Below are 57,671 nucleotides of genomic sequence, written 5' to 3' on the forward strand. Positions count from 1 at the left end.
GCTGCCTACCTGCTGTCTGGGCAACTGCGATAAAGGCCCAACCATGATGGTGGATGAAGATACCCATGTCCATCTGACGCCGGAAGGCATTCCTTCTTTGCTGGAGCAGTATCAATGACAATAAAACAGATCATTCGTACTGCTGAAACCCATCCGCTGACCTGGCGGATGCGTGACGATAAGCAACCGGTCTGGCTTGAGGAGTACCGCAGTAAAAACGGCTATGCCGGTGCGGAAAAGGCGCTCAACAGCATGTCACCGGATGAGATCGTGGCGGCGGTTAAAGACTCAGGTCTGAAAGGACGCGGCGGCGCGGGCTTCTCCACTGGACTGAAGTGGAGCCTGATGCCGAAAGATGAGTCGATGAACATCCGTTACCTGCTGTGTAACGCCGATGAGATGGAGCCAGGCACCTATAAAGATCGCCTGCTGATGGAGCAGATGCCCCACCAGCTGGTGGAAGGGATGCTGATCAGCGCCTTTGCGCTGAAGGCTTACCGTGGCTACATCTTCTTACGCGGCGAATATATTGAAGCGGCGGTTCATCTGCGCCGTGCGATTGCCGAAGCCACCGAAGCGGGCTATCTCGGTAAAAATATTCTCGGTACCGGTTTTGACTTTGAGTTGATTGTGCACACCGGCGCGGGCCGCTATATCTGCGGCGAAGAGACGGCGCTGATTAACTCGCTGGAAGGCCGCCGCGCTAACCCGCGCTCTAAACCGCCATTCCCGGCGAGTGCGGGCGTGTGGGGCAAACCGACCTGCGTCAATAACGTCGAAACCCTTTCCAATGTCCCGGCGATTCTGGCTAATGGCGTGGAGTGGTACAAAGGCATCTCTAAAAGCGACGACGCCGGCACCAAAATGATGGGCTTCTCCGGCCGGGTGAAAAACCCTGGCGTCTGGGAACTGCCGTTCGGCATTACCGCGCGTGAAATCCTTGAGGATTATGCGGGCGGGATGCGTGACGGACTGAAGTTCAAAGCCTGGCAGCCCGGCGGGGCAGGGACCGACTTCCTGACCGATGAACACCTCGATCTGCCGATGGAATTTGCCAGCATTGGCAAAGCGGGCAGTCGTCTCGGTACGGCGCTGGCGATGGCGGTCGATCATGAGATCAACATGGTTTCGCTGGTGCGCAATCTGGAAGAGTTCTTTGCCCGTGAGTCGTGCGGCTGGTGTACGCCATGCCGTGACGGCCTGCCGTGGAGTGTGAAAATTCTGCGTGCGCTGGAGCAGAAGCAGGGTCAGCCGGGGGATATTGAAACCCTGCTGCAACTCTGCCGTCAGCTTGGCCCGGGTAAAACCTTCTGCGCCCACGCCCCCGGCGCGGTTGAGCCGTTGCAGAGCGCCATTAAATATTTCCGTGAAGAGTTTGAAGCTGGCATTGCGCCGCAGGTGTTTGGTAATACCCGCTCGATTGGCGGGATTCAGCCAAACCTGCTGAAAGCGCGCTGGTAATTCGCCGCCGCACACGGAACAGGCCTGGTGCCGCCGTCCCGACCCGGTGTCGGGGCAAGAATATGATTAACGCTCGTCTCTGACGAGCCTTACGGAAGCATGTCACTATGGCTACAATCCATGTAGACGGTAAAGAGTATGATGTGAACGGAGCGGACAACCTGCTACAGGCGTGTCTCTCTCTGGGCCTTGATATTCCTTATTTTTGCTGGCATCCGGCGCTGGGAAGCGTTGGGGCCTGCCGCCAGTGCGCGGTAAAGCAATTCCAGAATGCCGAAGATACCCGCGGCCGACTCGTCATGTCCTGCATGACGCCGGCCTCTGACGGCACATTCATCTCCATCGATGATGGCGAAGCGAAAGAGTTCCGCGAAAGCGTGGTGGAGTGGCTGATGACCAACCACCCGCACGACTGCCCGGTGTGTGAAGAGGGCGGTAACTGTCACCTACAGGATATGACAGTGATGACGGGCCACAGCTTCCGCCGCTATCGCTTCACCAAACGCACCCACCGCAATCAGGATCTCGGTCCGTTCATCTCTCATGAAATGAACCGCTGTATCGCCTGTTACCGCTGCGTGCGTTACTACAAAGATTATGCCGATGGCAAAGATCTGGGTGTCTACGGCGCGCACGACAACGTCTATTTCGGTCGCCCGGAAGATGGCACGCTGGAGAGCGAATTCTCCGGCAACCTGGTCGAAATCTGCCCGACCGGCGTCTTCACCGATAAAACCCACTCTGAACGCTATAACCGTAAATGGGATATGCAGTTCGCGCCGAGCATCTGCCAGCAGTGCAGCGTCGGCTGTAACACCAGCCCCGGTGAGCGCTACGGTGAGCTGCGTCGTATTGAGAACCGCTACAACGGTACGGTAAACCACTACTTCCTGTGTGACCGTGGTCGCTTTGGTTACGGTTACGTGAACCGCACAGATCGTCCACGCCAGCCGATGCTGCTGCGCGGCAACGACTGGGTGACGCTGAACGCCGAACAGGCGGTCAATGCGGGTGCCGATCTGCTGCGTCAGGCGAAAAAAGTGATCGGTATCGGCTCGCCACGCGCCAGCGTTGAAAGCAACTTCGCGCTGCGTGAACTGGTGGGCGCGGAAAACTTCTCAACCGGTATGCCAGCCGATGAGCAGGCGCGGCTGGAACTGATGCTGAAAGTGTTGCGCGAAGGCGGGATCTACACGCCATCGCTGCGCGAGATCGAAAGCTACGACGCGGTGCTGGTTCTGGGTGAAGACCTGACTCAGGTGGGTGCGCGCGTGGCGCTCTCGGTGCGTCAGGCGGTGAAAGGTAAAGCGCGTGAAATGGCCGCTGCCCAGAAAGTGGCAGACTGGCAGATCGCCGCGATCCTTAACATCGGTCAGAATGCGAAACACCCGCTGTTTGTCACCCACGTTGATGAAACCCGTCTGGATGACATCGCCGCCTGGAGCTATCGCGCGCCGGTGGAAGATCAGGCGCGTCTCGGCTTCGCCATCGCCAATGCGCTGGATGAAACCGCGCCGGCAGTGGCTGATTTCGACAGCAGCCTCAACGGCAAAATGGATGTTATCGTCCAGGCATTAGCGGGTGCGAAAAAGCCGCTGATCATCTCCGGTACTCATTCCGGCAGCAGCGCCATGATTGAAGCTGCGGCTAACGTGGCGAAAGCGCTGAAAGCGCGCGGTGCCGATGTCGGCATTACGCTGCTGGCAGGCGCGGCAAACAGCATCGGACTCGGCCTGATGGGCGGCAATCCGCTGGAGCACGCGCTGGAGCAGCTGAGCAAAGGTGAAGCTGACGCGCTGGTGGTACTGGAAAACGACCTCTATCGCCATGCGCCGAAAGCGCTGGTCGATGCGGCTCTGGCCCAGACCACTAACGTGATTGTGGTGGATCATCAGCGTACCGCCACGCTGGAGAAAGCGGGTCTGGTGTTATCCACCGCCAGCTTCGCCGAAAGCGACGGTACTTCAATCAACCATGAAGGTCGCGCCCAGCGTTTCTTCCAGGTTTACGATCCCGCTTACTACGACAACAGCGTAGTGATGCTGGAGAGCTGGCGCTGGCTGCACTCGCTGCACAGCACGCTGGAGAGCCGTCGGGTGGACTGGACCCAACTCGATCATGTGATCGACGCCGTGGTTGCCCGCCTGCCGCAGCTGGCCGGCATCAAGGATGCGGCACCGGATGCCAGCTTCCGTATTCGTGGTCAGAAACTGTCACGTTCTCCTATCCGTGCCAGTGGTCGTACCGCGGCTCGCGCCAATATCAGCGTGCACGAACCGCGTCAGCCACAGGATCAGGACACCATGTTCGCCTTCTCAATGGAAGGGAACAACCAGCCCTCGGCACCGCGTTCGCAGATTCCGTTTGCCTGGGCGCCGGGCTGGAACTCACCGCAGGCGTGGAACAAATTCCAGGCTGAAGTGGGCGGTCACCTGCGTCATGGCGATCCTGGCGTACGTCTGTTTGAAGCCAGCACTGCACAGCTGCCGTGGTTCAGCAGCGTGCCTGCGGCGTTTGTCAGTGACGCACAGTGGCGCGTGGCTCCGCTTCATCGCTTGTTTGGCAGTGAAGAGATGTCGCAGCGTTCCCCGGTGTTCCAGCAGCGTATGGCCGAGCCTGCGCTGGTGATTAACCCGGAGGATGCGGCGAAACTGGGCGTCAACAACGGCGCTGCGGTGGAGTTCAGCTGTGCCGGTGAAACGCTGCGTCTGCCGGTCCGCTTCTCGGCATCGCTTCAGGCGGGACAGATTGGTCTGCCGCTCGGCATGCCGGGTATTCCGCCATTCCTGGCGAACGGAAAAATCGACACACTGCGGGAGGCGGTACAATGAGCTGGTTAACCCCGGGCGTTATTGACATTCTGCTGGCGATTGTTAAAGCCATCGTCATTCTGCTGGTGGTTGTGGCCTGCGGCGCGTTTATGAGCTTCGCCGAGCGTCGTCTGCTCGGCCTGTTCCAGAACCGTTATGGACCGAACCGCGTCGGCTGGGGCGGCTCGCTCCAGCTGGTGGCGGATATGATCAAGATGTTCTTTAAAGAGGACTGGGTTCCTCCCTTTACCGACCGCTTTATCTTTACCCTGGCACCGGTTATCGCCTTCGTATCGCTGCTGCTGGCGTTTGCCATCGTGCCGGTTTCGCCCACCTGGATGGTGACAGACCTGAACATCGGTCTGCTGTTCTTCCTGATGATGGCGGGTCTGGCGGTCTACGCGGTGCTGTTTGCCGGCTGGTCGAGTAACAACAAATACTCGCTGCTGGGTGCCATGCGCGCCTCGGCGCAGACCCTGAGCTACGAAGTGTTCCTGGGACTGTCGCTGATGGGTGTGGTGGCGCAGGCGGGCTCGTTCAATATGAACGATATTGTCAACAGCCAGACCCACCTGTGGAACATCATTCCGCAGTTCTTCGGCTTCGTGACCTTCTGTATTGCTGGCGTGGCGGTGTGTCACCGTCATCCTTTCGACCAGCCAGAAGCGGAGCAGGAACTGGCGGACGGGTATCACATTGAATATGCCGGGATGAAGTTCGGCCTGTTCTTTGTTGGCGAATATGTGGCGATTACCACCGTGTCAGCGCTGATCGTGACGCTGTTCTTTGGTGGCTGGCATGGCCCATTCCTGCCGCCGTTCATCTGGTTCGCCCTGAAAACGGCGTTCTTTATGATGATGTTCATCCTGATCCGTGCGGCGCTTCCGCGTCCACGTTATGACCAGGTGCTGTCGTTCGGCTGGAAGGTGTGTCTGCCGTTGACGCTGTTGAACCTGCTGGCAACCGCCGCAGTGATTCTCTACACAGCGCCGTAAGGGGTTAGCAAATGACTTTAAAAGATATTGTCGTTGGTTTCGGCACGACAGTTCGCAGTATCTGGCTGATAGGCCTGCACGCCTTCGCCAAACGTGAAACCCAGATGTACCCGGAAGAGCCGGTCTATCTGCCACCGCGCTATCGCGGCCGTATCGTGTTAACCCGCGACCCGGATGGTCAGGAGCGTTGCGTCGCCTGTAACCTGTGCGCCGTCGCCTGTCCGGTGGGCTGTATTTCGCTGCAAAAAGCGGAAACCAAAGATGGCCGCTGGTACCCGGAGTTCTTCCGCATCAACTTCTCGCGCTGCATCTTCTGCGGCATGTGCGAGGAAGCCTGTCCGACCACGGCGATTCAGCTCACTCCCGACTTCGAACTGGGTGAGTTTAAGCGTCAGGATCTGGTCTATGAGAAGGACGATCTGCTGATTTCGGGTCCGGGTAAATACCCGGAGTACAACTTCTACCGCATGGCAGGTATGGCGATTGACGGTAAAGATAAGGGCGAAGCGGAAAACGAAGCGAAGCCTATCGACGTCAAAGGCTTATTACCTTAAGGAGCAAGGCATGGAATTTGCGTTTTATCTTTGCGGACTGGTGGCGGTACTGACGACGTTGCGCGTCATTACCCACACTAATCCGGTACATGCGTTGCTGTACCTGATCGTTTCGCTGTTGTCGATTGCCGGCGTCTTCTTCTCTATGGGTGCCTATTTCGCCGGTGCGCTGGAGATCATCGTTTACGCCGGGGCCATCATGGTGCTGTTCGTCTTCGTGGTGATGATGCTGAACCTGGGCAAACAGACCGAGAAGCAGGAGCGCGAGTGGCTCAGCCCGTCTCTCTGGATCGGACCGGGCATCGTCTCTTTACTGCTGCTGGTGGTGCTGGTCTACGCCATCCTCACCGCTAACGATCAGGGTATCGATGGCACCATTATCGACGCCAAAGCGGTCGGTATCAGCCTGTTCGGTCCTTACGTGCTGGCGGTTGAGCTGGCGTCGATGCTGCTGCTGGCGGGTCTGGTGGTGGCATTCCACATCGGTCGTGAAGAGCGGCAGGGCGAAGTGCTGAGTAACCGCCCGACTGACACCGCACAAGCGAAAAAGGAGAGCGCATGATCCCGTTACAACATGGATTGATTCTTGCCGCCGTGCTGTTTGTCCTTGGACTGACCTCGCTGGTGATACGCCGCAATCTGCTGTTTATGCTGATCGGCCTTGAAATCATGATCAATGCCGCCGCCTTAGCGCTGGTGGTCGCGGGGAGTTACTGGGGTCAGGCCGATGGACAGGTGATGTATATCCTGGCGATCAGCCTGGCTGCGGCGGAAGCCAGTATTGGTCTGGCGCTGCTGCTTCAGCTCTATCGTCGTCGTCAGACGCTGAACATTGATACTGTGAGCGAGATGCGCGGATGAATCTTCTCTATTTAACTGTCTTGTTTCCGCTGATCGGCTTTCTGCTGTTAGCGTTTTCCCGTGGCCGCTGGTCAGAAAATCTGTCGGCCACTATTGGGATGGGATCGGTAGGTCTGGCCGCCCTGACCACCGCGATGATCGGTTTTGACTTCTTCGCCAACGGTCAGCAAGCCTATACTCAGGCGCTCTGGACCTGGATGCATGTCGGCAACTTTGACATGAAGGTCAACCTGACGCTGGATGGCCTGTCGCTGACCATGCTGTCGGTGGTGACCGGGGTCGGCTTCTTTATCCATATGTTCGCTTCCTGGTACATGCGCGGTGAAGAGGGTTACTCCCGCTTCTTCGCCTATACCAACCTGTTTATCGCCAGCATGGTGGTTCTGGTACTGGCGGATAACCTGATGCTGATGTATCTGGGCTGGGAAGGGGTAGGGCTCTGCTCCTATCTGCTGATCGGTTTCTACTACAGCAACCCGGAAAACGGCAAAGCGGCGATGAAGGCGTTTATCATCACCCGCGTCGGCGACGTCTTTCTGGCGTTTGGTCTGTTCATTCTCTACAACGAGCTGGGCACGCTGAACTTCCGTGAGATGATGGCGCTGGCGCCTGCGCACTTCGCGGCCGATAACCATATGTTGCAGTGGGCAACCCTGATGCTGCTGGGCGGCGCGGTCGGTAAATCGGCGCAGCTGCCGTTACAGACCTGGCTGGCCGATGCGATGGCCGGTCCGACGCCAGTTTCAGCGCTGATCCACGCCGCGACCATGGTAACGGCGGGTGTCTACCTGATCGCCCGCAGCCACGGTCTGTTCCTGCTGACGCCGGAAGTGCTGCATCTGGTTGGAATTGTCGGGGCGATTACCCTGGTGCTGGCGGGCTTTGCCGCGCTGGTGCAGACCGACATCAAGCGCGTGCTCGCTTACTCCACCATGAGCCAGATTGGTTATATGTTCCTGGCGCTGGGTGTTCAGGCGTGGGATGCGGCGATTTTCCACCTGATGACCCACGCCTTCTTTAAAGCGTTGCTGTTCCTCTCCTCCGGTTCAGTGATTCTGGCCTGCCACCATGAGCAGAACATCTTTAAGATGGGCGGCCTGCGGAAGAGCATTCCGCTGGTTTACACCTGCTTCCTGGTGGGCGGCGCGGCGCTGGCGGCACTGCCGCTGATCACCGCGGGCTTCTACAGTAAAGATGAGATCCTGTTTGGCGCACTGGCCAACGGTCACATCAACCTGATGGTTGCCGGTCTGGTGGGCGCTTTCCTGACCTCAATCTATACCTTCCGCATGATCTTCATCGTGTTCCACGGCGAAGAGAAGATTCACGCGCATGCCGGTAAGGGCATTACCCATCATCTGCCACTGATTGTGCTGCTGCTGCTCTCCACCTTTATTGGTGCGCTGATTACCCCACCGCTGGCGGGCGTGCTGCCAGCCAGTGAGCCGGGAGAAGCGGGCAAAGTGGCACTGGAAATCACCTCTGGTGTCGTAGCGATTGTCGGCATTCTGATCGCTGCCTCGCTGTGGCTGGGCAAACGTGAGCTGGTCACCCGGATCGCCAACAGCGCACCAGGCCGTTTCTTCGGCACCTGGTGGTTTGCGGCCTGGGGCTTCGACTGGCTCTACGACAAAGTGTTCGTTAAGCCCTATCTGGGTATCGCGTGGCTGCTGAAACGCGATCCACTGAATGGCCTGATGAACCTGCCTGCGCTGCTGTCACGCATTGCCAACAAAGGTCTGGTAGTGAGTGAGAACGGCTACCTGCGCTGGTACGTTGCGTCGATGAGTGTCGGTGCCGTGGTGGTACTGGCCCTGATGCTGGTGATTTAAAGATTGATGAGCGGGGCAGGTTAGTTAATCTGCCCATTGAGAATGTCAAAAATTGTCCTGAGCAAGGGCGTTATCGTCGCAGCCAGTTTGGTTACCGCCAGCGCGCAGCAACCGGAGCATACCGAGGTATGCGAGGATTGCGAGCACTGCCGGGAATCAAAATGGCAAGTAAGATAGCCCGAACTAAGACAAAGAAAAGGGAAGTGTGCCGTGTTATTACCTTGGCTAATTATCATACCCTTCGTCGGTGGTCTGATTTGCTGGCTGACTGAGCGCCTTGGCGCAAAAGTGCCACGCTGGATCGCACTGATCACCATGGGGCTGACGTTGGCGCTTTCGCTGCAACTCTGGTTGCAGGGAGGCTATTCACTGACGCAGGCAGCGGGCATTCCGCAGTGGCAGTCAAGTTTCTCCGTGCCGTGGATCCCACGTTTCGGCATCAGCTTCCATTTAGCCATTGATGGCCTGTCGCTGCTGATGGTGGTGCTGACCGGCCTGCTCGGTCTGATGGCCGTACTCTGCTCCTGGAATGAGATTTCAAAGTATCAGGGCTTCTTCCATCTGAACCTGATGTGGATCCTGGGCGGCGTTATCGGTGTGTTCCTCTCCATCGATATGTTCCTGTTCTTCTTCTTCTGGGAAATGATGCTGGTGCCGATGTACTTCCTCATCGCGCTCTGGGGTCATAAAGCCTCTGACGGTAAAACCCGTATCACCGCCGCCACCAAGTTCTTCATCTATACCCAGGCGTCGGGTCTGGTGATGCTGATTGCGATTCTGGGTCTGGTGTTTGTTCACTACAACGCCACCGGCGTCTGGACCTTTAACTACGAACAGCTGTTGCAGACGCCGATGTCCAGAAACGTCGAATATCTGCTGATGCTGGGCTTCTTTATCGCCTTCGCGGTAAAAATGCCGGTGGTACCTTTGCATGGCTGGCTGCCGGACGCGCACAGTCAGGCACCGACCGCAGGTTCCGTTGACCTGGCCGGTATTCTGCTGAAAACCGCGGCCTATGGCTTACTGCGTTTCAGCCTGCCGCTGTTCCCGAACGCCTCTGCCGAGTTTGCGCCGATTGCCATGTGGTTAGGCATCATCGGTATCTTCTACGGTGCCTGGATGGCGTTCTCGCAGACCGATATTAAACGTCTGATCGCCTACACCTCGATTTCGCACATGGGCTTTGTGCTGATTGCCATCTACACCGGCAGCCAGCTGGCGTTGCAGGGCGCGGTGATCCAGATGATTGCGCACGGTCTGTCAGCCGCAGCACTCTTCATCCTCTGTGGTCAGCTCTACGAGCGTCTGCATACCCGTGACATGCGTCAGATGGGTGGCCTCTGGTCGCGCATCAAATGGATTCCGGGTCTGTCGCTGTTCTTTGCCGTCGCCAACCTCGGTATGCCGGGCACCGGTAACTTCGTCGGTGAGTTTATGATCCTGACCGGCAGCTTCCAGGTGGTACCGATGATTATCATCATCGCCACCTTTGGTCTGGTGTTCGCCTCGGTCTACTCGCTGGTGATGATGCAGCGCGCTTACTACGGCGAAGCGAAATCGAAAGATCCGCTGCCGGGCATGTCGCCGCGTGAGTTCCTGACCATCGGTGTGCTGGTGGTACTGCTGGTGCTGCTGGGCGTCTATCCACAGCCGATTCTGGATACTTCGCACGCTGCCATGAGCAATATTCAGCAGTGGTTTACCGCTTCAATTTCAACTACAAGGCCGTAATTCGCCATGACAATAACTCCTCAACAATTGATCGCGTTGCTGCCGCTGTTAATCGTCGGATTGACGGTGGTGGTTGTGATGCTGTCCATTGCCTGGCGACGCAACCACTTCGTTAACGCCACGCTAACGGTGGTTGGCCTGAACCTGGCGCTGCTCTCTCTCTATTTTGTCGGCCAGGTCGGGGCGATGGATGTCACGCCGCTGCTGCGTGTCGATGGCTACTCAATGCTCTATACCGGTCTGGTGATGCTGGCGAGTCTGGCAACCTGTACCTTTGCTTATCCGTGGCTGGCGGGCTTCCCCGACAACAAAGATGAGTTCTATCTGCTGGTGCTGATTGCGGCGCTGGGCGGTATCGTGCTGGCCAGCGCTAACCATCTGGCGGCGCTGTTTATCGGAATTGAGCTGCTGTCACTGCCGCTGTTTGGTCTGATTGGCTACGCCTTCCGCCAGAAACGTTCGCTGGAAGCGGCGCTGAAATATACCATTCTGTCGGCGGCGGCTTCGTCGTTCCTGCTGTTTGGTATCGCGCTGATCTACGCTGACTCCGGCAACCTGAGCTTCGTAACGCTCGGCAAGAGCCTGACCGACAGCATGATCCAGGAGCCGCTGTTGCTGGTGGGTCTGGGCATGATGATTATCGGTCTTGGCTTTAAACTTTCGCTGGTGCCGTTCCATCTCTGGACGCCGGACGTCTATCAGGGTGCGCCTGCACCGGTCTCAACCTTCCTGGCCACCGCCAGCAAGATTGCGATTTTCGGTGTCATCATGCGTCTGTTTATGTACGCGCCGGTGACCGACAGCGAAGCGGTTCGCACCGTGCTGGGCATTATCGCTTTCGTGTCGATTCTGTTCGGTAACCTGATGGCGATTTCGCAGAGCAACATCAAGCGTCTGCTGGGTTACTCGTCTATCGCTCACCTCGGTTATCTGCTGGTGGCGCTGATTGCGGTGAAAGATCATCAGCTTTCGCTGGAGACCTCAGGCGTTTACCTGGCTGGGTATCTGTTCAGCAGCCTGGGTGCCTTTGGCGTGGTCAGTCTGATGTCCAGCCCGTATCGTGGCCCGGATGCGGATTCACTCTACTCCTATCGCGGTCTGTTCTGGCATCGTCCGGTGCTGTCAGCGGTGATGACGGTGATGATGCTGTCGCTGGCGGGTATTCCGATGACACTGGGCTTTATCGGTAAATTCTACGTGATCGCCTCCGGCGTCAGCGCACACCTCTGGTGGCTGACCGGTGCTGTCGTCGCGGGTAGTGCGATTGGCCTCTACTACTATCTGCGTGTGACGGTGAGTCTCTACCTCAGCCCGCCGGAACTGCACACCCGTGATACGCCAGCCAACTGGGCCTTCACCGCCGGTGGGGTGGTGGTGCTGATTTCCGCCATTCTGGTGCTGCTGTTAGGGGTCTACCCGCAGCCGCTGATCCGCCTGGTGCAGATGGCTCAGCCACTGATGTAAGCAGGTAACTGCGAATGATGAATCAGGCCTTCGGGCCTGATTTTTTTTGCCTGTCAGATACGGTGACCAGCAGGTGCTGGCGACCCGGCACTGTTGTAGAGTGTTTTATTTAGCAAGGAGAGATCATGAACATTAACTGGCAGGATAAACATCACAGCGAACTTACCGCACCGGAACTCTATGCGCTGCTGGCGCTGCGCAGTGCGGTGTTTGTGGTGGAGCAGCAGTGCGCTTACCTGGATGTGGATGGCAAAGATTTGCAGGCTGACAACCGTCATCTGCTGGGGATGATTGATGGCCAGCTGGTGGCTTATGCGAGACTTCTCTCCCCGGAGGATGAGGCCAGCCCGGTGAAAATCGGACGTGTCATTGTTTCAGATCGGGTTCGTGGCGCGCGGCTGGGCAATCGGCTGATGAGCCAGGCGATCGCCAGCTGTCAGCAGCACTGGCCGGGGCGCGATCTGTTTCTCTCGGCGCAGGCGCATCTGGAAAATTTCTATGGACAGCATGGCTTTGTGGCGGTGGGGGAGAACTACCTGGAAGATGGCATACCTCACGTCGATATGCTGAAGAACGCACCATAAAAAAGGCGAATAACTCCCATCCTGGAATGGGGACATAGCCAGGTTAAGGTAAGACTGGAAGCAATCGATAAGTTTAACGTACAGGGAACACAGTCAGAAGAGGAAAGCGTCCCGCGCCAAGGACGGCGCGGGCCGAGCAGTCATGGATGACAGCTTTTGCGTCTTTCCGATCTGACTGTGTTCCCTGTGCAGGCTCGATCTTACAGCTAATCGAGGCAGACTTTATCAGTAACAACAGGCGAGGCCGCCGCCTCGCCTTTGATCGTCAACCGACCGTCATCTGCCGGTCATCGACATACTTACGCTGATCTGGCGCTGGCGGGAAATATTGATAGAGCCAGGTTTCGCTCAGCGTCTCCTCTTTGCTGCGCAGGAACAGGCGCATCTCCACCGGCTGGGTCGAATCGCTGTTCGGATACCAGTCGAACAGAATGCGATAGCCTTTCAGCGGATCAACGTAGAGGATCTCAACCTGCTTCACGCTACCGGATGAAACGGTAATCACCGGCTCAATGCCTTTCGGCGCGGCCGCCTGCAAATCTCCGCCAATGAAATCGATAGCGAACCGGCGACACCAGGTTTCCGGGAAGTGTTCGCCCGGTGCCCAGCCTTCCGGGAAGCCACCGATACCGGTACGGGTAGCGTCAACACGCGCCAGACCGCTACGCACCGGCGGCAGGCCGCTCCAGTAGAGCTTGTAGGAGAAGCTGAGTTCGCTGCCCGCTTTGACCGGCTCAGCCGGTTGCCAGAAGCAGACGATGTTATCCAGCGTTTCACCAGTGGTTGGGATCTCCATCAGGTTAATCGCGCCTTTACCCCACTTGCCGACCGGCTCGACCCACAGGCTCGGACGTTTGTCATACCAGCCAATCACATCCTGATAATCTTTGAAGTCATGATTGAGCTGGAGCAGGCCAAAGCCGCGCGGATTCTCATCTTCATAGGCGTTGAACTGCAAACGCTGAGGATTATTCAGCGGACGGGCAATCCATTCACCTTTACCGGTCCACATCGCCAGCCGGTCTGAGTCATGGATCTGCGGATGATAGGTGTTGCACATGCGGCGCTCGTTGGTGCCGCAACTGAACATACTGGTCATCGGCGAGATGCCAATCTGACGGATCTCTTTGCGGGCGAACAGGTGATTTTCCACCTCCATCACCACACGTTTCTCTTCGCAATGGATGATGAACTTATAGGCACCAGTGAGGCTGGCACCATCCAGCAGGGCGTAACAGGTGAAGGTGGTATCTTCCGCTTTTGGCGTTTCAAACCAGAAGGCGGTGAAATCGGGGAACTCTTCCTGACCATTGCTGAAGGTGTTAATCGCGACGCCGCGCGCCGACAGGCCATACTGGAAGGTGTCGTCAACCGCACGGAAGTAGCTGGCACCGAGGAAGGAGACGATGTCGCGGCGGGCCAGTTCCGGCTTTTTAAACGCGCGGAAACCGGCGAAGCCGAGGTCAGTTTTACCCTCCAGTTGCTTCGTATCGACTTTGGCGTTGTTGTAGTTGAACAGTTCGGGACGGAAGTGGATTTCCCGCGCCTCACGGCTCTCACCGTCCACGGAAAACATGCGAATGCGCCGCTTGAAGCCCATCCCCACATGGAAGAACTGCACGTCGAGCTGACGGTCAGGCAGGTTGTTCCACAGCGAGTGATTGGCGTCATACTGAATTTCGTTGTACGCCTGCGGCGTCAGGGTCGCCAGCGTCTGCGGCAGCGCGCCCGGCGCACCTCCCCAGGGTTTTTTCGCCAGTGCAGCCGCGTTTTTCTTCAATACGTCGAAATCGAAGCGTACTGCGGTTCCGTCAGCAATGCCATCTTCTGCCCAGGCGGATTGCGCAAACAGCGTGGAGAGGCCGGTCATGCCGCTGACAGCGGAGAAGGCCATTGACGCTTTCATAAACATTCTTCGATTCATGCCAGAGATCATTCCTTAGCTGTTCGAGTTTGTCGTGACTGTCGTGCAGGATGCACTTTGATGGCCCGCGGTTCACAGGCAACAGAGGGGTACGACAGTAGGGTTACTGGAAAATTCAGTCAGGATAAAATTTATCAGATTAATCAAAGAAGCGAAGCGAAAATCGGTGCTGGCCGCTGGGTCTTACACTTCTTTGCGCAGCGAAACGGCGCACCGCCTGACCTCAGCCATTCTGCCCGCGGAAAAATCAGGTGATTCCTGGTGCAGGAAATCAGCAAGGCGCCAGATTATGGCTATAGTTAATGAACTGCTTTGCAATTCACACGGAGGAAACGATGGTAAATCAGACAGAACAATTCGAAACGGGCCTGGATGACGATATTGCGTTACTGACTGAGACGCTGGAAGAAGTGCTGAAGTCATCTGGCGATCCGGCCGACCAGAAGTACATTGAGCTTAAAAGCAAAGCTGAACAGGCGCTGAACGATGTGAAATCCCGTGTCAGCCACGCCTCAGATAGCTACTACTATCGGGCCAAAAAAGCGGCGTATCGTGCTGATGACTATGTGCATGAAAAACCGTGGCAGGGTGTAGGTATCGGCGCAACCGCCGGTCTGGTGCTCGGCCTGCTGCTGGCGCGTCGTTAATCACGATCCGCTGACAGTGTTGTAGTGATAAAACGGCGGGCTATTCCCGCCGTTTTCGTTGCTGTTGTACGTACAATCTTCCTCCCTCCATCCCTTCAATCTCTCTTCAGGCTGCTCAGACACCCTGTGCTGTCACCGATGCCACGCTCATCATCGCCGGTAATGCGGATTGTGTTTCGCCAGTGGAGTTTCTACAGTAAAGCAAACGTGAAAAGGAGAAGCCAACGTGATCAGAGTAGAGATGCTGTCAACCGGAGATGAGGTGCTGCATGGCCAAATCGTCGATACCAACGCCGCCTGGCTGGCGGATATTTTGTTCCAGCAGGGACTTCCGATGACCAGCCGGACCACGGTCGGTGATTCACTCGATTCGCTGATCGCCACCCTTCAGGCGCGCAGCCATGAGGCGGATGTACTGATTGTTAACGGCGGGCTGGGGCCGACCAGTGACGATCTTAGCGCGCTGGCCGCCGCCCGCGCCTGTGGTGTCGAGCTGGAGATGCAGCAGGCCTGGCTGGAGCAGATGGAAGCCTGGTTTGCCAGCCGCAGGCGCGTGATGGCCGCCAGCAATCGCAAGCAGGCCGAGATCCCGGCTAACGCCGAGCTGATTGATAATCCGGTGGGCACCGCCTGTGGTTTTGCCCTGCAACTCAATCGCTGCTGGATATTCTTTACCCCTGGCGTGCCGTCTGAATTTAAGGTGATGGTTGAGCAGCAGATCATCCCCCGCCTGAAAGCGAAGTTCTCCCCACCCGAGCCGCCGCTCTGTCTGCGTCTGACTACCTTTGGCCGGGGTGAGAGTGACATTGCCGCTGAGCTGGAGCCGCTGGCGTTGCCGGAGGGCGTGGTGATGGGGTATCGCTCATCGATGCCGATTATTGAGATCAAACTCACCGGTCCCGCCAGTCAGCGGGTGGCGATGGAGCAGGTATGGCAGCAGGTCCGTCTGCAACTGGCGGAGTGCACCATCTTTGAAGGCACGGAAGGTTTACCGGCGCTGCTGGCGCGCGAGCTGGAGCAGCGTCACTATCAGCTGACGGTCAGTGAGCAGTACACCGCCGGGCTGCTTTACTGGCAGCTGGCCGCTGCCGGGGTGCCGCTATGCGGCGCGGACATTCTGCCGCCCCAACAGGAGACGCTGGAGCAGCAGGTGAGCCGTACCCGCAAGCAGGCTGAGCAGCGGCAGGCTGCGCTGGCGCTGTCGGTCGGCAGCCTTGAACAGGAAGAGATTTCGGTGGCGCTGCACACCCCTGAAGGGCGTTTTGGTCAGCGCGTGAAGTTCAGCACCGGCCGCTATAACCTGGAGACGCGGCAGAAGGTGGTGGCGATGATGGCGATGAATATGCTGCGCCGCTGGCTGCACGGTAGCGAGGTGAGTACCGGTCACGGCTGGATCGAGGTGGTGGAAACGGTCAGAGAGTAACAGCGCCGTAAACAGAGTGCAGCAAACAAAACGGGCGCCTGTGGCGCCCGTTTTATTCAGACTACGGATTCAACCCATACAGGGTTAGTCTGGCAGCAATAAATATGTTCAAAGCGCAGGCAACACGGGCCGAGCTGTCAGGGATGACGCTTTTTGCGTCTTGCCGATCTGACCGTGTTCTCTGAGTTGACGCGATCTCAAAGCAAATCAAGCCAGACTTTATTCGTCTCAGTTACAACTCCAGCTCAATCTCGCCTTTGGCCTTGCAGCAGCAGGGCAGGATCTCATCCGGCTGCACAAACGCCAGCGGCAGTTGCGGATAGTGCACTTCGCCTTTCAGCAGGCGCATCCGGCAGGAGCCGCAATAGCCTTCGCGGCACTGAAACTCCACGCAGAGATTGTTGGCTTCCAGCAGCGTCAGCAGATTAGGGTGATCGTCTGCGCACTCCAGCCGGGTGCCGGAGCTGCGCAGAATAACAACGTCGCGGCTCATGATTACAGCTGGAAGTCGTCGAAGTCGTTCGCGCCCACTTCAGAGTCGATCTGACCGACCAGATAGGAGCTGACTTCCACTTCCTGCGGCGCAACCTGCACGTTGTCAGAGACCAGCCAGGAGTTGATCCACGGAATCGGGTTCGAGCGCGTCTGGAACGGCAGATCGAGGCCCACCGCCTGCATACGGATATTGGTGATGTACTCAATGTACTGGCAGAGAATGTCTTTGTTCAGGCCGATCATCGAACCGCCGCTGAACAGATATTCCGCCCACTCTTTCTCCTGCTCGGCTGCCTTCTTAAACAGCTCAAAGCACTCTTCACGACACTCCGCGGCAATCTCTTTCATCTCCGGGTCATCTTCACCGGTGCGCAGCAGGTTTAGCATATGCTGGGTGCCGGTCAGGTGCAGCGCTTCGTCACGGGCGATCAGCTTGATGATTTTGGCGTTGCCTTCCATCAGTTCGCGCTCGGCAAAGGCAAATGAACAGGCGAAGCTGACATAGAAACGAATCGCTTCCAGCGCATTGACGCTCATCAGACAGATATAGAGCTGCTTTTTCAGGGCGCGCAGGCTGACCACCACCGACTTGCCATTAACCTGATGGGTGCCTTCGCCCAGCAGATGCCAGTAGTTGGTCATCTCAATCAGATCGTCGTAATAGCGGGAGATGTCCTGAGCGCGCGCCAGAATCTGCTCATTGGTGACAATATCGTCAAACACCACCGATGGATCGTTAACGATATTACGGATGATATGGGTGTAAGAACGGGAGTGAATCGTCTCGGAGAAGGCCCAGGTTTCAATCCAGGTTTCCAGTTCAGGAATCGAAATCAGCGGCAGCAGCGCCACGTTAGGGCTGCGGCCCTGAATCGAATCGAGCAGCGTCTGGTACTTCAGGTTGCTGATGAAGATATGTTTCTCATGATCCGGCAGCGCCTGATAATCGATGCGATCGCGCGAAACATCAACTTCTTCGGGACGCCAGAAGAAGGAGAGCTGCTTTTCGATCAGCTTTTCAAAGATGTCATATTTCTGCTGGTCAAAGCGCGCCACGTTTACCGACTGACCGAAAAACATTGGCTCTTTCAGCTGATCATTTTTGTTCTGTGAGAAAGTGGAGTAAGCCATAAAAGTTATCCAAAAGTAGACGAAGCCAGGCCTCGTGAAATGAATAAGGCGGGAGATTCTCCCGCCTGACCATTAGATTTTGCAGGCGCCGCTTTCGCAGCCATCATCCTGGATAGAAGGTGCCAGGTCATCCTGCGCATCTTCCGCACCGTCACGGGTATTCTGGTAGTAGAGCGTTTTCACGCCAAACTTGTACGCCGTCAGCAGATCTTTCAGCAGCTGTTTCATCGGTACTTTACCGTTGGCAAAGCGCGACGGATCGTAGTTGGTGTTGGATGAAATAGCCTGGTCGATGAACTTCTGCATCAGACCCACCAGTTGCAGATAGCCGTCGTTGTTCGGCATTTCCCACAGCAGTTCATACTGATCTTTCAGACGCTCATACTCCGGCACCACCTGACGCAGGATGCCATCTTTCGACGCTTTGATGCTGATGTGACCGCGCGGTGGCTCAATGCCGTTGGTGGCATTGGAGATCTGCGACGAAGTCTCAGACGGCATCAGGGCAGAGAGGGTCGAGTTACGCAGGCCGTGCGTTTTAATCTCTTCACGCAGGCTCTCCCAGTCCAGATGCAGCGGCTCATTGCTGATGCTGTCAAGATCTTTCTTGTAAGTGTCGATCGGCAGAATGCCCTTGGCATAAGTGGTTTCATTGAACCACGGGCAGGCACCTTGCTCTTTCGCCAACTCATTTGAGGCTTTCAGCAGGTAGTACTGAATGGCTTCAAAGGTTTTGTGGGTCAGGCCATTGGCGCTGCCGTCGGAGTAGCGCACGCCATGCTTCGCCAGATAGTAGGCGAAGTTGATCACGCCGATACCCAGGGTACGACGACCCATCGCGCCACGTTTGGCGGCCGGAATCGGGTAGTCCTGATAGTCGAGCAGCGCATCCAGCGCACGCACCGCCAGCGTTGCCAGCTCTTCCAGATCGTCAAGGCTGTCAATCGCGCCAAGGTTGAACGCGGAAAGCGTACACAGGGCGATCTCGCCATTCTCGTCGTTCACATCTTCCAGCGGTTTGGTCGGCAGGGCGATCTCCAGGCAGAGGTTAGACTGGCGGACCGGCGCGATGCTCGCGTCAAACGGGCTGTGGGTGTTGCAGTGATCGACGTTCTGAATGTAGATACGGCCGGTAGAGGCACGTTCCTGCATCATCAGCGAGAAGAGATCGACCGCTTTAACCCGCTGCTTGCGGATGCTCTGATCCTGCTCATATTTGGTGTAAAGGCGCTCAAACTCATCCTGATCGGCGAAGAAGGCGTCATACAGGCCTGGCACGTCAGACGGGCTGAACAGGGTGATATCTTCGCCTTTCAGCAGGCGCTGATACATCAGCTTGTTGAGCTGCACGCCGTAGTCCATGTGACGCACGCGGTTGCCTTCAACACCACGGTTGTTCTTCAGCACCAGCAGGCTTTCGATCTCCAGATGCCACATCGGGTAGAACAGGGTGGCTGCGCCGCCACGAACGCCGCCCTGCGAACAGGACTTCACCGCGGTCTGGAAATGTTTGTAGAACGGGATACAGCCGGTGTGGAACGCTTCACCGCCGCGAATCGGGCTGCCCAGTGCACGGATACGACCGGCGTTGATACCGATACCGGCACGCTGCGAGACATATTTCACAATCGCGCTGGAGGTGGCGTTGATGGAGTCCAAACTGTCGCCGCACTCAATCAGGACGCAGGAGCTGAACTGACGGGTCGGGGTGCGCACGCCAGACATGATTGGTGTCGGCAGCGAGATTTTAAAGGTCGAGATCGCATCATAGAAGCGCTTGATGTAATCCATGCGGGTCTCGCGCGGATAGCCAGAGAAGAGGCAGGCGGCGACCAGGATGTAGAGGAACTGCGCGCTCTCATAGATCTCACCGGAGACGCGGTTCTGCGCCAGGTATTTACCTTCCAGCTGCTTCACGGCGGCGTAGGAGAAGTTCATGTCACGCCAGTGATCGATGAACTCGTCCATCAGGGCGAACTCTTCCTGGCTGTAATCTTCCAGCAGGTGGCGATCATATTTGCCCATGTCGACCATCTTAACCACCTGGTCATAGAGCTTCGGCGGTTCAAACTGACCGTACGCCTTTTTGCGCAGGTGGAAGATCGCCAGGCGAGCGGCCAGGTACTGATAGTCAGGGGCATCGCGTGAGATCAGGTCTGCTGCGGCCTTGATGATGGTCTCATGAATGTCAGAGGTTCTGATGCCATCATAGAACTGAATATGGGAGCGCAGCTCCACCTGCGAGACTGAGACGTTGTTCAGCCCTTCAGCTGCCCAGTCCAGCACACGGTGAATTTTGTCGAGGTCAATGCGCTCCTGGCGGCCATCGCGTTTAGTAACGAGCAGACTCTGGTTCATGTCGCGTTTTTACCTTTGCGTGAGTATCCAAAAATTAAAAGAAATCCCGGTTTATACACAGCATATTCATTGTGAATAATATGTGGATAAACACTACATCTTGGGGGTGATGGGAAAAGCCACAACTACATGGAGGCATATTTTAGTATTTTACGGCAGGTTAACAAGAGCAAAAAATGATGATGGGAGGGGTTGTATTTTTTGCGAAATTTCTTAGCCCACGCCTTGTAAGGGCTGCCAACATGTCAACCACATCACACTTTTTTTTCTTACTTTGATCGGGCGCGTGTTTCTTATTCAATCCTCTGCTTCAGGCAACAAAAAGGATGAAAAATGGGCAAAAGCAGCTACCGGCTGGCGGAGAAGGCGGTGGCAGGGCGTGGCTGGGAAGGTGTGCGTTGCGGTGGACTCGCCTAAGCCACTGGCGCAGAACAGAATGTATCAGCGGGGTTCAGGGAAGGAGAGGAGGCCCGTCCTTGCAGACGGGCAGCCTGACTCACACAGCGCGGTGGGTATGCACCATATAGTTAACGTCGGTGCCGGGAGCCAGCTTGAAGCGGTTGGTCACCGGGTTGTAGTGCAGACCGATGATATGACGCTCACGCAGGGTGGTTTCATCAACCCAGCCCAGCAGTTCCGAGGGACGGATAAATTTTTTCACATCGTGGGTGCCGCGCGGCACCATGCGCAGCACATATTCTGCGCCAAACACCGCCAGCAGCCAGGCTTTCGGGTTGCGGTTCAGAGTGGAGAAGAAGACCTCGCCGCCGGGTTTGACCAGCTTCGCGCAGGCGTGGACCACCGAGCGCGGATCGGGAACATGCTCCAGCATCTCCATGCAGGTGACGATGTCATATTGACCGGCTTGTTCTTCCGCATGGGCTTCGACGGTCTGCTGCACATAATCGAGCGTGACGCCGCTCTCCAGCGCATGCAGGCGCGCCACGGCCAGCGGCTCCGCGCCCATATCCAGCCCGGTGACCACCGCGCCTTCACGCGCCATGCTTTCCGCTAAGATGCCGCCGCCGCAGCCGACGTCGAGCACGGTTTTACCAAACAGACCGTTGCTGCGCTGCGCGATGTAGCCGAGGCGCAGCGGGTTGATACGGTGCAGCGGTTTAAATTCACCCTCCAGATCCCACCAGCGCGAGGCAACGGCCTCAAACTTGGCAATTTCCTGCGCATCGACGTTCTGCTGATGATTCTGCGGTTGTGCATTCATTGAATCGTAACTCCTGACAAAATGTGCCCTCAGTATAAACGCTTAAGTGCGGATGGCACACCTTTCAGGCACAAGGAAAAGCGGGTGAAATCGGTGGTTAACGTTCACCAGAGCATTGCAGTGTGATATACTTTCGCACCTTTAAAATCCGGGATTAAGTAGAGGGATAGCGGCTCCATGAGCGACCTTGCGAGAGAAATTACACCGGTCAATATCGAAGAAGAGTTAAAGAATTCTTACCTCGATTACGCCATGTCGGTCATCGTTGGCCGAGCTTTACCCGATGTGCGTGACGGCCTGAAGCCGGTGCATCGTCGCGTACTCTTTGCGATGAGCGAACTGGGTAACGACTGGAACAAACCCTATAAAAAATCTGCCCGCGTCGTCGGTGACGTTATCGGTAAATATCACCCGCATGGTGATTCCGCCGTTTACGACACCATTGTACGTATGGCCCAGCCTTTCTCCCTGCGTTACATGCTGGTGGACGGACAAGGCAACTTCGGTTCCATCGACGGCGACTCCGCCGCGGCGATGCGTTACACCGAAGTGCGTATGTCGAAAATCGCCCACGACCTGTTAGCTGACCTGGAAAAAGAGACCGTCGATTTTGTGCCGAACTACGACGGCACCGAGCAGATCCCTGAAGTTCTGCCAACCAAAATCCCTAACCTGCTGGTTAACGGCTCCTCCGGCATCGCCGTGGGTATGGCAACCAACATTCCGCCGCACAACCTGCGTGAAGTGATCAACGGCTGTCTGGCGTACATTGATGATGAGAACATCAGCGTTGAAGGGCTGATGGAGCACATTCCGGGGCCTGATTTCCCGACCGCCGCCATCATTAATGGTCGCCGTGGCATTGAAGAAGCCTACCGCACCGGACGCGGTAAAATTTATATCCGCGCCCGTGGCGAAGTGGAAGCCGATGCGAAAACCGGTCGTGAGACCATTATCATTCACGAGCTGCCTTATCAGGTGAACAAAGCCCGCCTGATCGAGAAGATTGCCGAGCTGGTGAAAGAGAAGCGTGTCGAAGGCATCAGCGCCCTGCGCGATGAGTCTGACAAAGACGGCATGCGTATCGTGATTGAGATCAAGCGCGACGCGGTCGGCGAAGTGGTACTGAATAATCTCTACTCACTGACTCAGCTGCAAACCTCGTTTGGCATCAACATGGTGGCGCTGCATCAGGGTCAGCCGAAGATCATGGCGCTGAAGGAGATTCTGGAAGCCTTTGTTCGCCATCGTCGTGAAGTGGTGACGCGCCGGACCATTTTTGAGCTGCGTAAAGCGCGCGATCGTGCCCATATTCTGGAAGGTCTGGCGATTGCGCTGGCCAATATCGATCCGATCATTGAGCTGATTCGTCGTGCGCCAAGCCCGGCGGAAGCGAAAGCGGGCCTGATTGCGCAGGCGTGGGATCTGGGCAATGTCTCCGCGATGCTGGAGCGTGCCGGTGATGACGCCGCCCGTCCAGAGTGGCTGGAGCCGCAGTTCGGCATCCGCGACGGCCAGTACTATCTGACCGAGCAGCAGGCTCAGGCGATTCTGGATCTGCGTTTGCAGAAACTGACCGGCCTTGAGCATGAAAAGCTGCTGGATGAGTATAAAGCGCTGCTGGATCAGATTGCCGAGCTGCTGCACATTCTGTCGAGCGCTGAGCGTCTGATGGAAGTGATCCGCGAAGAGCTGGAGCTGATGCGAGATCAGTTTGGCGACGATCGTCGTACCGAGATCACCGCCAACAGTGCAGACATCAATATCGAAGACCTGATCAATCAGGAAGATGTGGTGGTGACGCTGTCGCATCAGGGCTATGTGAAATACCAGCCGCTGACCGACTATGAAGCGCAGCGTCGTGGTGGTAAGGGTAAATCCGCCGCACGTATCAAAGAAGAGGACTTCATTGATCGTCTGCTGGTGGCCAATACCCATGACACGATTCTCTGCTTCTCCAGCCGTGGCCGTCTCTACTGGATGAAGGTTTATCAGCTGCCGGAAGCCAGCCGTGGTGCGCGTGGACGTCCAATCGTCAACCTGCTGCCGCTGGAAGCTAACGAGCGTATTACGGCGATTCTGCCGGTACGTGAGTATACCGAAGGCTTCAACATCTTTATGGCGACCGCGCTGGGCACCGTGAAGAAGACGGCGCTGAAAGAGTTCAGCCGTCCACGCAGCGCCGGCATTATTGCCGTGAATCTGCGTGATGACGACGAGCTGATCGGTGTGGCGCTGACCAACGGTAACGACGAAGCGATGCTGTTCTCAGCCGCGGGTAAAGTGGTTCGCTTCTCCGAGACGGCGGTCCGTGCGATGGGTCGTACCGCTTCTGGCGTGCGTGGTATCCGACTGGCGGAAGGCGATCGTGTCGTTTCGCTGATTGTGCCGCGTGAAGAGGGTGCCATTCTGACCGTGACGCAAAATGGTTACGGTAAGCGTACTGCCAACAGCGAATATCCCACCAAGTCGCGTGCGACGCAGGGTGTGATTTCCATCAAAGTGACCGATCGTAATGGTCCGGTGATTGGCGCGGTTCAGGTGGTCGATGGCGATCAGATTATGATGATCACCGATGCCGGTACGCTGGTGCGTACCCGCGTCTCTGAAGTCAGCGTTGTGGGTCGTAATACCCAGGGTGTGATTCTGATCCGTACCGCAGAGGATGAGAACGTAGTGGGTCTGCAACGTGTTGCCGAGCCGGTTGAAGAGGAAGAGCTTGATTCAATCGACGGCAGCGTAGCGGAAGGCGAGGAGGATATTGCGCCGGAAGCTGAGATCGACGACGAAGAGATCGCACCGGAAGCGGATGATGAAGGTGATGTGGCGGACGACGAAGAGTAATTTGTCTGGCGTAAGCTAAGGTCCGTTACCGAAACGGCAGGTCAGGGGAAACCCGGCCTGCCGTTTTTTTTGGCTGCCAGGGTGGGGCAGGGCGTTGGATGCTGATGGGCGTGGGCGTGGGCGTGGGTGTTGGCGGGAGTGGCGGGAGTGGCGGTGAGGCCGGGTGCCGCCGAAAGACCCGCACTGCCCGATCGCAAAGGAACCCCGCATCCCTGCGGATCGGCCGCGCCATCCCTGGCGCGGACGCTTTGCTCTTCGGGCAGAGCGGGCCTTTCTTATTTGGGGGTGGGTGTCGCTTTGGCGGGCAAAGAAAAGGTCAGGGGCGGGGCTGGTTAACAGCTGGGAGTAGCGCTGCCCATCAGTACTGGCGCCCGAAGGGAAAGACACCAAAGCGCTCACTGTTTACAAGGCGCTTGCCGCTATGAGCGAGAAGTGAACGCTGTCATATCAGAGCGAACGCTGACAAACCAAACGCCATCATTGATATTATGAGATCGGCCTGAACGATTCAGGTGACTATATATGTTTATATAGCGGGACAGAAATCAGTTTTAAGCTTTATCAGAAGGAAATTTTATGCGTACTCGCCCATCATCCCGGTTAATTATTCTTTCGCCTGAAAACAGTGTCTTGCTGTTTAATTTTTTTCATAAAAATGACGCCTTAAGCGGCATGTCATACTGGGCGACGCCTGGCGGTGGGCTTGAATTGAATGAATCCTTTGAACAGGCCGCACTACGCGAGTTACAGGAAGAAACCGGGCTAAAAAGAGATTCCGCTGGAGCGGCGGTGGCGTCGCGAACCTTTCCCATGCAGCTGCCTGATGGGGAGACCGTTCTTGCTGAAGAACGTTTCTTTATCATCCATGCGGAAAAGACAGATATCGATTACTCGGGATGGAGTGAGAATGAAAAGAGCGTTATTCAAAATCATCACTGGTGGAAATTAGAAGAGCTTAGAGATACAAAAGAGACTATCTTTCCCCACGATTTAATCATCGACATAATCTGCGACAATCTTACCTGAATATTTAAGATGATTTAAATGATAGTACGCCTGATGTCAGATAGTTAAAGCCTTTAATAAATTCTTGTGCGCTTCTGGTCCGGCCCGGCGTGACCGCAATGTTCTCAATGAGCAATCAGCGGAATAGAGCAACTGATGAGGTTACAGTGACTCGGGGCCCTGCATATTTCCATGTGTGACTGCCAACTATAGCTGCCTCTTGCGCTTAGTTGACTTCTGGATTAACTTGCTCAGTTAACAGTCCGCGGCTGACGAATCTCCAGGGGAAACTATTTGATGGTATGGGAATCAGAACGTTTACTATTGCGTTATATCATTCGAGAAGATCTGAACGATTTATTCAGGATTTATGGGGATCCTGAAACACACAGGTTCAACCCATATGGCCCCCATCTGAATATTGAATCTTCGAAAGAGATGCTGGAAAGAAAATTAATCTCATATGAAAAAGAGGGTTTTGGTGACTGGACTATTTTTGAGAAATCCAATCCTAATCGAGTTATAGGATTCGGTGGGGTATTTGTTAGCCAGTTCGATGGAAGAGAAACAAATAATCTTGGATACCGTTTCGAACCTGATGCATGGGGTAAAGGTTATGCAACAGAGCTTTCTGAAAGGGCGATACGCTTTGGATTTAATGAGGTTGGTCTGGAAGACATTGTGGGTGTAGTCAGAGAAAACCATATTGCTTCGCGGAGAGTGTTGGAAAAATCGGGACTTAAATTTCTCAAAAAGGTAGCGGATGTCGAAGGGTTGCCAGCCAGCCTGATGTACCATATCACCCGGAATGATTGGGTCACTGCCCACTGCTGATATATTCTTAAAACCACTCCTCTTCAACTGAATGAATATGCTCCGCATCAGCGATGTTGTGCTATAGCAAGCTGCTGATGAATCCCCGTTTTAAGCCACCCGATTATTGCGCCGGCTGCATGCAGGCAACCTGAGTTGTTGCGGAAGCATTCTGCTTCACTGGACGTGATTCTTAGGGTGTCAGATTCAGCAGAGAGCTGGCCCTGACAGTGCCAGCGGATGAGGACGTTGCTTGTCCGGCATACCCTCTCCCAAAACAGCCAGCACCAGCTCCTCAGGCTACCGCGGTTATAAGCCCGTAAAAGATTCCCAAACCCGCGGCTAACCCTGCGGCTAGCTGGCTTTTTACGCCCGATAAAGCTAGTGTATGGGCAATCAAAATCGATGATGCGACTAACCTTGCCAACTGCGAGTTACCTTTGAAATATCCTGTCTCTTTCCGCACCACGCTTCGCATCTCGCGCTACCTTTTCCGCGCGCTGGCGCTGTTAATCTGGACGCTGGGCGCGGTTCTGACCGCCTTCTACATCATCAGCGTGTTGCACAGTAAAGAGACGCAGGTTCGTCAGGAGTTTGCCAGCAACTACGGATCGATACAGTGGTATGTACGCCACTCCGCGGACATGATGCGTGAGCTGAAATATATCGCCGAGAATCGCCTGACCAACGCCAGCAGTGGTCTGGATGTTCTGACCGGCATGATGCCGGGCAAAACCACCCAGCCGCAGTTTACGCCGCTGTTTTCAGATGGCGACTGCACCTCAATGAGCAACACGTGGCGCAACTCCCTCGACTCGCTCAGCTACTACATCAACTACTGGAAAAGTAACTTCGCCTCCTCATATGAGCTGAACCGGGTGTTTTTTATCGGTGGCGAGAGCCAGTGCCTGGCGGACTTTACCATCGGCAGCAGCACGGCTGACCGCGAACGCAGCCTGAAATCGCTGCGGGAGAACGTGCTGCGCTATCGCAACAGCAACGAAGAAGAGCGCCGTAATCCGATGTACTGGATTAACAGCAGCACCCAGCCTGGCGTCGGCACCTTTTATATGGTGGTGCCGGTCTACGTCGCCAATAAATTGCAGGCGCTGCTGGGGGTTGAGCAGAATATCCGGCTGGATGAGTTTATTCAGCCGGGCAGCCTGCCGGTGGTCGCGACCATTACCGATGAAAATTATCGGCCGCTGCTGAATTCACGGCGCGGGGGCCTCGGATTTTCGCTGGAGAATCTGCCTGACGACAAAACCTGGTTCGGCTACCTCAACAGCTATCGCCAACTGGTGCTGAAAAAGGCATTGCCGCCTTCCGATCTCAACGTGGTCTGGTCGATCCCCACCGACGTGATGGTGGACCAGCTTAAACTGATGATGATTAACGCGCTGCTGCTCAATATTTTCAGCGCCATAATTCTGTTTACTCTCGCCTGGCTGTTTGAGCGCCGGATGTTCCTGCCCGCCGAAGAGAATGCGCACCGGCTGGAGGAGCATGAGCAGTTTAACCGTAAAATTGTCGCCTCCGCGCCGGTCGGCATCTGCATTTTACGCACCAGCGACGGCACCAATATTCTCAGTAACGAACTGGCGCACAACTACCTGACCCTGCTGACCCAGGAAGATCGTCAGCGGCTGAATGAGATCATCGGCGGTCAGCAGGTTAACTTTGTCGATGTGCTGACCGGCAGTAATACCAACCTGCAAATCAGCTTTGTCCACTCCCGCTATCGCAATGAGAACGTGGCGATTTGCGTGCTGGTGGATGTCTCGGCGCGCGTGCGGATGGAGCAGTCGTTGCAGGAGATGGCGCACGCGGCGGAGCAGGCCAGCCAGTCGAAATCGATGTTCCTTGCCACCGTCAGCCACGAATTACGCACGCCGCTCTATGGCATCATCGGTAATCTCGATCTGTTGCAGACCAAACAGCTGCCGAGCGGCATCGACTCACTGGTAACGGCGATGAACAACTCCTCCAGCCTGCTGCTGAAGATCATCAGCGACATTCTCGACTTCTCGAAAATCGAGTCGGAGCAGTTGAAGATTGAGCCGCGCCCGTTTGCGCCGCGTGAAATCGTGACCCATATTGTCGGCAACTACCTGTCGCTGGTGGTGAAGAAGCGGCTGACGCTTTATTGCTTTATTGAGCATGACGTGCCGCAGGTACTGGATGGCGATCCGCTGCGCCTGCAACAGGTGATCTCCAATCTGCTCAACAATGCGATCAAGTTCACCCATACCGGCTGCATTATCCTGCACGCCTGCGTCGCGGAGGGCTATCTGGCGTTCCGGGTACGCGATACGGGTGTTGGCATTTCGGCCAAAGAGCTGCCGCGTCTGTTTGATCCCTTCTTCCAGGTGGGCAATGGGGTACAGCGCAATTTCCAGGGCACCGGTCTCGGGCTGGCGATCTGTGAGAAGCTGATCAATCTGATGGATGGCGATATAGAGGTCGACTCAGAGCCCGGAATGGGCAGTCAGTTCATTGTGCGCATCCCGATCTATAAAGGACAGACGACGTCACCGTTGCTGCCTGAGGACCTTCAGCAGAAGAAGATCTGGCTGGCGATGCGCAACGAATATCTGGCGGCGTTTATTCAGCGTCAGATCGAGCAGCAGGGCATCGAGGTCGCGGAGTATAACGGCAAGCCCGAGCCGGACGATGTGGTGATGAGCGACTACGACCTGGAGATCGAACTGCCAGTGCGGGCGCTGGTCATTTTTGACGGCTCGCACGTCGATATGCCGCGTGAGCGTCAGCCCGGACGCTGGATCCACTCTACCGCCACGCTGCATGAAGTCCCGGCGCTGCTGGCACGCATCTATCGCATCACCCTGGGTCATGACGCGGCGGATGCGCTGTTACTGGCGGAGCCGGTGGAAGAGAAAGTGCATAACGGTGACATCATGGTGCTGATCGTCGATGACCATCCGATCAACCGGATGCTGCTGTCGGAGCAGCTCGGCACGCTGGGGTATCAGGTGAAAACCGCCCAGGATGGGGTGGATGCGCTCAACGTTCTCAGCCGTAACGACATTGATATTGTGCTGACCGATGTGAACATGCCGAATATGGATGGCTATCGTCTGACGCAGCGGTTGCGCCAGCTGGGACATCTCTTCCCGGTGGTGGGCGTGACGGCGAACGCGCTGGCGGAAGAGAAGCAGCGTTGTATGGATGCGGGAATGGATAACTGCCTGTCGAAACCGGTGACGCTGGATGTGCTGAAAGTGACGCTGGCTATCTATGCTGAGCGGGTGCGTAAAACGCGGATCGGGTAGGGGAGAGAAGGCGGTGCAGAGGCTGCACCGCCTTGAGGATAGCTTAGTCTCTTTCGACCTGCGTCTGGCTGACAGACGACAGGTAGTTCAGCAGGGCAATATCGTTATCCACACCCAGTTTCATCATCGCTGATTTCTTCTGGCTACTGATGGTCTTAATACTGCGGTTCAGTTTCTTGGCAATTTCAGTCACCAGGAAACCTTCGGCAAACAGACGCAGCACTTCGCTCTCTTTTGGTGAGAGACGCTTGTCGCCATAACCCCCGGCGCTGATCTTCTCCAGCAGTTTCGCGACGCTTTCCGGCGTGTACTTCTTGCCTTTCTGCAATGCCGCCAGCGCTTTTGGCAGGTCGGTTGGCGCGCCCTGTTTCAGCACAATCCCTTCAATATCGAGATCGAGCACGGAACTCAGGATCGCCGGGTTATTGTTCATGGTCAGCACAATAATCGACAGATCAGGATAGTGACGTTTAATATATTTAATCAGCGTGATGCCGTCGCCATACTTTTCACCGGGCATAGAGAGGTCGGTGATCAGGACGTTAGCGTCAAGTTTGGAAAGATTGTTGATCAGTGCTGTTGAGTCTTCGAACTCACCTACAACGTTAACCCATTCAATTTGTTCCAGAGACTTTCGGATACCGAAAAGGACAATTGGATGGTCATCGGCAATAATTACGTTTAAGTTATTCATCTTATTGGTTACCTTGCTGCAGCAGTTGATTGACGTAAGCGTCAATATCACTGGTGGTATTTGTAATGTTTGAATCGTCACACGCTTTAATGTGGTGTTCTAACTCTTCACAAAGCTGTTTGCCGGGAGTCAGATTGAGCATGGCAAACACGCCCTTCAGGCGATGCGCTGTCTGAGCAAGCGAGGCATAGTCCTTTTCCGCCGACTCAGTATACAGTCTCTTCACATCAACCGGTACTGTCTCCGTAAACAGCTGGAAATAGCCGCCGCTCATCAATGGCGTGGCCGCTTCGTCTTCCCTGTCGTCGTCCATCACATCATGTGACAGTTGCTTCTCAATCAGGGCCAGCAATGCATCCAGCAGCGCATTGCTAAGATTGAAATTGACCCGATATTGCTGGTCGTTCAGTGCATGGTGCCCCAGTTCATCCTCCGCCAGCAGCAGTGCCCAGCCGCTCAGCCTGGTGGGATCGTCAGTCACCAGCACATCGTGATCCTGCCCGGAGATACGCTCATCCGGGGTCAGACAGCGCGCTCCCCAGTTCTCCAGATGGCGGCAGACAATCCGGTGCACATCCTCGACGGTGATCTCCACCAGCGCGGTGACGCCATCCAGAATTTTCTCCTCTTCCTCCTCCTGCTTCTGCTCCAGGACCAGCGGCAGCTGCATATTGTAACGGGTGCCAATATCCGCTTTCGCCACAATATCGAGACTGCCGCCCATCTGCTTGCAGAGCTGTTTGCAGAGGAAGAAGGCCATGCCGGACGCCTGACCGTAACGATCCTGGCTGGTATCGCCAAGGAACGGAAAGTCGACGTTCGCCAGTTCATCCACCGTCAGACCCGCGCCGGTATCGACCAGCTCGATGATCAGTCTGTCGGCCTGTTTGTCGGCAGCCTTAACTTCCAGCGTGATTTTGCCCCAGCGGGTGGTGGTCAGGGCGTAGTGCATCAGGGTGGTGAGCACCTTGCGCAACGCGCGGCGGTCGCCAAACCGTCGCTCGTCATTGGCCAGATGATTGTTCACCACCAGCGACAGCCCCTTGCGGCGCATCAGCGGCAGACTCTCCAGCGCAATCTCATCCAGCAGCTCCTGGAGGTTGAACACGCTGGCATCCGGCGACCAGTCATGCGCTTCCAGCCGGTTGAGCAGCACGATGTCATCGACCAGCCGCGCCAGCCCCTGGCTCTCATCCAGCAGATCCAGCACCGTCTCGTCGGCGTCACGCTGGCTGAGCTGCACCAGCTGCGTCACCATCTTCTCCAGCGGCTGATTCAGTGCATGCCCCAGATTATGCAGCAGCTGCTGTCGCATCTGATGGTTGCGATCCAGCACCTGCTGCGCTTTTTGCAGCTTCTTATTCACCAGCAGTTCGCGATCCTGGTCACGCATCATAAACAGCTGGGTATGGGGCGACAGCACGCTGCGGGCGTGGCGGATCTCATAGACTTCGTTGTTAATCGTGGCCTGCAACACGCCCTGATGCTGATCGGACATATTGATAATCTTTTGCAGGTTCAGGTGAGGCAGCAGGTGTTCGGCGATCTTGTTGCTCAGCAGCGTACGGTTACTGGCAAAGTCATACACCAGCAGGCCAACCGGCAGACTGGCGACAATCTCCTCATTCAGTACCCGCAGCGAGTCGAGTTCGGCGCTCTGGTTTTCGCTCGGGCGCAGTGACTGCTGGCGCAGCAGCACCATGCCCGCCAGCGACAGCAGGAACAGCAGCAGATTAATCAGCAGCGGCCAGATCAGATTATGCAGCGTATCGATAATCAACCGGCTAATCGCCACCTGATAGACCAGTTGCAGCGGGGTGCTGGGCAGCGTCGCGGCGATCTCCAGGTTGGGATTGACCAGCGAGATGCGGGTGTTTTCCACTTCCGGCTGGTCGGCGGTGGCGACGGGCAGCGAGCTATCCTGGCGCAGCTGGAAGTTTTCCAGCGGCATGTTCTGCGGCACCAGATCGTTAACCGGCAGATCAAAAGCGACCACCGTGGCCAGATGGCCCGGCTGATTAAAGGTGGTGCGCAGCGTAAAGTAGTGGTCGTTCTGGAAGGCGAGATGACGCAACGGCGAAAAACTCTCGCGCTCATCCAGCGCGTTGGCCTGCTGCAACATTTCCGCGCGACGGCCATCGACCATCGAACTGATCGCGCCCTCTTTATAGCGCGTCGACATATCCTTCAGCGGCAGGGTAGAGATCATGATCAGGCTGTTATCCTGACCATTGAGAAAGTACATCGACCAGGTCGGATTTTCCGCGCCCCACAGCGTGTCGAGATAGTTGGACATGCGCATGGTCATATCCAGCGTGCTGCTGTCGTGGGAGCCAAAAATCAGCGCTTCGGTTTTACGCCGGGTTTTTTCCAGATAGTAGACGTCAGGACGCAGCCGCGTCTCCTGGAGATTGTTGCCAGGCGTCGCGCCCGCTGCGCTGGTGGAGAGGTTTTCGTAGATCTGCCAGGTGGCGAAGCGGTAGGCGTCGATTCGCTTCTGCACATCACGCGCCAGATCGTCCATGGCATAGCGTTTGCCGGTCAGCCAGGCGTTGACCGAGTTCTGCACCATAAAGCCCAGCGCCAGCAGCAGCACCAGATTGAAAACCACAAAAAACCGGGTGACATTGCCAGACGTCAGTGGAAACTTATACAACATAGCGTGTCAGGTACCTGAATTATCGCGCAACTTTTCGCGCACTGGCGGCAACCGCTAACAGCATCAGGGCGATGAGTAAAAATGCGCCGCTGAGGCTGATCCATTGGGAAATGAATCCGATTAAAGCCGGACCTGAGAGAATACCCGCATATCCCAGCGTTGTCATGGCAGAAATCGCCAGGTTCGCGGGCATATCCTGTTGATTCCCGGCGGCATTGAACAGCATCGGCACGGTGTTGGACAGACCAAAGCCCACCAGCAGGAAAGCCAGCAGGGCGATCTCCGGCCACGGCAGCCAGACCGCCAGGCTCATCCCCGCCGCCGCCGTCAATGCGCCGGTCAGCATCACCGGATAACGGCCAAAACGCTGGATGATCTTATCGCCGCTGAAACGGCCCAGCGTCATCGCCACGGAAAAGACCGCATAGCCTAGTCCGGCAAAGGCCGGTGACATCGACGGATTCTGCAACAGCAGCAGCGCGCCCCAGTCCAGTACCGCGCCTTCCGCCAGAAACAGAATAAAGCAGAGTGCACCGAGAAAGGCGACCCAGCCGCGCGGGATCACCAGCCACGGCTGATCGGGCTGATGCAGGCGTTCATTCATTAATGTCGGTAAGCGCCACAGCAGCAGCAGCACGATCACCGCCATGATACCCATAATGGCGTTGAGCGGTGTGAAGCCCTGGCTCAGCAGCAGGCTGACCGTACCCGCCCCCAGAATGCCTCCCAGGCTGAAAAAACCATGAAAGCCCGACATCATCGGCTTGTCAGCCAACTGCTCGACCTGCACCGCCTGGTAATTCATCGCCACGTCCAGCATCCCCAGCCCGGCACCAAACAGCATCAGCGCGCCCGCCATCAGCAGATGGGAGTCAGCGGTCGCCAGCAGCGGCATCATCGCCAGCACCAGCAGCGTGGAGAGGCACATCACCCGACGGCAGCCGAAACGCGCCACCAGCGTACCGGTCACCGGCATTGCGGCCAGCGAACCGATGCCAAGACAGAGCAGCAGCGCTCCCAGTGACGCTCCGCTGAGTTGCAGCCGATCGCGGGCAAACGGCACCAGCGGGGCCCAGGCGGACATCGCCAGCCCGTTAATCAGGAATATGGTGCGTGTGCCCCAGTTCAGGCGGCTCTGATGGTGATGTTGTTGTGCGGCGTCCAGTGCGGTCATAGGTCAGATTCATCAGTGGCAAAGCGAAAAAGTGTAGCACCCGCGTGACATCAATGGCCGATGAGCCTGCTGGGGTGCGGCAGCATCAGCTCAGGGTTAACGCCGGGAGTTTACCGACTTTTAACGCGATGCGAATTTTTTCCAGAACTTTCCTGGCGTGCCGGGCTGCGCGTGGCCTGACTTAACCCAAATTTACTCGCTGCTTATCAATCACCTGCCGGTTAGCGCACCCTCTATGCCGGCAAATAAACGCGAGCTGAATCGTTTTATAAGCAAAAACGTTATCCGTTGAACGCGGTGCGGCAGGGGAATTTTTTACCTTTTTCGCCTCGTTTCAGCGAAACGTCTCGCAATAAATTGACATGAAAAACAAGTATAAAGCTAATCATCAGACATAAATATAACAAGGGTTTCTTATGTTCTTAACCACAAATCATAATGAAATCTGGATATTGAAATTGATTTTTATCGCGGTTACGTTAAAGATTGAATTGTAAAAACCGTTACACTTCGCCTGCATCTGTACAAATTATTCTAACGATAATCGCGCTGCTGTTGGTCTGATTAGGGGTTGATAGCATCGTCTGGCTTTGCCGCTTTTACATCACCGGGTTAAGACGCCTTCTGGATTTCAGAAGGCGAAACAATGTGTGAAGATCGTAATCATAAAATAATTTTATGTTTATGGATTCAGTATATTAGCCAATCTGGTGGAGTAGAGGTTACAAATGGCAGAACTCACGCAAGGCCGTGTGGATATTATCTCGCGCGAAAACGGCACCCTCATTTCGCAGTCTGTTAGCGGTTCATCACAATCCATTAACCTCACCGAGCCCAGCGTGGTCCGCATCAACGGCACCCGCGCCATGGTGACGCAGTATGAACGCCAGGGTAACGATCTGGTGCTGCACATGCGCGACGGCAGCACTGTCCGCTACCAGAAGTTCTTTCTGGATGACGCCAACGGCGAACACAGTGAGCTGGTGTTTGATGATGGGGTCAATCCCCCGGAACATGCGCTGTTCCCGCAGACCGCCACCGCAACCGATCTGGCCGCCGCGCCGGTCACGCCGACCTATGAGTCGCTGGAGAGCGTAGAGCCGTTGCTGCTGGCGGATAATGTCAACGCCACAACCGGCGTCATGACCGCAGCCGGTATCGGCGTGCTGGGTCTGGCCGGGCTGGTTGCTGGCGTGGGGGCCGGTGGCGGCGGAGGTGGCGGTGGCGGGAATGGTGGCGGCAGCGATCCCACTACGCCGGTCACGCCGGGCACACCCACCATCACCCTGAACACCTTTGCCGGCGATAACGTGCTGGATAACAGTGAAAAAGCCAGCGATCAGCTGATCAGCGGCAGCACCAGCAATGTCGAAGCGGGTCAGGTGGTCACCGTCACGCTGGGCGGCCAGAGCTATAACACCACCGTCGCGGCTGACGGCAGCTGGAGCGTCACCCTGCCTGCCGCCGCGCTGGCGGCGCTGGCCGCTGGCACCACCACGCTTTCCGTCAGCGTGAACAACGCCGCAGGCGCGGCCGCCTCTGCCAGCCTCACGATTCAGGTTCAGTCGCCCGACACCCCGCCCGATGCGCCCCGCCTGACCCTGGATCCCTTTACCGGCGATAACGTGCTGGATAACAGCGAAAAAGCCAGCGATCAGCTGATTAGCGGCCGCACCAGCAATGTCGAGGCGGGCCAGATTGTCACCGTCACGCTTGGCGGCCAGAGCTACAGCGGCAGCGTCGCCGCCGACGGCAGCTGGCGCATTACCCTGCCGGCCGATGCGCTGAGCGCGCTGGCCGCCGGTAACACCACGCTGACCGCGAGCGTTGCCAACGCGGCGGGAGCCGTAGTCAGCGACAGCCTGACCCTCAGCGTGGCGTCACCGGTGACGCCGCCAGGCTCGCCGGTTATCACCATCAATCAATTTGCCGGTGACGACATCCTGAGCAATGCCGAAAAAAACAGTGACCAGCTGCTGAGCGGCGGCAGCCAGAATGTTGAAGCGGGGCAGGTGGTCACCATCACGCTCGGCGATCTGACCTACCGCACGGCGGTGGATGCGCAGGGCAACTGGAGCGTCACGCTGCCACCGGCGGCGCTCAACGCGCTGGCGGCGGGTAACCTGGCGATCTCCGTTGCCGTCACCAACCTCGCCGGAGCTGAAGCCAGCGAGAATCGCGCTATCAGCGTGGAAACGCCGGTCACGCCAGTCCAGCCTGCGGTAACGCTTGACGACTTTACCGGCGACAACCAGCTCAGCAATCAGGAAAAAGCAGCCGATCAGATCGTCAGCGGCAGCACCAGCAACATTGAGCCAGGCCAGGTTGTCACGGTGACGCTGGGCGGCCAGAGCTACACCACCAGCGTACAGTCCGATGGCAGCTGGAGCCTGACGGTGCCGTCAGCGGCGCTGAGCGCGCTGGCCGCAGGCAGCGCCACCCTGATCGTCTCCGTCAGCAGTGCGGCCGGGGACACAGTGACGGCGACCCTGCCTATCACAGTGGAAGCACCGGCAACCCAGCCGGGTGAACCCTCCCTGACGATCGATGCTTTTACCAGCGACAATGTTTTAAGCAATGATGAGAAGCTGGAAGCGCAGCCGGTGACCGGCACCACCACCAGTGTGGAAGCGGGTCAGATTGTGACGGTGACGCTGGGTGGTCAGAGCTACAGCGGCGTGGTCGGCAGTGACGGCCGCTGGAATATCGCGATCCCGGCCGATGCGCTGAACGCGCTGGCGGCGGGAAACACCACCCTCAGCGCCTCGGTCAGCAACGCCGCGGGCACAGTGGCCAGCGGGTCGCAGATCATCAGCGTCGAAGCGCCGCTGACCGCACCCGGTGAGCCCACCATCACTCTCAATCAGTTCGCCACCGATGACGTGCTGAGTAACGATGAGAAAGCCAGCGATCAGCTGCTGAGCGGCAGCACCACCAACGTCGAAGCGGGCCAGCTTGTCACCGTGACGCTGGGTGGTCAGAGCTACAGCGCCACGGTCGGCAGTGACGGTAACTGGAGCCTGACGGTGCCCGCCAGCGCGCTGGCGGCACTGGCGGCTGGCAGCGCCACCATCGCGGCCAGCGTCAGCAGCCAGGCAGGGGTCACCGCGACTGAAAGTCGGGTGATTGCAGTGGAAGCGTCACCGCAACCTGGCGTACCGACGGTAACCATTGATCTGTTTGCCGGTGACGATCTGCTGGATAACAGCGAGAAAGCGCAGGATCAGACGCTGTCAGGCACTAGCACCAATGTTGAAGCGGGCCAGACGGTCACTATCACCCTCGGCGGCGCAACCTACAGCGCCCTGGTCACGGCGGATGGCAGCTGGAGCACCTCCATCCCCGCCGCCGCCCTCAGTGCGCTGGCGGCGGGCAGCGCCACCATCGCCGTCAGCGTGACCAGCGTCGCGGGCGGGGCTGCCAGCGACAGCCGCGAGATCAACGTCGCGCCCGCGCCGGGTGAGCCGGGCATCGTGACCATTAATGAGCCGCTCAGCCAGGATGGTTTCCTCAATCAGCAGGAGATCGGCAGCGATCTTATCATCAGCGGCTCAGCGGTTGGCGTGACGCCGGGCCAGACGGTCCGGGTTGATTTCAACGGCGTCAGCTATAACGGCGTAGTCAGCAGCAATGGTCTCTGGAGCGTCACCGTTCCGGCCAGCGATCTCACCGGCATCAGCGACGGCGTAAAACTGATTTCCGTCACCACCACCGATGCCACAGGCGCGCAGCTTACCGATTCAGCGCCGCTGACGGTGGTCGCCAGCAACCTGCCGCAGATCGCACTGAATCAGAATGCTTTCAGCGACGGCATCCTCAACCAGACAGAGGCGGGCAGTGACCAGCTGCTCAGCGGCAGCACCGGCAAGGCGGTAGCGGGCCAGCAGGTCGAACTGACCCTCAACGGCAAAACTTACAGCACCCCCGTCAATAGCGACGGCAGCTGGAGCCTGACGCTGCCCGCCAGCGATCTCGGCTTACTGCCGCAGGGGGCAAACAGCCTGATCGTCACCGCGATCGATGAAGCGGGCAATCGGGTGGCGCAGACGCTGGACTTCAGCGTCAGTACGCTGCCGCCGAACCTGATTGTGGCGGCGGTGGCGGGCGGTGACGGCATTCTCAACAGCGCCGAGGTGGCCGCTGGCGTGCCGGTCAGCGGCTCCGGGGCCAGACCGGACGAAGTGGTGACGGTCACGATCAACAACCAGCGTTACAGCAGCACGGTCGATGAGCTGGGGAACTGGACGGTGGATCTGCCGCCAGCGGCGCTTCAGACCCTGGCGGATGGCAGCAGCTACACGCTGGGCGTCACCCTGACTGACGCCAGCGGCAACAGCGTTACCCAGACCCAGACGCTGGCGGTCAGCACCCGGCTGCCGGTGGCGACCGTCACAACGCCCGGCGGTGACGGCGTACTCACCAATGGCGATCTGACGCAGCCGCTGCTGATTAGCGGCAGCGGCACTGCGGGCGACCGGGTGACGGTGCAGCTCAATGACAAGAGTTATAACGCCCTCATTGATGGCAATGGCAACTGGAGCATTGCGGTGCCGGTCGCCGATCTCACGACGCTGACCAATCAGACCTACCCGGTGGGAGTGACGGTGACTGATGCGGCGGGCAACAGCAGCCAGCAGTCCACGGAACTGCGGGTCGCGACGGCACAGCCCACGCTGATCCTCGACCCTCTCAGTGATGATGGCGCGATCAACGTCAGCGATGCGCAGCAGCCGCTGATTGTCAGCGGCAGCGGCGATGTGGGTGACACCATCCGCGTCTCGCTCAATAACCAGAGTTACATCACCCTGGTGGGAGAGGATGGCCGCTGGAGCCTCAGCGTGCCCGCCGCCGATCTGGCGGCGGTGCCCAACGGGACGCAGCCGGTCACGGTGGTCGCCACCGACAGTGACGGCAATATCAATCAGATCGGCAGCACGCTGATCTTTGCCACCACGCCGCCGCCGCTGACGCTCGCCACACCAGGCAGCGACGGCTACATCAATATCGCCGAACATAGTCAGGATCTCACCCTCAGCGGACGTGGCGGCAGCCAGGGCGACAGCGTCTCGGTCAGCTTTAACGGCGCGACCTACACCACCACGGTTGACGGCAACGGCGAGTGGCGGGTAACGGTGCCCGCGGCGATCGTTAACCAGCTGGGCGACGCGGTCTACCCGATCAGCGTGCTTCTCAGCGACAGCTATGGCAACAGCACCACGCTGCTTTCCGATGTCACAGTGCTGGCCGCCAACCCGCCGGTGCTGACCATCAATCCGGTCACCAGCGATAATCAGGTTGATAGCGCGGAACAGCTCAGCGACATTCTGGTCACCGGCAGCGTCAGCGGCGTGCCTGCTGGTCAGCCCGTGCTGCTGACCCTGAATGGCCAGTCTTACGATGGCGTGGTCGAGGCGGGCGGAAACTGGCGCGTCACGCTGCCCGCCGGATCGCTGGGCGGCGCGGGCGAGAAAACCTTTACGGTGGCGATCCTCGACCCCGCCGGTAATCTGGCGCAGCCTGCGCAGGGGCAGTTTAGCGTGGTCACCAGCGACGCGCCGCTGCTGGCGATTGCGCCGGTCAGTGACGACAACGCGCTGAACGGAATTGAAGCCCAGAGCGATCTTATCCTCAGCGGCAGTTCCGCTAACCTGCCGGTCAACAGCCCGATCGCTGTCACGCTGGTGCCGGGCGGCACGGTTTACAGCACGGTCACCGATGCCAATGGAGGCTGGACGCTGACCGTGCCAGCCGCCGATCTGGCGAATCTGCCGCAGGGCAACACCACCCTGACCGTGACCTCTGGCGATCTGCAAATCAGCCAGACGCTGCTGGTGGCGACCGCGCCGCTGGCCGCGCCGCAGATCAGCACACCATTCGGTGACGGCATCCTCAACAGCGGCGAAGCGGGCAGTACCCAGATCCTCACCGGCAGCGCCGCGCCGGGCCAGGCGGTCAGCGTGACGCTGGGCGGTGTCACCTATCCCGCCAGCGTGGCGGAGAATGGCGACTGGAGCCTGACGCTGCCACCGGCGGTGCTTCAGAGTCTGGCGCAGGGCAGTAATCCGATTACCGTAACGGCGACCGATCTGGCGGGTAACAGCGCCAGCGTCACCGCACCGCTGACGGTGGATAGCGGGGCACCGGCGCTGACCGTCAACCCGATCGCCACCGATGGCATTATCAACGCGGCCGAAGCCGCCGCCGATCTCACCCTCAGCGGCAGCACCTCGCCGGGCAGCAGCGTTACCCTCGAACTCGGCGGTGTCACCTATAGCGCCACTGTCGCCGCTGACGGCAGCTGGAGCGCGACGCTGCCCGGCGCGGACCTGCAAAGTCTGGCCGACGGTCGTTACGATCTCAGCGTCACCGCAACCAGCGCGGGCGGCAACAGCCTCACCCGTCCGCTTCCGGTCACGGTGGACACCCGCGCGCCGGACTTCAGCCTCAATCCGCCAGCCGGGGATGGGGTGCTGAACAGCGCTGAACAGGCCGCAGGCTTCAGCTTCAGCGGCGCGGGCAGCGAGGGCGATCGCGTCAGCCTGACGCTGAACGGCGTCACCTACAGTGGCAGCGTGGATGGCAACGGGGAGTGGACGCTGGCGGTTCCGCCAGCGGCGCTGGCCGCCCTGACCAATGGCAGCAGCTATCCGGTGGTGGTCACGGTCACCGACAGTGCCGGTAACAGCAGCAGCCAGCAGAGTGCGCTGACGGTCGCCACCACACCTCCTCCGCTGCGGGTCGAGCCGGTCAGCGGAGACAACGCCCTGAACCGCACCGAGCTGCTACAGCCGCTGGAGGTGAGCGGCAGCGGTCAGAATGGCGATCGGGTCACGGTCGAGCTGAATGGCAGACTCTACAGCACCACCGTCGGGGTCAACGGTCAGTGGAGCCTGCAAATCGCCTCGGGCGATCTGGCGGCGCTGCCCGCGGGCAGTAACCCGCTGACCGTCACTGAAATCAGTCCCAATGGCAACCAGGCGAGTCAGGTGGTCGATCTGAATGTCGCCACCAGCCCGGCGCTACAGCCCGCGCTGACGGTCGACAGCGCCAGCTTTGCCGATGACGGCATCGTCACGGCGGCGGAACAGTTGCAGCCGCTTGTTGTGCGCGGCAGCAGCAGCAACGTCGAAGCGGGCCAGTCAGTTACGCTGACCCTGAACGGCACCACCTACAGCGCGGAGGTCAATGCCAGCGGCAGCTGGAGCATCACGCTGCCCGCCGGTGCATTGGCTGAGCTGGGAGAGGGCAGCCAGACGCTGACGGTCAGTGTGATTAACGCGGTGGGTAACAGCGCCAGCAGCCCGCTTAACTTCACGGTGGACAATACCCGGCCAGCAATCGCCTTTGCCCCTATCGCTGAGGATAACTACCTCAATGCGGGCGAGCTGGCTAACGAGGTGGTCGTCAGCGGCAGCACCAGCGGTCTGCCGGCGGGCAGCCTGGTCACCGTTGTCGCCAACGGCACGACGCTGACCACCAGCCTGGCGGCAGACGGCAGCTGGAGCCTGACGTTACCGGCGGGCACCTTTAGCGGCGCAGCCGACGGTGCGCAGACGGTCACAGCCACTATCACCGACGCCAGCGGAACGCCACTGGCCAGCAGCGACACCACGCTGACCGTTCTCGCCAGCGCGCTGCCGGTGGCGACCCCCGGCGTCGCCTTTGACGATGGCATTCTCAACGGTGCGGCGGCGGCAAGCGGCGGTACCATTGCCGGCAACACCGGCGTCAGCGGCGACGGGCAGCGCGTCAGCGTGACGCTGGCGGATGTCAGTTACAGCGGCACGGTAGATAGCGCAGGCAACTGGCAGGTGTCGATTCCGGCGCAGGCGTTGTCTGCGCTGCCGCAGGGCGACACGCCTTACACCGTGCAGGTCAGCGATGTGGCGGGCAACAGCAGCCAGGCGGCTGGCAGCCTGCTGGTGGATACGCTGCCACCGGCGCTCAATTTCACTACCCCCTCGGACGGGATCATCAACGCGGCGGAAAGTCAGCAGCCACTGACGCTGAGCGGCAGCAGCGAGGGCAACGCGCTGATTGTGGCCAGTTTTAACGGCACCAGCCTGACCACCACCGCCGATATTAACGGCAACTGGTCACTGCAACTGCCCGCCACGGCCTATAGCGGGCTGGGCAATGGCAGCTATCCGCTGACCGTGACCGCCAGCGACGCGGCGGGCAACCTCACCACCACCACCCGCGATCTGACGCTGAAGGTTGAGGCGGCCAGCCTGCCAACCCTGACGCTGGAGACCTTTGCCGGTAACAACGTGGTGGATGGCGCAGAGCGGCTCACCGATCAACGCCTGAGCGGCACCACTACCAACGTGGAAGCGGGTCAGCTGGTCACTGTGACCCTGGAAGGCACGGTCTACACGGCCAGGGTAGAGGCCAGCGGAGCGTGGAGTCTGATCGTGCCCGCGGGCGCGCTGGCTGCCCTCGCTGACGGCAGCGCCAGCTTTACCGTGGCGGTCAGCGATCGGGCGGGCAACAGCACCAGCGATACGCTGACCTTTGCTATCAACAGCACAGCCTCCGGCCTGGCGCTGGATGCGATCGCGGGCGATAACTTCCTCAACGCCCAGGAGCGCGGCGAGGCGCTGATCGTCACCGGCAGTTCGGTCAATGTGCCGGTGGGCAGCACGGTCACGCTGTTGTTCAACGACAGCCGCTATACCGCCGAGGTCTCTGAGAATGGCCGCTGGAGCGTGATCGTTCCGGCTGAGGCGCTGGCAACCTTAGCGGATGGGGCGTATACCCTGACGGTCACCGCCACTGACAGCGGCGGGGCAACGCTTAGCAGCGACGCCACGCTCAACGTGCTGGCGACCACGCTGCCGCAGCCGCTGATCCTCTCGACGCTGGGCGACGGCACGCTCAACAGCAGCGACATCACCACCCCACAAACCCTGAGCGGCACCACGGGTGTGACCGGGGATGGTCAGAGCGTCAGCCTGCTGCTGAATGGCGTCACCTACAACGGCACGGTCGACAGCAATGGCAACTGGCAGGTTAATGTACCGGTGACGGCGCTGGCCGATCTGCCGCAGGAGACGCTGAGCTACAGCGTGACGGTGCAGGATGCGGCGGGCAACCGCGGCAGCAGTGAGGGCAGCGTCAGGGTCGATCTCTCGGCACCTGCGCTCTCGCTGAACGCGGTGGCGGGCGATGACATCGTCAACCTCGCGGAAAGCGGCGCACCGATCCTGCTGAGCGGCAGCAGTGATGCTGAAGTGGGGCAACCGGTCACTATTACCCTGAACAATCAGCTCTGGACCACCACCGTCACGCCGCAGGGGGAGTGGAGTCTGACGCTGCCTGCCGGGGCGCTGGCCGGTATTCCTGATGGCTCTTATACCCTGACCGTGACGGTGCGTGATACGGCGGGCAACCTGACCACCGAAACGCGGGAGATCAACGTGGCGACCGGCGCACTGTCGGTCAGCATCGATACCCCGTTCGGCGATGGCTATCTCAATCTTGCGGAATCGGCCAGCAGCCAGACGCTCAGCGGCAGCACCGGTGTCACCGGCGCGGGCCAGAGCGTCAGCGTGACGCTGGGCGACAACGACTATTCCGCCACGGTCGATGCCCAGGGAAACTGGACGCTGACCTTAACGCCAGAGCAGCTCCAGACGCTGGATGAGGGCATCACCACGCTGCTGGTCAGCGTCAGCGATGCCGCCGGTAACAGCGGATCGCTGAGCAGCAGCATCACTGTCGATCGCACCCCGCCAGTGCTGAGCATCAACCCTGTCAGCGGCGATAACATCATTAACTCGCTGGAGGTGCTGGAAGCGGTGGCCATCAGCGGCACCGCCCCGGCAGCGGACGCCGGACAGACGGTGACCGTCAGCTTCCAGAACGTTGACTACACCACCCAGGTGCTCTCTGACGGCAGCTGGCAGCTGACGCTGCCCGCCAGCGTGATGCAGGGGCTGGCGGATGGCAGCTACCCGGTCGGCGTCACGCTGATTGATGCGGCGGGCAACCCGGCCAGCACCAGCCAGACCCTGACCCTGGCGGCGAGCAGCAGCCTGCCGACCCTGACCATCGGCACCATCAGCGGCGATAACTTCGTCAACCAGGCGGAGGCGGGCCAGGATCTCACCATCAGTGGCGGCAGCACCAATCTGGCGGAGGGCCAGCCGGTGACGGTGACGCTGAATAATATCGACTACCGTGGCACGGTGGTGGCGGGTGGTGGCTGGACCGTCACCGTACCGGCGGCCGATGTCGGCAATCTGCCGGACGGCGATCAGCTGCTGGTGGTGGTCTCGGCGGATGCGGTCGGTAATCCGGCCAGCGACAGCAGCACGCTGGTGGTCCTCGCCAGTCCGCAGGTTCAGCCTACCCTGACCCTCGATGTGGTAGCGGGCGATGATGTGATCAATGCCCGCGAGGCGGCTGAGGATGTGACGCTCAGCGGCAGCAGCACCTTACTGGCGGCGGGCACGCCGGTCACGGTCTCGTTTAATGGCACCGACTACAGCACCACGCTTGACGACGATGGCAACTGGACGCTGAGCCTGCCGGCCAGCGCGTTCACCGATGTGGCCGCAGGCAGCACCCAGACCTTTACCGCGACCGCCGCCGATGTGGCCGGCAACCCGGCGACGGCGAGCCAGCAGGTGACGTTCAGCACCACGCCGCCGCCGCTGACAGCGATCAGCGTCAGCGCCGGGGAGAGCCTCAACCTGGCGGAGTCGTTACAGGATCTCACCCTCAGCGGCACCACCGCGGGCAATCTGCCGGTGACGGTGACGCTCAACAACGTCTCCTACAGCAGCACGGCAGACGGGGAGGGCAACTGGTCTGTCACTATTCCGGCGGCCGATTTGCAACAGCTGGCTGACGGAGCCAATACCTTTACCATCTCGGTCACTGACGCGGCGGGCAACATCACCACCGACACCACTACCTCGCTGAATGTGGCCTTTAACACCCTGCCAACGCTGACGCTGAATACGCCATTTGGCGATGCGCTGGTCAGCGCCGCCGATGCCGCCGGGACGTTAATCCTGAGCGGCGACAGCAGTAATCTGCCGGAGGGCAGCCCGGTGACGGTCAGCATCGGCGATCAGCGTTTCAGCACCACCATCGCCGATGGCGGCTGGACGCTGAATCTGGCCGCGGGCGCGCTGGCCGCGTTGCCGGATGGCGTGACCCAGGTGGTGGTCAGCGCCGTGGATGCGGCCGGGAATCCGGCCGGGGCCACCGCACCGGTGGAGATCCTCAAAACGCTGCCTGCCGCTCCGGTCTTTGCGGAGACGCTGTTTGGCGACAACGTGATCAACATTGACGAGGCGGGGGTCGTTCAGCAGGTGACCGGCACCACCGGTGCGGGCCAGTCGGTCCGCGTCACGGTCGGCGACAGCAACATCCCGCTGGCGGTGACGGTGGATGAGAATGGCAACTGGAGCGCCAGCCTGACGCCGGCGATCATCGCCAGCCTGGGGACGGGTAGCCAGACCCTGACGGTGGTGACCACCGATCGGGCCGGGAACAGCAGCGAGGCGACCCAGACCTTCCTCGCCGCCCTTACGCCGATTGCCGAACCGACGCTGGATACGCCGTTTACGGACGGGCGACTCAATGCCGCAGAAGCGGCGGCGGGTGGCTCCCTGAGCGGGGCGGTCAACGCGCCGAATGCGGATGCGGTCACTGTGACCGTCAATGGCACCCTCTACACCGCCACGCTCAGTGAGGACAATACACGCTGGTCGCTGACGCTGCCGCCAGCGTTGTTGCAGTCGCTACCTGATGGCAACTGGCCGGTGGTGGTGACGGTCACGGATGGCGACGGCAACCGCGCCAGCACCGGCGGCAATCTGCTGGTGGCGATCAATGCGCTACCGGACGTTACGCTGAACCTGCCGTTTGGCGACGGGGCGCTGAACGCGACTGAAGCGGGCAGCGAGCAGATCCTCACCGGCGCTACCGGTATTAGCGGCGCGGGTCAGACGGTGAATGTCGTGATCGCTGGCTTTAATAACGATCAGCCGCTGGCCGCCACGGTGCAGACCGATGGCCGCTGGTCGCTGACCCTGACGCCTGAGCAACTCGCCACCTTTACCAGCGGCACCCACACCATTACCGTCACCGCCAGCGATATTGCTGGCAACAGCGACAGCACAACGCTGGATGTGGTGACGGCGGTGACGCCGCCGGTGCCGACCTTCACCGCCGGGGCATTTGGCGCAGACAACCTGCTGAACATCAGTGAAGCGGCGGCGGGCGTGACCCTGACCGGCACCACCGGCAGCACCGGCGCGAATCAGGCGGTCAGCATCACCGTTGACCTTAACGGCAGCCGCTACGCCGGCACGGTGGCGAGCGACGGTAGCTGGAGCGTGGCGATCCCGGCCAACGCGCTTAACTCGCTGGGCGATGGTCCGCAGACGCTGACGGTTAACGTGGTGGATGCGGCGGGCAACAGCGGCACGGCGCAGCTGGCCTTCACCAGCGATCTCACTGCGCCGCAGCCCACCGTCGATCCGGGATTCTTTGGCGGTTATATCAACAGTGAGAATGTCGCCGCAGGCATTATCCTCAGCGGGACAACCGGGGAAACCGGCGCGAACCAGCGCGTGCAGGTGGCGTTTGGCGGCACGGTCTATAACGCCCAGGTGGCGGCCGATGGCAGCTGGACGCTGCCGCTCTCCAGCGCGGTGCTCTCCGATCTGGCCGATAACCGCTATCCGGTGACGATAACGGCGACCGATGCGGCGGGCAACAGCAGCAGCATCGACAGCTCGCTGCTGCTCGACACTACGCCACCGCTGTTGAGTATCGCGGACTTTACCGGCGACAACCTGCTGAGCTACGCCGAGAGCATTCAGCCGCAGCTGCTGAGCGGCAGCGCAACGGGAGCGGAGCCGGGCAGCGTGGTCACCGTCTCGCTGGGTGAAACGCTGCTGGGCTCCGCGCTGGTCGATGCCAGCGGCAACTGGAGCCTGGCGCTGACGCCAGAGCAGATGGCGACCTTTACCACCCCGACCACTCTGACGCTGGCGGTCAGCGATCTGGCGGGCAATGTGGCCACTGGCGAAGTGACCTTCGCCGTTGACCTCAATCCGCCACCCGGACCGCTGGTGACGCTGGGTACGGTGTCAGGCGATAACATCATCAGCACTCTCGATCAGGCGGGTGGCGTGGTGGTCAGCGGCACTTACGCCAATCTGGGCGCAGCGGGCACGGTGACCCTGGTGATCAACGGTGAGAGCTACGCCACCACGCTGGACGGGGCGGGCAACTGGTCAACCGCGGCCCTGCCGGTGAGCGCCTTTGGCGACGCCGATGGCAGCGCCACCATCACGGTCACCGCCACTGACGGCAGCGACACGGTGACTACCAGCGGCAGCGTGCTGATCGATCTCACGCCACCGGCGCTGACCCTGGATGCCTTTACCGGCGATAACCGTGTGAACGGCAGTGAAGCGGCTGCCAGTCAGGTGATCAGCGGCACCGCCGACAGCGCCGAAGTGGGGCGCACGGTGGTCATCACCTTTAACAACAAAACCTACAGTGCGCGGGTTCAGGGCGACGGCAGCTGGTCTGCCACCGTGCCCGCCAGTGATATGCAGGCGCTAAGCGATGGCAGCACGCCGCAGATTAGCGCGCAGCTGGCGGACGCGGCCGGTAACGTCACCACCGTCAGTCAGACGGTGACGGTGGACAGCAGTGCGCCGCTGGTGGTGGTGGACGCTTTCCTCGGCGATAACCTGATCAACGCGAGCGATGTGGCGCTGAGCCAGCTGCTGACCGGCAGCGCGCGCGGCGCGGAAGGCCAGACCATCGGCCTCTATCTGGGGGACAGCGCCCCGATCGCCACCGCGATTGTCGGCGACGATGGCCGCTGGAGCATTGACATTGCGCCTGAGGTGCTGTCGGGACTCAATGACGGTGCGCTGGTGTTTGGCGTGCGGGTCAGTGACCTGGCCGGTAACCAGACCGACGCCACCCTGACGGTTAACAAACTGGTTAACAGCGCGCTGTCGCTGCTGCTCGACCCGGTGTTTGGCGACAACACCCTCAGCGCGCTGGACACCACGGTCGCGCAGACCCTCTCCGGGGTAGCGACCTCGGCAGGCACCGGGGCCACGGTGTCAGTGGTGCTGGGCGGCACCACGCTTTCCGCCTCGGTGGGTCAGGATGGCAAATGGGCAATTGTTGTGCCGCCGTCGGTGCTGGGAGTGCTGAGCGACGGCGATCTGGCGGTGAACGTTACGCTGACGGATGCGGCGGGCAACACCCGCACCGCCGGTCAAACCGTAACGGCCATCGTCGAGGCGGTGCCGGTGGTCGGGCCGCTCACCGGGCTGTTTGGCGGCGATAACCTGCTGAACATCGCGGAAGCGAGCGCAGGCCAGCTGATTGGCGGCGTGATTGAGAATGCGGCGACGGGGTCGCAGGTCACTGTCACCTTTGGCAGCCGCAGCTACAGCACCACGGTGCAGGCTGGCGGGGCATGGAGCGTTAATCTGCCAGCCAGCGATCTCACCGCGCTGCTGAATGGCAACCTGACGCTGGGCGTCAGCGTGCGCGACCCGGCGGGCAACCTCGCCTCCGGCAGCGCCTCGATTGGCGTCTTTACCCAGACGCCGTCGATCTCGCTGACCGCGCCATTTGGCGATGGCGTGTTGAACCTGGCCGATATTGCTACCGGACAGCTGATCAGCGGGGTGGTGAATAACGTTGCGCAGGGCACCGTTGTGACTCTCTCGCTGGGCAACAGCCAGCTCACCGCCACGGTAGGGGCGGGCGGCGCGTTCAGCGCCACGGTCTCACCGGATATTTTAGGTACGCTGGCGCAGGGCAATCTCACGGTGGGCGCGTCGGTCACCGATGCGGCGGGCAACAGCGCCAGCACCAGCGCTGGTTTCCGGGTCGATACCCTGCTGCCGACCCTGACGGTGAATCCGCTGTTCGGCGACAATCTGCTGAACGCGGCCGACGCGCTGGTGACGCAGGTGATCGGCGGCGTCGCGGGCGGGGCTGAAGCGGGATCGCGCGTGGTGGTCTCGGTGGCGGGGCAGCAGTTTGTCACCGCCACCGATGCTACGGGTAACTTCAGTGTCTCGCTGACGCCTGCGCTGTTACAGGGCCTTGCCGATGGCAATCTGACGGTCGGCGTCAGCGTCACCGACAGCGCCGGTAACACCAGCAGCACCACGGTCGGGGCGCTGGTGGGTATTCACGCGCTGCCGAAGGTGACGCTGAATCCGCTGTTTGGCGATGGGGTACTGAACCTGGCGGAGTCGCTGGTCGCACAGACCATCAGCGGCACGGTGTCGGGGCTGGCGGCTGGCAGCAGCGTCCGGCTGGCGATTGGCAACACCACCGCCACCGCGCTGGTCAACGCCGATGGCAGTTTCTCTACCATCGTCTCGCCTGCGGTACTCTCGACCCTGCTCAACGGCAACTTCACCGTCAGCGCCTCGGTCACCGATCCGGTTGGCAACGTCAGCAGCACCAGCGCAGGCGTCGCGCTGGCACTGGTTCAGCCCACGCTGACGGTCAATACGGTGTTTGGCGATGGGGTGCTGAGCGCGGCGGATCTGGCGTCGAACCAGACCCTGAGCGGCAGTTCCAGCCTCTCCGCGGGCTCTACCGTCAGCGCCACGCTGAATGGCATCACCTACAGCACTAAAGTGGTGAGTGGCGGCGGCTGGAGCATCAGCGTGCCGAAAGCGGATCTGGCCGCCATTACCGACGGCAGCAAAACCGTGACGGTAACCGGCACCGACAGCTACGGCAACGTAGTGAATAGCAGCGGCACGCTCAGCGTGATCAGCCAGAGTACGCCGTTGGTCACCATCACCTCGCTGTTTGGCGACAACGCCCTGAGCGCGCAGGATGTGAAAACGGCGCAGACCATCAGCGGGACCGCCAGCAACGCCGAGGGATCGGTGGTGCGCGTCTCGCTGGGCGGCCAGACCTACAGCACCACGGTCAGCAGCAACGGTAACTGGAGTCTTTCGATTCCCGCGGCAAACCTGGCCGCGATTGCCGATGGCTTGCAGACCGTCACCGCCAGCGTGATTAACGGTGCCGGCAACAGCGGCAGCGTCTCAGCCTCGCTGGGAGTGGTCAGTCATACCACACCGACCGTCACCCTCGGCAGCTTCTTTGGCGGCGACGGCTACCTCAATATTGCCGAAGCCAACACCGCGGAGACCATTAGCGGCACCAGCAGCAACGCGACCGGCGGCACGGTAACGGTAAACCTGGCGGGCAATCTCTTCTCCGCTGCCATTGGCGCGAATGGGGCATGGAGCATCAGCGTGCCCCCGGCCACGCTGAAGTCAATCAGCGATGGCAGCCGGCCGATAACCGTCACGGTCACCGATATTGGCGGTAACAGCGCCACCACCAGCAGCACCTTTACCGCGCTGTCGCACAATCAGCCGGTGGTGGGAGTTGATCCGGTGCTCAGTCTGGTCGGTTCGCTGCTCACCGGCCTGGTGGTGCAGGGCGGATCGCTGAATGCGGCGCAGGGGTCCAAAGTGAGCGTCACGCTGCTGCTCGCCAACGGCAGCAACGGACCGACGCTCAATACCACCACTGACGCGCTGGGACGCTATGCGGTTAACTTCTCACCGTCACTGCTGTCGGTGGGAGGGCTGCTGCTGTCGCTGAATACCCTGGCGAAAGTCTCTATCACTGATGTGGCCGGTAACAGCTACTCCACCACCAACACCCTGCTGCTGGGCGCGCTGCTGCCGGCAACCACCCTGGCCGCCAGCGAGTCGGTGGCGCTCTTCTCCGTCGCGGATGAGAGTGCCAGCCTCGCCAGCGTCAGTGAGGAGACGCAGCACAACAGCAGCAGCGGTGAGGAGAGCCAGGATGCTGTGGTGGTCGCCTCCACCCTGACCATCGACGCGGATAGCGTGACGCCGATCGGCAGCAGCGACAGCGCGCCGGTCAGCGAGACGCCGGTTGCCGCCGCGCCGGTCGCGGAAGAGGTGGGCTACACCATCGGTGGCGTGGTGATCACGCTGGCGGATGGCTCCACGGCGGAAGGGGCGACCGTGACCGGCAGCAGTGGCGCGGATACCGTGACGGTCAGCGACCTTAACTTTACCCATATCGACGGCGGCGCAGGCACCGACACGCTGGTGCTGAACGGCGAGTATCTGAATCTGGATCTCACCGCGCTGGGTCTGAAAGTCGAGCACATTGAGGTGCTCGATCTGGGTAAAACCGGCACCAACTCGGTGAAACTCGATCTCAATGAGGCACTTAACCTGACGGACAGGCAGAGTGATGAGCTGTTGATCAAAGGCGCTGACGGCAGCCAGGTGACGCTGGCTAACGGCAATGGCGGTTTGTGGCAGGTGACCGGTGAGCGGACCATCGACGGCGACACCTTTGAGATCTACCACAACTCAGCCCTGACCAGTGATAACACCCTGGGCGATGTGCTGGTGCAGCATAACCTTCAGGTGCATCTGGTGTAGCGATCGAAAAATATAAGCTATGCTGATAATAACAGCGGGTGCATTAGCACCCGCTTTTTTTTGTTTTAGTCACGTGATAATTGCGATTTCCAGATTATCGCCACTATTCATCAGTGAAACGAAAGATTAGGGTTAGCGCAGCGAACGGCATTACGCCGGGCAATGCGGCAAATCAACGCACTGGCTTTTTTGGTCGCTTTATTGAGCGGCGCATTCATTAATCCTTGTTACCTGCGGGTAACCGGTTCCGACCAGCGGAAACGGGCGGCTTCGGCTGACCCACCCTAAACCTGCCGACATCAATCATCGATTTATCTGATGGTTAGCGTCTGCGTTCCTGCTCTGAACTGAGGTTACCTATGTCACCACGTGATACCTTTCGGGCCGTGCGGCTCGAATCCATTTTCCAGACCGCGCTCAGCGAATTTGCGGTTCCCGATGCCACCCTGTCAGCCACCACGCAGAGGCTGAACCTGCCGATAACCCCTCTGTCGACGGAGACGCTGAGCTTCAGTGCGCTGAGCACGGCTGACCCGACCGCCTCAGCGCCCGCGGCGACGTTGAACAGCCTCGCGCCGACCCTGACGCTGGATAAGGTCAGCGGCGATAACGCGGTGAATATCGCTGAAAGCGTCTATGGCGTTGAGATCCACGGCAGTTCAACCCAGCTGGCGGCTGGCACGCAGCTGACATTGACGCTGGGCGACCGGGTGGAAACGGCCATAGTCGGCGACGACGGGCGCTGGTCCGGTAACTTCCATGAGAGCGATCTTCAGGCGTTAACGGATGGCGTCTACAGCCTGAAAATCAGCGCAACCGACGCGGCGGGTCAGCAGGTGACCGTTGAGCAGCCGCTGACGCTGATCACCCACCGCGAAAGCCTGCCGGACATTTCTTTCGACAAGGTGACCGCGGACGACGTGATCAACCTGGCGGAAACCCAACAGGATCTGCTGCTGAGCGGCACGCTCTCAACCGTGATGCCGGGTCATCAGCTGGTGATCTCCGGTGCCAATGGCAAGGATTATGCGGCCACTATCGCTGAGAATGGCCACTGGCAGGTGGTGATCCCGGCAGCGGAGGTCAGCGCTTTTATCAATACCGGCGAGATCCGGGCCTGGTCGATTGATGGCGCGCATAACTACACCGATGTCACCCATGAGCTGAATATCAAAACCGGTTTCATTCCGGTCTATGTCGAGATGGATATTGGCGGCGATATGACCCTCAACTATCAGGAAGCGCAGCACGATCTCAGCTTCTATGTCGAAGGGGCCAACACCCTGGAGATCAACGGCAAAACCTACCAGCCCGACAGCCAGGGCATGGTGACCATCGCCTCCGGCGATCTGCTGGCGTTGCCCGATGGGCCGGTCGCCGCCACCTTCCATCGCTGGGATGCCTATGGCAACAGCGACAGCCAGACCAACAGCAACCTCTTCAGCGTGGCGGTGCAGCAGCGTCCGGGACTGACGCTGGACACCGCTTTTGGTGACAACCAGATCGACGCCGCCGATGTGAACAGCTGGCATCTGATTCAGGGCAGCGCCACGCATCTGGCCGCTGGCAGCCTGGTGACGCTGACGCTGGGCGATCAGCACTACAGCGCCAGCGTCAAAGCGGATGGCGGCTGGGCGCTGACCATTCCGGCTGGCGGGCTGGCGCCGCTGGAGGATGGCGAATATCAGATGACGGTGAGCGCAAAAGACAGCGCCGGTAATCTGGCCAGTGCCAGCCAGACGATTGAGGTGGTCGCCCATGCGGAGAGCGGCAGCGCCATGAACGCGGAGACGGTGGATCAGGTTCTGGAGAGCTTCAGCCTGACGCAGGCGGCAGACCAGGCCCCGCTGGTTCCGCGTGAGTCCGCCCCGGCTTCGGTTCCCCAGGAGAGCCATGCGCTAACGGAGATGCCCTATACCCTGGCGGATCACCTGATGCAGCATCCTGCCCTTCACCCGCTGGTGTAGTCTTAATCATTAGCAATGTCACTGCCTTTCAGACAGGTCAGTTAAGGCTGTCTGGATTGGCTGCGCTAATTATTATGGTGATAATTTGCGCTATCAGCAGAAAGGTTAGCTTTTTCATCAATATTTAGCAGGAAGAAGCCGCCATTATGATCTAATAATGTTAAATTCCGTTTAGCTACGGCGTGGCTGAACCATAAATAAAATAACGATGTCACTTCGCCTGCCGCGAGCAGTGCCTCTTTTTTGCACCCTTTGTTCACCAGGAATCTGACCATGATGCTAAGCACCCCTGTTGGTAGGAATAATGAACAAAGCGCGATTATGTTGTCTGTTGTGCGCCCTGAGTGGCGTGTTATTGCCCGCGGCGTTTGCCACACCCTTACCCAAAGCGGAATTTAACTGGCGCGCCGCGCCCAGCGAAGAGCAGATCGCCAGCTTAACGCTGCGTGACGCCATTCTCCGCGCCTTTGCCCGTAATCCCAAAATTTCGGAAGCCGCGGCGCAGATCCACATCGGCGAGGGCGATCTTGACGCCGCCCGCAGCGCCTGGTATCCGCAGATCTCACTCCAGGGCGCGGCGGGGCGTTCCCATCAGACCGACTCCGCAGGCAGCCTGAACAACAATGGCTCTGGCGGCATCACCCTCAGTCAGCTGCTGTATGACTTTGGCCGCACCGGCAGCGCCATTGATGAGCAGCACGCCCTCTCTGACGCCTACCGTTTCGGGCTGTTCGACGCCATGACCACCGTGGCGGAAGATACGCTACAGGCTTACCTTGAGGTCAAGCGTTACCAGGCGCTGGCGGAGACGGCGCACACCAACATCGCCTCGCTGGAGCGGGTGCGCGATATTGCCAGGCTGCGCGCCGGAGCCGGACTCAATTCACAATCTGATGTGTTGCAGGCGGAAACCCGCATCGCCGCGATGCAGGCGACGCTGGAGCAGTATCGCGCCCAGCTGCGCTCCGCCACGGCCCGGCTGACGGTGCTGACCGGCGTGGTGCCGGCCACGCTGCCGGAACTGCCGCAGGCGCTGCTGAAGCAGCAGATTACCCTCGACAAAATCGCCTATGAAAGCAGCGCGGCGGTGCGCAGCGCCCAGTCAAAACAGGAGGCCGCGCGTGAGCGGGTGCGTCAGGCGCAGTCCGGTCACTGGCCGACCATCAAAGTGCAGGCGGGCCGCACCCGCTACGAAAACGATCGTCAGTCCTACTGGGATGACGAAGTGCAGTTGCAGGTGGAAGCGCCGCTCTACCAGGGCGGCCTGGTGAATGCCAGAACCCAGTCGGCGGAGGGCGACCGCGAAGCGGCGCAGGCCGCGGTGCGGCAGGCCAAGCTCGCCATCAATCAGAACGCCTCCACCGCCTACGCCGACATGATCGGCGCACAGCACCGCCAGGCGGCCGGGGAAGTGCAGCTGGCCAGCGCCGACCATACCCGCAACGTCTACGCCGATGAGTATCGCCTCAGCAAGCGCAGCCTTAACGATCTGCTCAGCGTGGAACAGGATGTGTTTCAGGCCGACAGCTCACGTATCACCGCGCTCTACGATGGCTGGGACGCTACCGTGCGCTATGCCGCGGCGGTAGACAATCTGCTCGACATCATGGGTATCGACCGCCAGCAAAGCAGCGGCGATCTCCTTCCTTCGCTGCAATAGCGATAAGGCCTGAATAATGACGATGAACACCGATAACTGGATTGCCGCCATGCTGCGCGTCGCCGCGCGCTTCGGTAAACCCGCCGAGGGCAAAACCCTGCGTCAGCAGATGCGCTGGTTTGAACATCTGCCGGTGGCGCAGCAGCTGGAGCGGCTCTCCGGCCTGCTTGGGCTGCATCTGACCATGGTGCCGCAGAACAAACTGCGCTGGCGTCAGGAGATCACGCCGGTGGTGCTGGTGCTGGAGAACAGCAGCGTAGCGGTGCTGGAGAGCATCGATGCAGACGGCAGCGCGCGCTACTGGCTGAGTGAAGGCGGTGATGTGGTGCGGGAGGGGGCGCTGTCGGAGCTGCTGGCCCGGGCGCACGGCGAGGTGGGCGTGATTGGCGTGGCGGCGCGCGGACGGGACGCGCGTATCGACGAATTTATCCAGCCTTATGAGCCGCACTGGTTCTGGAAAAATTTCCGCGGCATGGGCCGCCGCATCACCGAGATCTCGCTGGCCTCAGTGGTCAGCAACGTGCTGGCGCTGGCCGGTATTCTCTTTTCGATGCAGGTCTATGACCGGGTGATCCCGGCGCAGTCACAGGCCACGCTCTGGGTGCTGTTTGTCGGGGTGCTGATCGCCGCCGCCATTGAATATCTGATCCGCCTGATGCGTACCCAGGTCTCGGACCTGATGGGCAAGCGCATCGACCTGAAAGTCTCTGCCATGCTGTTCGCCAGGGCGATGAGCATCCGCAACGAGTCACGGCCAAAATCGACCGGCTCCTTTATTTCACAGCTGCGTGAGATTGATCAGGTGCGCGAGCTGCTCACCTCAACCACGGTGGGGGCGGCGGCCGATCTGCCGTTTGTTATCCTGTTCCTGTTTATTATGTCGTTTATCGGCGGCTGGCTGGTGCTGATCCCGCTGGCGGCGATCCCGTTGATCGTTATTCCGGGCATGCTGGTGCAGATCCCGATGGCGCGGCTGGCAAAAGAGGGGCTGCGCGAGGGTGCGCTGCGCAATGCGGTGCTGGTGGAGACCATCGAAGGCATTGAGGATATTAAGGCGTTGCAGGCGGAACCCTACTTCCAGCGCCAGTGGGAGCAGACCCACGAGGTGAGCGCCGCCATCGGCAATCAGCAGCGGCTCTGGGGCGCACGTCTCACCGGCTGGGCCGCCACCGTGCAGCAGCTCACCTACGCCGGGATGCTGGTGTTTGGCGTCTATCTGGTGCTCGACGCGCAGATCACCACCGGCACGCTGGTCGCCTGTAGCCTGCTTTCCTCGCGAACCATCGCGCCGCTGATGCAGCTCACCATGGTCTTTTCGCGCTGGCAGCACGCTAAGATGGCGATGAAAGGGCTGGATGAGCTGCTGAAAAAGCCGCTCGATCAGCCTGACGCCGCGACGCTGGCGCACTGTCCGACGCTGACCGGCCAGTACGATCTGCGCAACGTGCACTACAGCTATGACGAAGAGAATGAAAAGAATGTGCTCAACGTGCAGCAGTTGCAGATCAAACCGGGCGAGAAGATTGCCATTCTCGGCAAAGTGGGAGCGGGCAAATCGACCCTGCTGAAGATCCTCGCCGGTCAGGCGCTGGCGACCCAGGGCAAGGTGATTGTCGATGGAGTGGATATTGAACGCATCGATCCGGTCGATCTGCGCCGTCAGCTCGGCTGGCTGTCACACGACTCCCGCCTCTTTTTCGGCACGCTGCGACAGAACCTGATGCTGGGCAACCCCCACGCCAGCGAGCAGGAGATGCTTCAGGCGCTGCGCATCAGCGGCGCGCTGTCACTGGTGCAACAGGATGCCGCCAGCCTGGATCGGATTATCAACGAGGGCGGGCGTGGTCTCTCTGGCGGTCAGCGTCAGATGGTGATGCTGAGCCGGATGATCCTGCGCCAGCCGCAGGTGGTGCTGCTGGATGAACCCACCGCGGCGATGGATGAACAGCTGGAGGAGCAGGTGATCCGCCAGCTTCAGGGCTGGATCAGCGGGCGTACGCTGGTGCTGGTCACGCACCGGCCAGCCCTGCTGAAGATGGTTGACCGGATTGTGGTGATGGATAACGGCCGCATCGTCGCAGACGGTCCGCGTGACGAGATCCTGCGCCGCGCCACGGCACCGGCAGCAACCGCGCAAAAAGGAGATGTCGCATGAGCCTGGTAATGATTGATAAAGATCTGGCCCGCCATGAACGCCGCACCTCGGCGATTATCTGGCTCTGCACCGCCGCGCTGGCGATCTTTCTGATCTGGGCGCACTTTGCCATTCTCGATGAGGTGACGGTAGGCACCGGCAAAGTGACGCCCTCCAGCCGCGCCCAGGTGATCGACAGTCTGGATGGCGGCATCGTCAAACAGCTGAATGTGCATGAAGGCGACATCGTGGAGAAAGGGCAGGTGCTGGCCACGCTCGATCCCACGCGCTTTCAGTCTAATTTCGGGGAGGCGCAGGCCAAAGTTCGCACCCTGCGCGCCTCATCTGAGCGGCTGGAGGCGGAGCTGTCAGGCACGCCGCTGACCTTCAGCGCGGAGACCCTGAAGGAGCCGAAGCTGGTAACGCGCGAGCGGCAGCTCTACGAGTCGCGGCGTCGCAACCTGACGGAAACCA

The 57,671-nt window shown here is 59.3% G+C and carries 30 protein-coding genes (2 of these 30 cut by a window edge); 22 read left to right on the top strand and 8 right to left on the bottom strand.

Annotated features, from left to right (window positions below):
- The 11 genes from nuoE to ACCW71_RS04155 form a co-directional block, all read left to right on the top strand.
- Nucleotides 1-118: the 3' end of an NADH-quinone oxidoreductase subunit NuoE gene (nuoE, locus tag ACCW71_RS04105; protein WP_436369814.1), read on the top strand. The gene continues 398 nt to the left of window position 1, outside the view; only the last 118 of its 516 coding nucleotides appear in the window; the start codon falls outside the window, past its left edge; the stop codon is at nt 116-118.
- 2 nt (nt 119-120) lie between these two features.
- Nucleotides 121-1,461, top strand: coding sequence for an NADH-quinone oxidoreductase subunit NuoF (gene nuoF, locus ACCW71_RS04110; RefSeq protein WP_436370163.1), 1,341 nt, complete (start codon nt 121-123; stop codon nt 1,459-1,461).
- 107 nt (nt 1,462-1,568) lie between these two features.
- On the top strand, nt 1,569-4,292 hold the full coding sequence (gene nuoG / locus ACCW71_RS04115) for an NADH-quinone oxidoreductase subunit NuoG (RefSeq protein WP_436369815.1): 2,724 nt from the start codon (nt 1,569-1,571) through the stop codon (nt 4,290-4,292).
- Nucleotides 4,289-5,266 (top strand): NADH-quinone oxidoreductase subunit NuoH, encoded by a 978-nt coding sequence (gene nuoH / locus ACCW71_RS04120; protein ID WP_436369816.1) that lies wholly within the window; start codon nt 4,289-4,291, stop codon nt 5,264-5,266. The genes nuoG and nuoH overlap by 4 nt, the downstream gene beginning before the upstream one ends.
- An 11-nt stretch (nt 5,267-5,277) precedes the next feature.
- Nucleotides 5,278-5,820 carry an NADH-quinone oxidoreductase subunit NuoI gene (gene nuoI, locus ACCW71_RS04125; protein WP_003854239.1) on the top strand — a complete coding sequence of 181 codons (543 nt, stop codon included), beginning with the start codon at nt 5,278-5,280 and terminating at the stop codon, nt 5,818-5,820.
- A 10-nt stretch (nt 5,821-5,830) separates the two neighbouring features.
- A complete protein-coding gene (gene nuoJ, locus ACCW71_RS04130; RefSeq protein ID WP_436369817.1) occupies nt 5,831-6,382 on the top strand; it encodes an NADH-quinone oxidoreductase subunit J in 552 nt (183 codons plus the stop codon).
- Nucleotides 6,379-6,681 carry an NADH-quinone oxidoreductase subunit NuoK gene (gene nuoK / locus ACCW71_RS04135; protein ID WP_003854236.1) on the top strand — a complete coding sequence of 101 codons (303 nt, stop codon included), beginning with the start codon at nt 6,379-6,381 and terminating at the stop codon, nt 6,679-6,681. Before nuoJ ends, nuoK begins: the two co-directional genes overlap by 4 nt.
- A complete protein-coding gene (nuoL, locus tag ACCW71_RS04140; RefSeq protein WP_436369818.1) occupies nt 6,678-8,513 on the top strand; it encodes an NADH-quinone oxidoreductase subunit L in 1,836 nt (611 codons plus the stop codon). The genes nuoK and nuoL overlap by 4 nt, the downstream gene beginning before the upstream one ends.
- 210 nt (nt 8,514-8,723) lie before the next feature.
- On the top strand, nt 8,724-10,244 hold the full coding sequence (gene nuoM / locus ACCW71_RS04145) for an NADH-quinone oxidoreductase subunit M (protein WP_436369819.1): 1,521 nt from the start codon (nt 8,724-8,726) through the stop codon (nt 10,242-10,244).
- 6 nt (nt 10,245-10,250) lie between these two features.
- The gene (nuoN, locus tag ACCW71_RS04150; protein WP_436369820.1) at nt 10,251-11,708 is read left to right on the top strand and encodes an NADH-quinone oxidoreductase subunit NuoN; all 1,458 of its coding nucleotides are present in this window, start codon (nt 10,251-10,253) and stop codon (nt 11,706-11,708) included.
- A gap of 125 nt (nt 11,709-11,833) precedes the next feature.
- On the top strand, nt 11,834-12,292 hold the full coding sequence (locus ACCW71_RS04155; RefSeq protein WP_436369821.1) for a GNAT family N-acetyltransferase: 459 nt from the start codon (nt 11,834-11,836) through the stop codon (nt 12,290-12,292).
- A gap of 265 nt (nt 12,293-12,557) precedes the next feature.
- On the opposite strand, the gene ACCW71_RS04160 is transcribed toward ACCW71_RS04155, so the two are convergent.
- On the bottom strand, nt 12,558-14,216 hold the full coding sequence (locus tag ACCW71_RS04160) for a glucan biosynthesis protein D (protein WP_436369822.1): 1,659 nt from the start codon (nt 14,214-14,216) through the stop codon (nt 12,558-12,560).
- Between the two features lie 335 nt (nt 14,217-14,551).
- On the opposite strand from ACCW71_RS04160, the gene elaB reads away from it, so the two are divergent.
- Together elaB and ACCW71_RS04170 are read left to right on the top strand one after the other, a co-directional pair.
- Nucleotides 14,552-14,863: a stress response protein ElaB gene (gene elaB / locus ACCW71_RS04165; RefSeq protein WP_436369823.1), complete on the top strand. Its 312-nt coding sequence runs from the start codon at nt 14,552-14,554 to the stop codon at nt 14,861-14,863.
- A 226-nt stretch (nt 14,864-15,089) separates the two neighbouring features.
- Nucleotides 15,090-16,286 carry a nicotinamide mononucleotide deamidase-related protein YfaY gene (locus ACCW71_RS04170; RefSeq protein WP_436369824.1) on the top strand — a complete coding sequence of 399 codons (1,197 nt, stop codon included), beginning with the start codon at nt 15,090-15,092 and terminating at the stop codon, nt 16,284-16,286.
- A 232-nt stretch (nt 16,287-16,518) separates the two neighbouring features.
- On the opposite strand, the gene yfaE is transcribed toward ACCW71_RS04170, so the two are convergent.
- The 4 genes from yfaE to ubiG form a co-directional block, all read right to left on the bottom strand.
- The gene (yfaE, locus tag ACCW71_RS04175; protein WP_436369825.1) at nt 16,519-16,779 is read right to left on the bottom strand and encodes a class I ribonucleotide reductase maintenance protein YfaE; all 261 of its coding nucleotides are present in this window, start codon (nt 16,777-16,779) and stop codon (nt 16,519-16,521) included.
- Nucleotides 16,780-16,781: 2 nt separating this feature from the next.
- On the bottom strand, nt 16,782-17,912 hold the full coding sequence (gene nrdB, locus ACCW71_RS04180; protein WP_436369826.1) for a class Ia ribonucleoside-diphosphate reductase subunit beta: 1,131 nt from the start codon (nt 17,910-17,912) through the stop codon (nt 16,782-16,784).
- Between the two features lie 72 nt (nt 17,913-17,984).
- Entirely contained in the window at nt 17,985-20,270 is a 2,286-nt protein-coding gene (gene nrdA / locus ACCW71_RS04185; RefSeq protein WP_436369827.1) for a class 1a ribonucleoside-diphosphate reductase subunit alpha, read from the bottom strand.
- Nucleotides 20,271-20,766: 496 nt separating this feature from the next.
- On the bottom strand, nt 20,767-21,492 hold the full coding sequence (gene ubiG / locus ACCW71_RS04190) for a bifunctional 2-polyprenyl-6-hydroxyphenol methylase/3-demethylubiquinol 3-O-methyltransferase UbiG (protein ID WP_436369828.1): 726 nt from the start codon (nt 21,490-21,492) through the stop codon (nt 20,767-20,769).
- A 177-nt stretch (nt 21,493-21,669) separates the two neighbouring features.
- Here ubiG and gyrA point away from each other — a divergent pair, with 177 nt between their 5' ends.
- The 4 genes from gyrA (at nt 21,670) to rcsC (ending at nt 29,447) form a co-directional block, all read left to right on the top strand.
- The gene (gene gyrA, locus ACCW71_RS04195) at nt 21,670-24,336 is read left to right on the top strand and encodes a DNA topoisomerase (ATP-hydrolyzing) subunit A (RefSeq protein WP_436369829.1); all 2,667 of its coding nucleotides are present in this window, start codon (nt 21,670-21,672) and stop codon (nt 24,334-24,336) included.
- A gap of 576 nt (nt 24,337-24,912) precedes the next feature.
- Entirely contained in the window at nt 24,913-25,362 is a 450-nt protein-coding gene (locus ACCW71_RS04200; RefSeq protein ID WP_436369830.1) for an NUDIX hydrolase, read from the top strand.
- A gap of 276 nt (nt 25,363-25,638) precedes the next feature.
- Nucleotides 25,639-26,175, top strand: a complete 537-nt coding sequence (locus ACCW71_RS04205) for a GNAT family N-acetyltransferase (protein WP_436369831.1) — start codon at nt 25,639-25,641, stop codon at nt 26,173-26,175.
- A 419-nt stretch (nt 26,176-26,594) separates the two neighbouring features.
- On the top strand, nt 26,595-29,447 hold the full coding sequence (gene rcsC / locus ACCW71_RS04210; protein ID WP_436369832.1) for a two-component system sensor histidine kinase RcsC: 2,853 nt from the start codon (nt 26,595-26,597) through the stop codon (nt 29,445-29,447).
- A 43-nt stretch (nt 29,448-29,490) separates the two neighbouring features.
- On the opposite strand, the gene rcsB is transcribed toward rcsC, so the two are convergent.
- From rcsB to ACCW71_RS04225, 3 genes are read right to left on the bottom strand one after another with little or no spacing between them, the layout of a single operon-like run.
- Nucleotides 29,491-30,141 (bottom strand): response regulator transcription factor RcsB, encoded by a 651-nt coding sequence (gene rcsB, locus ACCW71_RS04215; RefSeq protein WP_009089068.1) that lies wholly within the window; start codon nt 30,139-30,141, stop codon nt 29,491-29,493.
- A gap of 1 nt (nt 30,142) precedes the next feature.
- Entirely contained in the window at nt 30,143-32,800 is a 2,658-nt protein-coding gene (gene rcsD, locus ACCW71_RS04220; RefSeq protein WP_436369833.1) for a phosphotransferase RcsD, read from the bottom strand.
- A 19-nt stretch (nt 32,801-32,819) separates the two neighbouring features.
- Complete coding sequence (locus ACCW71_RS04225; protein ID WP_436369834.1) at nt 32,820-33,974, bottom strand: MFS transporter; 1,155 nt, start codon at nt 33,972-33,974, stop codon at nt 32,820-32,822.
- A 728-nt stretch (nt 33,975-34,702) separates the two neighbouring features.
- On the opposite strand from ACCW71_RS04225, the gene ACCW71_RS04230 reads away from it, so the two are divergent.
- The 5 genes from ACCW71_RS04230 to ACCW71_RS04250 form a co-directional block, all read left to right on the top strand.
- Nucleotides 34,703-51,436, top strand: coding sequence for an Ig-like domain-containing protein (locus ACCW71_RS04230; protein WP_436369835.1), 16,734 nt, complete (start codon nt 34,703-34,705; stop codon nt 51,434-51,436).
- A 359-nt stretch (nt 51,437-51,795) separates the two neighbouring features.
- Complete coding sequence (locus ACCW71_RS04235) at nt 51,796-53,403, top strand: Ig-like domain-containing protein (RefSeq protein ID WP_436369836.1); 1,608 nt, start codon at nt 51,796-51,798, stop codon at nt 53,401-53,403.
- Between the two features lie 304 nt (nt 53,404-53,707).
- Entirely contained in the window at nt 53,708-55,063 is a 1,356-nt protein-coding gene (locus ACCW71_RS04240; RefSeq protein WP_436369837.1) for a TolC family outer membrane protein, read from the top strand.
- Between the two features lie 16 nt (nt 55,064-55,079).
- A complete protein-coding gene (locus ACCW71_RS04245; RefSeq protein ID WP_436369838.1) occupies nt 55,080-57,218 on the top strand; it encodes a type I secretion system permease/ATPase in 2,139 nt (712 codons plus the stop codon).
- On the top strand, nt 57,215-57,671 hold the beginning of the coding sequence (locus ACCW71_RS04250) for an HlyD family efflux transporter periplasmic adaptor subunit (protein ID WP_436369839.1). Its footprint extends 713 nt past the window's final position; 457 of the gene's 1,170 nt are visible here — the first part of the coding sequence; the start codon lies at nt 57,215-57,217; its stop codon lies beyond the right edge, outside the window. Before ACCW71_RS04245 ends, ACCW71_RS04250 begins: the two co-directional genes overlap by 4 nt.

It is taken from the genome of Pantoea sp. C2G6, assembly GCF_051336815.1.
Taxonomy (GTDB): domain Bacteria; phylum Pseudomonadota; class Gammaproteobacteria; order Enterobacterales; family Enterobacteriaceae; genus Pantoea.

What these genes read in the sequence shown, in the direction of transcription:
- nuoG (WP_436369815.1), top strand. Translation starts at nt 1,569, where the DNA reads ATGGCTACAATCCATGTAGACGGTAAAGAGTATGATGTGAACGGAGCG.
- nuoH (WP_436369816.1), top strand. Translation starts at nt 4,289, where the DNA reads ATGAGCTGGTTAACCCCGGGCGTTATTGACATTCTGCTGGCGATTGTT.
- nuoI (WP_003854239.1), top strand. Translation starts at nt 5,278, where the DNA reads ATGACTTTAAAAGATATTGTCGTTGGTTTCGGCACGACAGTTCGCAGT.
- nuoJ (WP_436369817.1), top strand. Translation starts at nt 5,831, where the DNA reads ATGGAATTTGCGTTTTATCTTTGCGGACTGGTGGCGGTACTGACGACG.
- nuoK (WP_003854236.1), top strand. Translation starts at nt 6,379, where the DNA reads ATGATCCCGTTACAACATGGATTGATTCTTGCCGCCGTGCTGTTTGTC.
- nuoL (WP_436369818.1), top strand. Translation starts at nt 6,678, where the DNA reads ATGAATCTTCTCTATTTAACTGTCTTGTTTCCGCTGATCGGCTTTCTG.
- nuoN (WP_436369820.1), top strand. Translation starts at nt 10,251, where the DNA reads ATGACAATAACTCCTCAACAATTGATCGCGTTGCTGCCGCTGTTAATC.
- ACCW71_RS04155 (WP_436369821.1), top strand. Translation starts at nt 11,834, where the DNA reads ATGAACATTAACTGGCAGGATAAACATCACAGCGAACTTACCGCACCG.
- ACCW71_RS04160 (WP_436369822.1), bottom strand. Translation starts at nt 14,216, where the DNA reads ATGAATCGAAGAATGTTTATGAAAGCGTCAATGGCCTTCTCCGCTGTC.
- elaB (WP_436369823.1), top strand. Translation starts at nt 14,552, where the DNA reads ATGGTAAATCAGACAGAACAATTCGAAACGGGCCTGGATGACGATATT.
- yfaE (WP_436369825.1), bottom strand. Translation starts at nt 16,779, where the DNA reads ATGAGCCGCGACGTTGTTATTCTGCGCAGCTCCGGCACCCGGCTGGAG.
- nrdB (WP_436369826.1), bottom strand. Translation starts at nt 17,912, where the DNA reads ATGGCTTACTCCACTTTCTCACAGAACAAAAATGATCAGCTGAAAGAG.
- nrdA (WP_436369827.1), bottom strand. Translation starts at nt 20,270, where the DNA reads ATGAACCAGAGTCTGCTCGTTACTAAACGCGATGGCCGCCAGGAGCGC.
- ubiG (WP_436369828.1), bottom strand. Translation starts at nt 21,492, where the DNA reads ATGAATGCACAACCGCAGAATCATCAGCAGAACGTCGATGCGCAGGAA.
- gyrA (WP_436369829.1), top strand. Translation starts at nt 21,670, where the DNA reads ATGAGCGACCTTGCGAGAGAAATTACACCGGTCAATATCGAAGAAGAG.
- ACCW71_RS04200 (WP_436369830.1), top strand. Translation starts at nt 24,913, where the DNA reads ATGCGTACTCGCCCATCATCCCGGTTAATTATTCTTTCGCCTGAAAAC.
- ACCW71_RS04205 (WP_436369831.1), top strand. Translation starts at nt 25,639, where the DNA reads ATGGTATGGGAATCAGAACGTTTACTATTGCGTTATATCATTCGAGAA.
- rcsB (WP_009089068.1), bottom strand. Translation starts at nt 30,141, where the DNA reads ATGAATAACTTAAACGTAATTATTGCCGATGACCATCCAATTGTCCTT.
- rcsD (WP_436369833.1), bottom strand. Translation starts at nt 32,800, where the DNA reads ATGTTGTATAAGTTTCCACTGACGTCTGGCAATGTCACCCGGTTTTTT.
- ACCW71_RS04225 (WP_436369834.1), bottom strand. Translation starts at nt 33,974, where the DNA reads ATGACCGCACTGGACGCCGCACAACAACATCACCATCAGAGCCGCCTG.
- ACCW71_RS04230 (WP_436369835.1), top strand. Translation starts at nt 34,703, where the DNA reads ATGGCAGAACTCACGCAAGGCCGTGTGGATATTATCTCGCGCGAAAAC.
- ACCW71_RS04235 (WP_436369836.1), top strand. Translation starts at nt 51,796, where the DNA reads ATGTCACCACGTGATACCTTTCGGGCCGTGCGGCTCGAATCCATTTTC.
- ACCW71_RS04240 (WP_436369837.1), top strand. Translation starts at nt 53,708, where the DNA reads ATGAACAAAGCGCGATTATGTTGTCTGTTGTGCGCCCTGAGTGGCGTG.
- ACCW71_RS04245 (WP_436369838.1), top strand. Translation starts at nt 55,080, where the DNA reads ATGACGATGAACACCGATAACTGGATTGCCGCCATGCTGCGCGTCGCC.